Here is a 55692-nt window from a genome sequence, read left to right on the forward strand (position 1 = left end):
GATGTGTTCGAGTGGGTGCGCTCCAAGGCGCTTGAGGTCACCGTAACGGGCCGCTATGCATTGTCCGAGGCCGCCCGGGCCCACAGCGATCTGGAGGCTCGGCGTACCACCGGCAAGCTGCTCGTCATACCCGATGCGGCCGCTCTGGAACGCCGCGAGGAGACGCAGAGCTGATCGCGGGTGACGAGGTCGGGGGATCTTGGAGACTGAGATGTCGAGGGCATGGCCGACCGCCGTCGCCGAGATCCCCGACGGCAGGCGCTCAGCAGGGACAAGATCAAGTTCTGGCGGGTTTCCGGCGTATCTGGGTCACACCCCTTCAAGCTCCCTCAGCCGGGACCTGGCTCACCCGTCCGCAACCTCCCGGGACAGAACAAGTAGCCCGCCGTGCCGCTCAGGCGATAACTGGGCTGCGGCGTTCGATCAGGACCACGTCGCGCCACTGGCCATGGTGCTGACCGATGCGCTCGCGGGTCCCGATCACTCGGAAGCCGGCCCGCTGATGCATGGCGAGGCTGGTGGTGTTCTCGGGGAAGACACCGGACTGGATCGTCCAGATGCCCGCAGCCTCGGTGGAGGCGATCAGAGCGTTCATCAGCGCCAGGCCGGTACCGCGGCCGCGGGCCTCGGGGTGGACATAGACGGAGTGCTCGACGACGCCGGCGTACGCGCACCGGTCAGAGACCGGCACCACGGCAACCCAGCCCAGCACCCGGCCGTCGCCGAGCGCGACCAGGCGGTGGTCGGGCAGCTTGGCGCTGTCGAAGCCCTCCCAGGTCGGGGCGGTGGTCTCGAAGGTGGCGTTACCCTCGTCGATGCCCAACTGGTAGATCGCCAGAACCTGCCCGGCGTGCTCCGGACGTAGGGGCGCGATGCGCACGCCGGTGCCGGTGCCGGTGCCGGTGGCCGTCATGCCGCAGGCTCGATGCCGAGTTCGGCGAGCAGGCCGCGGACGCGCTGCTCGATCTCGTCGCGGATCGGCCGGACGGCCGCGACGCCCTGCCCGGCCGGATCCTCCAGCTGCCAGTCCAGGTACCGCTTGCCGGGGAAGTAGGGGCAGGCGTCGCCGCAGCCCATGGTGATCACCAGGTCCGAGGACTGCACCGCCTCGGTGGTGAGGACCTTCGGCGTCTCGGCCGAGATGTCGATCCCGACCTCGGCCAAGGCCTCCACGACGGCGGGGTTCACCGTGTCGGCGGGGGCGGAGCCGGCCGAGCGGACGTGGACGCGGCTACCGCCAAGGCGGGTGAGGAAGGCGGCGGCCATCTGGGAGCGGCCGGCGTTGTGCACGCAGACGAACAGCACGGACGGTGCGGTGGAGGTGCTCATCAGGCCAGGGCGCTTTCTTCGGTGGAACGGGCGGTGGGCTGCTGCCCGGCATGGGGGACGACCACCTCGTCTATACCCGCGGCGGCCGGGCGGCCGAAGCAGACGACGACCAGGCAGAGACCGGCGGCGGCGCCGATCAGCTGGGCGGCGAGGAAGGGCAGCACGGAGGTGGGGGCGATGCCAGCGAAGGTGTCGGTGAACGCCCGGCCGATCGTGACGGCGGGGTTGGCGAAGGAGGTGGAGGAGGTGAACCAGTACGCGGCGCCGATGTAGGAGGCGACCAGCAGCGGCGCGAGGTGCGCGCGGCCGGCGCGGGCGAGGCCGAAGACGAGCCAGACCAGTCCGGCGGTGGCCACGACCTCCGCCAGCCACAGATGCCCGGCCCACCGCTCGTGCGTGGAGAAGGCGACCAGCGGCTTGCTGAACATGGCGTCGGCCAGCACCGCACCGCCGATCGCCCCGGCGATCTGCGCGGGCAGGTACGCGGCGACGTCGCGCAGGCCAGGGCCGTCGCCGGTGCGGCGGCCGGTGAACCAGGCGGCCAGGGTGACCGCGGGGTTGAAGTGCGCCCCGGACACCGGCCCCAGGAACGCGATGAGCACGCCCAGGCCGAAGACCGTGGCGAGCGAGTTGGCCAGCAGCTGCGTCCCGGCGTCGTGGGTCAGTTCGGTGGCCTGGATCCCGGATCCGACCACCACGGCGACCAGCGCGGCTGTCCCCAGCCCCTCGACGGCCACCCGTCGTATCAGCGGTGCGGGCGCGCTCACGCCGAGGCCTTCGCGGACGTGGCGGGGATCTCCAGCAGGGCGGACAGCTTCGCCAGGGCCTCCGGGAGCACCCAGTAGTACACCCAGGTGCCGCGCCGCTCGGAGCCGACCAGCCCGGCCTCGCGCAGCACCTTCAGGTGGTGGGAGATCGTCGGCTGGGACACGTCGAAGGGACCGGTGAGGTCGCACACGCACGCCTCGCCGCCCTCGTGGGAGGCGATCAGCGACAGCAGCCGCAGCCGGATCGGGTCCGACAGGGCCTTGAACATCCGCGACAGCTCTGCCGCGGCCTCCTCGCCGAGCGGCTCGCGGACCATCGGCGCGCAGCACGCCGCCGCGTCGTCGTCCTGTCCGAGCACCGGCAGACCAGCTTGTTTCGACATTCCTCAATATTGACAGCTGTCGATCCCGGTGGCAAGGTCGGCTGTATCGACAGACGTCGAAACAAGTCGTTGGGGGACCGCCATGTCCCGTGTTCAGCTCGCCCTGCGCGTCGCCGACCTCGAAGCCTCGATCGCCTTCTATTCCAAGCTCTTCGGCGCAGAGCCGGCCAAGCGTCGCGACGGCTACGCCAACTTCGCCGTCGCCGAGCCTCCGCTCAAGCTCGTCCTCATCGAGGGCGAGGCCGGCGAGGAGACCCGCCTGGACCACCTCGGCGTCGAGGTCGCCAGCACCGAGGACGTCACCGCCGCCACGACCCGGCTGAAGGACTCAGGCCTGGCCACGTTCGAGGAGAACGACACCGCCTGCTGCTACGCGCTACAGGACAAGGTGTGGGTGACCGGACCGGGCAAGGAACCGTGGGAGGTGTACGTCGTCAAGGCCGACGCCGACACCCTGGGCAAGAGCGCCGAAGGCGCCCCGGACGCCTGCTGCGGCACCACCGCGTGCTGCACTCCCCAGGAGCAGGCCCTCGACTCCTCCCAGACCCCGGCCGAGGCGCCCTCCGGGTGCGCCTGCACGAGCTGACTGGCTATCTACCGGGTGGCGTCTGCGCCGGCAGCACGTGCACGACCGCATGGCGGTCGCCGAGGTGCCGACGCACGGTGGGCCGGGTGAACACGGGTGGTGGCCTCTACAGCTGGAGCTTCTGACCGCCATCCTGCGAAGGGCGCTCGTTCATTGAGTCCACCGCACGCCAAGAGCTCGTGGGGCTCTGCCCCTCTGTCGCGGGTGACCTTTGTCGTCGGGGTGGGGGACCTCAGCTGTTGTCCGCGTACTTACCACCGTGCTTACCACCGTGCTTACCACTGGGCTTACCACCGGGTTTTCCGAGAGGAGTTGTGGCCACGGGCCGCGCGGCGGTGCTGTCTGGTGTGTACGGGCGGGCGGGCGGTGGTGTGGTGAGTGGCGGTCGAGCGTGGGTGCGGCTGATTGGGGACGCGGGTGGGTGTGTTCCGCGCGGCAGCGGCAGGGTCTGCGCAGGCCGGCGGCTGCTGCCCCTTTGTCGCGGGTGACTTTTGTCGTCGTGGTGGGGGACCTCAGCTGTTGTCCGCGTGCTTACCACCGTGCTTACCACTGGGCTTACCACCGGGTTTACCGAGAGGAGTTGTGGCCACGGGCCGCGCGGCGGTGCTGTCTGGTGTGTACGGGTGGTCGGTGGTGTGGTGAGTGACGGGTCGGGTGCTGGTGCGGCTGATCGGGGAGGCGGGTGGATGTGTCCCCGCGCGGCAGCGGCAGGGGCTGCGCAGGCCGGCGGCTGTGGTGTGTTGCGGTGAGGCCCGGGTGGCGGGCGGGGCGGTCTCCGTGAGCGTCCCCCTGTCTATCCGCCTTGAGGGGGTGGTTGTGGGGGTGCGGGCGCAGCCGGCAACCCGGTGGGTGGGTTGGGTCTGGTGTCGTGGTGAGTGGCTGTCATGTCGGTCGTGTGCTCACCAGCGGGCTTACCGGGAGGTGTTGTGGTGCTGTGATGGCTGGTGGGTTCGGGTGGTTAGTGGTGTGGTGAGTGGCTTGTCGAGGGTCGGGATTGTCCATGTTCCCGAGCTTTCGATGGAGCCTTCATGGCCTTCCCTCCGCTTCGCCGTGTCAGGCGGGGTACCCGTTCCTTTGACACCGCGGTCTCGTCGTGTTCCCTGCGCCCACGGCGCGCCGCCCTGGTGAGGACCGGTGTGTGGGTGGCGCTCGCCGCCGGCCCGGTTGCCCTGTTCGGTAGCTGTTCGTGGCCGGCCCCGGTAGCTCCTGCCGCGCCGGTTTCCGCGGCCCGGCCTGCTGTACCGGAGCGTCTGGCTGATCCGGGCGTGGCCGGGTTTGGCGAGTTGTTCCTCGGTTTGTGGCTGCGCAGCGGTACCAGCGAGCAGGGCCTGGCCGCCCGGGCGCTCAAGGCGATGGCGCCGTCGGTGCGTGTGCCGGTGTGGGGGAAGCGGCCGCCGGTTGTTGAGGCGCTGGCCGCCGTACGCACGGTCCGTGTGGGCGACGGTGTCTGGTCGGTAACGGTCGCTGCCGAAATGCCGGACAACACTGTGGGGGAGGAGTACGGCGAGACGGGTGCGGGTGTGCGGTACTTCGCTGTTCCCGTCGCGCTCACCGACCATCCCCAGGGTGGTGGCGCGTGGACGTTCACGGCCGGCGCACCGAGCGAGGTTACCGGCCCCACCGCGGGACAACTGCCCGACTCGTCGTATGGCGCGCGGGTGGAGGCGGGGCCGCTTGCTGACAGTGTGACCGGCTTCCTGGCCGCCTACCTCGGCACCAGTGGCGGCGCCGAGCGGTATCTCGCGCCGGGCGTTGTGCTGTCTTCGGTGTCGGCGGCCGGCTACCGGGCGGTCGAGGTCGAGCAGATCTTTGCCGACCGTTCCGGGTCCGGGCAGGTGCCGGGTGCTGATGGTGTGGCGGTTCACGTGTGCGCTGAGGTGGTGGCGAGGGATGCGGCTGGTCGCCGGTGGCCGCTGTCGTACGCGCTGGCGCTGACTGCCCGTGCGGGCCGTTGGGAGATCGCCGCTGTGGAATCCGGCCTCACCGTGCCCAGGACCACCTCCTGAAGGAGTACTTCCTCATGCACACCACCGCGTCCCTCGTGCTGGCCGGCGCGTTTGAGAACATCGGCAATGGCCTGTTCTCCCTGGGTGAGAGCTGGGCCGACAAGGCCCTCAAGCTGTTCATCCTCGGCGCCGTGCTCATCACGGTTGTCAAGAAGATGAGTCTGAAGGCCGGGATCGGCGCGCTGCTCGGCCTGGCGATCTGCCTGGGTATCTACAACGCCCGCACCGAGCTGGCCGATGCCTTCAAGCAGGAGATCGTCGACCTGCAGTCCGCCCCCGCCCACACCACCCCCCACCCCAGCGGCGACACCGCACGGCGGATCGCGTGAACACGGCAGCGATCCGTACGGGCCGCAGCTACACCCTCGCGCGCACGTTCCCCTGGGTGCTGGGCAAGATCGGCGACTTCGTGCTGTGGCTCGGCCCGTACAACGCCCCCCAGCTCATCATCCTCGGCGCCGGCGTCTTCCTGCTGATCAAGACCTTCTTCTGGTGGGCCCCGCTCCTCGGCCCCGTCCCGGTCATGGCCCTCGGCTTCACGGTGTGGGCGGCCCGCGCCAGCCGGATCGGCGGCCGCGCCCCGCTCTGGGTGGCCTACGGCCTCCTTCAGAGGGCCTTGCAGCCGGCCTCGGGCCGGATCGGCGGACACACCGCCCGCCCCGCCGCCGCCCACTCGCTCACCGGCTCCTTCCTCATCGAGCGCACGGGCCCGCATATGGCCCCGCACCCGAGGCGCTCGTCGCGCTGCACAACCCCGCTGCCTGCCCAGGCGACGAAGCAGTCCTCCCGCCCTGTGACTGCGCGGGGCCCGGTCCCGACACCGCTGCAGCAACTCCTTCACACCCGAGTCCGAGAGGAGAGCGCACGATGAAGGTGCAGATCCGTCACATCGTTGACCACCTCGTGTGGTCCACCAGCGGCACCGTGTGGGCCATCTGGTGGCTCACGCCTACCGGATCGCGCTACATGAGCGACCGCACCCGCGACGACCTCCACGCCCGTATCGCGAGCCTGGTGCGCTCCCTGCCCGGCAGCGCGCGGCTGTACGGCCTGTGCGCCCGGGTCGATCCGGCGGAGGTGGTCGCTCAGACCGTGGAAGGGGTCGACTACCACCGGCATGCGGCGTGGGCCGAGGTCGCCGACGCCCAGCTGCGCCTCCTTGCGGGTGAGGAGTTGGACGAGCCGGTGGAGATGCACCGCCGCACGCTGTGGCTCGCGGTGCCGCTCGCGGCTGATGGTGCGCGGGCGCAGTGGTCCGCCGGTATCGCCTCCGTGTGGTCGGAGCTGTCGGGCGTGCTGGGCGTGGCCCCGGCGCCGGTTGCGGCCCGCGAGGTCGACGTGTTCCAGGAGCAGGCCGCGCGCCTGGAGGCGGAGCTCGGCGGTGCGGTTCAGTTGCGGCGGGCGCGGCCGGCGGAGATTGTGTGGATGCACCAGCACGCCGTGGCCCGCGGCCTGGACGGTGAACTCCTCGGTGAGGCCGAGCACTGCGCCCTTCGTGGCAGCCGCCTGGAGCACGGGACGCTGCGGTCTCCGTCGCACGCCGACCTCGGCCACGTACGCCTCCTCCCGTTCGGGGTGGACTGGGTCGTCGACATGACCCTCGTGTCGGCGGAGAAGGTCGTGGCGGCGGTCACCCGCAAGAAGCGGGATCTGGTGGACCAGGCGGAGCAGTATGCCGCCCGCCGGGCCACGGGTCTGCCCGAGGCCATGCATGACGCCGCCGACGATCTCGGCGACCTCTCCGCACGGGCCTCGCGCACCAGCGTCGAGGTCGAGGTCCAGACGGTGGCGGTGATGACCGTGTGGGGGAGCAGCCCGGCCGAGTGCGACCAGCGCGCCAGCGCCCTTCAGGCGCGCCTGCGTGGCGCGAACTACCGTCTGGTCCGCCCGGTCGGAGGCCAGGAGGAGCTGTTCACCCTGGGCCTTCCCGCCGCCACGACGCCGCCGGCCACCCGCCAGTACGTCCAGCACCAGCTGGGGGAGGACTGGGCCATGCACGGCGCCTTGGCAGGCCAGTCGTTCGGTGACCCGACCGGGGCGATGGTCGGCTTCTCCCAGGACATTGGCACGGCCAGCCCGGTCCTGCTCGACATCGCCGAAGCCCCCGCGAAGAACGCCTCCGCCTCCCTCGGCTTCGCCGGTGATCTCGGTGGCGGCAAGTCCACCCTGCTCAAGCTCATCTCCAGTAGCGTCGTCGACCGCGGCGGCCGGGTCATCGCGATCGACCGCACCAAGAGCCGTGAATGGGCGCGCTTCGCCCGTGCGGCGGCTGAAGGACGCTGTCAGGTCGTCGACGCCGCGAGCGCGGAGTTGTCCATCGACCCGCTGCGCGTTTTCGCCGATCCGTCCGTCGGCGCCCGCTACGCGCTCAGCTACCTGACCGTGCAGCTCGGTGTCGGCCCGATGACCGAACACGGCGCGCTGCTGAAGACCGCCGTCAAGCAGGCCGCATCCTCGGATACCCCGTGCATGGCCGGCGTGCTCACCGCCCTCGAAGAGATGGCTGCGCAGGACAGCGGTCGCGGGCAGCGTGCCGACGCCCTGGCCGAGTGGCTGCGGGTCGCCGCCGACGAACCCCTGGCAGCGACCGTGTTCGCCCCCGCCCTGCCGCCGCTCGACCTCATGTCCGCCGTCTCTTCGGACTTCGTCGTCATCACCACCACCGGCCTGACCCTGCCCCCCAGGGACGCGGCCACCAACCCCGAACTGCTGCGCGGTCAGCCGCTGGAGGCCCTGATCGGCCGGGCCGTGCTCTACCTGATCGCCGCGATCGCCCGCGAGACCGCCTTCACCGACCCCCGCTTCACCTTCTTCCCCCTGGACGAGGCCTACTGGCTCACCTCCTCCGCCGAGGGCCAAGCGCTTATCGACGAGATCGTCTACGACGGCCGCAAACACGGCGCCGGTACCGGCCTTGGGTGTCACGACGTTGACGAACTCGGCACCTCCACCACCCGCGGCCTGCTCGCCTACCGCTTCCTCGCCCGCACCGCAGCCCCCACCCTCGCCGCCCGCGGCCTCAACTGGCTCGGCCTGGACGGCAGCAACGAGGACCTCGTCAGCCTCGTCACCACCGACTTGTCCCCGTTCGCAAAGACCGAGCGAGCCGGCGAGTTCCTCGCCCGCGACCCCCGCATGGCCATCGGCCGCTTCAAAGTCCTCGTCCCCGACGTCGAGCGGATCCTCGCCGGCATCTTCACCACCCCCACCACGACCACCATCACCGAGCCCGCGACTGCCGGGAGCACCCGATGAGCCACACCTTCACCCGCCCGCGCACGGAGCGCACTGCCCGCCGGCTCACCGGGATTGTGCTCAAGGTCGACCGGGAGTCAGGGCCAGGACGTGGTCCGCGAAGGTGCGCTCCACGGGCATGAGGGGCTTCTTCCGCCGGGCCGGCACGTACCGGCGCACAGGCCGGACGGCGGCGCGGGTGCGGGCCGGGCATGGGGCCGCTACGTCGGGTTCAGGCGGTGACCGGGGGCCGTCACGAGCGACACCAAACGACCTGAGCCGGGAAACAGAAGTCCGAGCCGTTCGGCGAGTGGAAGAACCGACCCCCGGGTCGGAGGGAGCGCACCCGTGTGCACGTCCACCCGCCTTGTGACCCCTTGCCATGCCACGCCTGTGCGTGGCAGAGCACACGCTCACGCGCCCTATGGCTAGCGGTGTGCCGACCTGTCCGGTGTGGCAGTCCCGATCCCGGCTGCCTTTTGCTGCCCTGGGAGGGGCGGCAGCCCGCCGCACGGTTCCGATCGCGGCGGCTCGGGTCATGCCGGTGCCCTGACCGTTCGGGAACCTGACCCTCCATCACGGCGTCGTCGGATCCTGGTCGTCCTCGCCGTCCTCGCTGTCCTCGTTGTCCTTCTCGTTGTCCTCCTCGGCCTTGTCTCGTACGTCCGGCGGGGTGGGCGTGGTGATGTTCCGCTGCTCGGCTGACCGTTCGCGTGCGTGCTCGTCCACCCGCGGGTCGCCGCCGTTGTCGTTGGGGCCGTTCATCGTCGTCGTCCCTTCTTGTCGGCTTTCTCCACCCTGGCATCGGTGATCGGCCCCCGCATCCGGCGCCGGGGGTGCTCGCGCCGGATGCGGGAACGGGGCGCTCGGTGTGGTCGCCCGGTCGAGTGCCGGAAGCCGGCCCGTTGCGGCTGCTCGGCGGCGAAGTACTCGCCGATGGTCTCCGAAACCGAGGATCACGCCCTCGGAGGCGAGGACTGGTGCGGGCCCTTCGGGAAATTCCCGGGCGCTGTCGCGTGCGCCGGCGGCGGATGTTGTCGAGCGGAGGCTTGTGGTGAGGCTGGTGCGGTCCATCTGGTCCCCGGTGTCCGTCGACGTCGACGTCCAGCTGTCTGCCTGGGGCGTGTGCCCCGGCTGCGGCTCGTCAACCCGTCCTGCTCCCGCACCCGCCACTGCCGAGGGTGACTATCTCGCCGCTGAACAGGCGAAAATCTGTCGCAGCCAGAGTAGATATCTATCAGTGTCGAGGTGTGGTTTTCGCGTAGACAGAGAGGCCGCAGGGCCCGGCAGAGACGAACTGCCGGGCAGTGCTACCCGTAGTTGCAGTTCGCATGACGGTGCGGTGGTGGAGTTTCGAAGCCAGGGTGGTTGCAGGACGGCGACCGGACCGGGCGGCCCGCAGTGATCAGGGGTCGCCAGTACCGCGACCTGCGTGCCCGCCAGGCACCGGTCGATCCCGTGCATACAGGGCGGGGTGTGAGGCGTGAGGCGTTTCCTGTGGTGACAGTGGGTGTGAGCGTGTACCGTCCCCGTTAGCTGTCGTGGTTCGGATCTTCCCTTTGCCCATGCCTCCGGCGTGGGTTTTTTTGCTGTGCTGTGCCGCAGGAACCAGGGCGATCACCTCCGCCTCCCACACCGTGTGGGCGGCGTTCATCGACTGGAAGGCATGAGACATGGCTACGGGAATTGTGAAGTGGTTCAACGCGGAGAAGGGCTTCGGCTTCATCGCCCAGGACGGCGGCGGCCCGGACGTCTTCGCTCACTACTCGGCGATCAACTCCACCGGGTTTCGTGAGCTCCAGGAGGGCCAGGCCGTGACGTTCGACGTCACCCAGGGCCAGAAGGGCCCCCAGGCGGAGAACATCAACCTGGCCTGACCCCCGCCTCCGCCTGCGGGGCACCCAGACCGGTCCTGCTTCCCGACTGCCCGGTAGCGGGCGACCCTAACGACGGAAGCCGGGCCGGTGCCCCGGAGGCAAAGGGATATGCACCGGACGAGGGCTGCGAGACTGCGCGCGGCCCTCGTCCGCGATGCATCGCCGTCTCCCGCGCGTTCGCTGCATTGCGGCAGGGTGCCGGGTACCGCCGCCATGCACAGGCGCTTAAGCCTGCCTGACTGCTCGGTCGCAGCCCCACGCACCACGCGTGCTGCTCGCCCTTGAATCCTGACCCGAACCGCCGGCGCCCAGGGCAGGCCGGCCCCCCGTGCCGACGGGAAGGTACCGGTCGGCAGGCGCAGAGCTGTTCCACGGCAGCCGGCTGGATCGGCGGTGGGGCCGAACCGCCGGCGCCCAGGGCAGGCCGGCCCCCCGTGCCGACGGGAAGGTACCGGTCGGCAGGCGCAGAGCTGTTCCACGGCAGCTGGCTGGATCGGCGGTGGGGCCGAACCGCCGGCGCCCAGGGCAGGCCGCCCCCCCCCGCGCCGACGGGAAGGTGCCGGTCGGCAGGCGCAGAGCTGTTCCACGGCAGCTGGCTGGATCGGCGGTGGGGCCGCACCGTCGGCGCCCAGGGCAGGCCGGCCCCCCGCGCCGACGGGAAGGCACGGGTCGGCGGGCGTGGACCTGTTCCACCGCAGCCGGCTGGATCGGCGGTGGGGCCGCACCGTCGGCGCCCAGGGCAGGCCCCCCGCGGCGCCGACGGGATGGCACCGGTTGGCAGGCGTAGGCCTGTTCCACGGCAGCTGGCCGGATCGGTGGTGGGGCGGGTCCGGCCGAAAGACCTGGACTGATGCCGGGGGTCAGGCTGCGATGAGTTCCTGTTCGAGGTCCGGTATCGCGACCTTGGGTTTCTTGTTCGGTAGGGAGAGTCGGAAGACTTTGCGCCATGCGGAGAACACCTGCTTGGGCAGCGGCCCGGTGACGTACTCCAGCTCGTACTTCTCGAACAGCGCGCGGACCTTCACCGCGACCTCGGCGTAGCGGTTGCTGGGCAGGTCGGGGAAGAGGTGGTGCTCGATCTGGTGTGAGAGGTTGCCGGTCATGAAGTGCATGGCCTTGCTGCCGCTGATGTTCGCCGAGCCCAGCATCTGGCGCAGGTACCACTGGCCGCGTGTCTCGCCTTCGATCGACCGGCGCTCGAAGACCTGTACGCCCTCGGGGAAGTGCCCGCACATGATCACTGAGTGGGTGAAGAGGTTGCGGACCAGGTTCGCGGTGAACGTGGCGGCGAGCGTGGGCAGGAACGAGGGGCCCGACAGCAGCGGGTGGATCACGTAGTCCTTGAGTACCTGCTTGCGGATCTTGCGGCCCACGGCCCTGGCCCGCGTGCGGAACTCGGGGGTTTTGCGGCGGCGCTCGCGCAGGTTCTTACCCAGCTCCAGGTCGTAGGCGGCGATGCCGTACTCGAAGAAGCAGGCGTTGAGGAAGTTCCACAGCGGCTGGCCGAGGTGGAACGGGTGCCACTTTTGGTCCTCGTCGACGCGCATGATGCCGTAGCCGAGGTCGTTGTCCTTGCCGATCACGTTGGTGTACGTGTGGTGCAGCTCGTTGTGCGAGTGCTTCCACTGGTCGGCCGGCGAGACGTGATCCCATTCCCAGGTGCTGGAGTGGATCTTCGGGTCGCGCATCCAGTCCCACTGGCCGTGCAGGATGTTGTGGCCGATCTCCATGTTGTCGATGATCTTCGCCACGGACAGGCCGGCGGTGCCGAGCAGCCACGCGGGCGGGAAGATCGAGAACAGCAGCACGCCCCGGCTGACCAGCTCGAGCGTGCGCTGCGCCGAGATGACCTTGCGGATGTAGGCGGCGTCCTTCGCACCGCGGCCGGCGATCACCTCGTCGCGGATCGCGTCCAGCTCGCGGCCGAGCTCCTCGATCTGCCCCGCGGTCAGGTGGGCGGTGGGGTCGATAGCGCTCAAGGTGCTCCTACCGTTCGATGTCGCAGGGGCCCGCCGCGGCGGACACGCAGGTCTGGATGAGGACGCCCGGGGCGGCCTCGGTGATCGCGCCGGTGCGCAGGTCACGGACGGCGCCGGCCCGAAGCGGCGTGACGCAGCCGAAGCAGATGCCCATGCGGCACCCCGAAGGCATGAGCACGCCGGCCTCCTCGCCGATGTCCAGCAACGGCGTGGCGCCATCCGCGTCGACCCTCTTGCCGCTGGCGCTGAACGTGACCTCGCCGCCGTCGCCCGCGACGACGATGCTGGGGCGGAAGCGTTCGGTGTGCAGGCGCTCTCGTACGCCGTGCTCGCTCCAGTGCTCCTCGGCGGCGTCGAGCAGGCCCGCGGGCCCGCACGCCCAGGTCTCGCGCTCGGCCCAGTCGGGCACGAGTGCGTCGAGCCGGGCGATGTCGAGCCTGCCGTCGGTGTCGGTGTGCACCTCGGTGAGCCGCAGCTTCCCGGCCGCGACCAGACGGTGCAGTTCGCCCCGGAAGATCACATCGTGCGGCTGGGGCGCGCAGTGGACCAGGACGACGTCGTCGAACTCGGTGTCGCGCAGCATGCCCATCACGGGAGTGATGCCGCTGCCGGCCGTCAGGTACAGCACCTTGGCGGGCTTGGCCGGCGGCAGCACGAAGTCACCGGCCGGCTGATCGAGCCGGATCAGCGTGCCCGCTCTCGCCTGGCGAACCAGGTGGTTGCTGACCTTGCCGCCGGGGATCGCCTTCACCGTGATCGTGACGCGGCCATCTCGGCGGTTCGCCGGCGAAGTGAGGGAATAGGCACGCCACAGACGCACCCCGTCGACGTCGACCCCGACCCGCACGTACTGACCCGCCCTGTGGCCGCGCCAGCCCCGTCCCGGCCTGATCACGACCGTCGCGGAGTCACCCGTCTCGGGCAGCACGGCCTCGATGCGCCCCCGCAGGTCAGCACCCGCACGCAGCGGGCTGACCAGGTCGAGATAGTCCGACGGCAGCAGCGGCGTCGTCACCATCTCCAACAGTTTCCACGCCCTGCTGCGGAGGGCTGCACTCGTCATGACTCCAGCTTGATGCGCCTCACGGCGTAAAGTCCTGACCGCAAGACGTAAAACCGATCGGCTGAATTGTTCGCAGGAAACAAAAACGTGAGCCATGCAATGCGAAGGGCCGGCGAACCGGCCCTCGACGAGACGACGGCCACCGCACTTCGGGCCGCACTGAAGACCACCGCCGACGAAGTCGTCCAGGCGATCATCGACGAGGTCCCTCCCTACGCAGGCGCCCTCTCGGGCCACATGGGCGCCACCATCCGCCGAGCCGTCCGCACCGCCCTGGGCCACTACCTGGACCTCGCCAGCGGCAACGCCACCGGCGGAGACGCCGACGACGCAGCCTACGAACTGGGCCGCGGCGAAGTCCGCGACGGCCGTACGATGGACGCCCTGCTCAGCGCCTACCGCGTCGGCGCCCGCGTAGCCTGGCGATGCCTGGCAGCCGGCGCCGTACCCGCAGGACTGCCCGCCGCCCAGGTCGCCAAGTTCGCCGAACTGACCTTCGCCTACATCGACGAACTCTCCGCCGCCAGCGCCGCGGGCCACGCCGACGAACTGGCCGCCCGGGGCAGAGCCCACGAACGACACCTGGAACACCTGGCGCGCGACCTCCTCGCCGGCGCCAGCCCGGACGTCCTGCTGGCCTCCGCTCAACAAGCCGGCTGGCAGCCCCCGGCTTCACTGACCGCCGTCCTGCTGCCCGCCGCCCAGACCCGACCGGCCTACCGCACCCTCGACCCCAACACCCTCGTCCTCGACGACCTGCCAGACGCCACCGGCGTGCTCCTCGTCCCCGACGCCGACCGAACACACCTCCTGCGACAGCTCACCGACCGCACCGCCGTCGTCGGCCCACCCCGGCCATGGACCCGCGCCTCCGCCTCCTACGCACGAGCCGCACGCGCACGCTCCCTCTCCACCGACATCCGCGACGTCGAAGACCACCTGCCCGAGCTGGTCCTCAGCGCCGACATGGACGCATTCACAGACCTGCGCGCCCGAGCCCTCGCACCCTTGCGGACCCTGCCCGCCGCCACCGCACGGAAACTGGAAGAGACACTCAGAGCATGGCTGCTCCACCAAGGCAGACGAGACGAAGTAGCAGCCTCGCTGTTCGTCCATCCCCAGACGGTCCGCTACCGAATGCAACAGCTGCGGGAGCTGTTCCCGGACCTCACATCCCCACACCGCGTCCTTGAACTGACCATGGCGGTCGGCTTCCGGGCCGGCTGACACCCACGCCGACCAGATCACCCCGAGGCTCACCGGCACCGCCCGCGCCGCCGCCGATGTCCGCTGCGCCACGTGACCTCTGGAGCCAGGGCGCCTCCCCGTTCCGGTGCTGGACCGGCCACCGCCCCGACGCCCTGCGACGACGGCCCCGACCGGCTGCAGAAACGGGCAGTCACCGCCACAGGCACCATCACAGCACTGCGCGGCGCGGCGCTGCGCCTGGCCGTACCGTTCCCCGAGTTCGAAGCTGTTTCCGGACCTCACATCCCCACACCGCGTCCTCGAACTGACCATGGCGGTCGGATTCCGGACCAGCTGACACCCACGCCGACCAGATCACCCCGCTGCTCACCGGCACCGCTCGCGCCACCACCACCGCCGATGTCCGCTGCGCCACTGACCTCTGAGCCTGGGCGCCTCCCCGTTCCGGTGCTGGACCGGCCACCGCCCCGACGCCCACGACGACGGCCTCGACCGGCTGCAGAAACGGGCAGTCACCGCCACAGGCACCATCACAGCACTGCGCGGCGCCCGGCCGCGCCGTTCCCCGAGATTGGAAGACGCCCTCACCGCGCCGCCCCCGGCCCCGCCGACCGCCCCACCGCCAAGGAGCTGACCACCGCACGGTGACCCTGCGGGCTGACCACCGCACGGTGACCCTGCGCGCCGCGCCCGGGTGCTCGACGACGCTGCCACCCTCACCCGCGTCTACAGCGACAGCGGTGCCTCCATCCGGCACACCACCGGCAAGCCCTCACCCCGGCAGGCCCAGGAGAGGGCCGACGGTGTGGCGGTCGTCCGGATGTTCCTCGCCGACCGGCTTGGATTGCTCCTTCGGGGCGAGGAGGCCACTCGGCGCCCCGCGGGCGCCGCGGACCGCGTCGACGACGCCGTGCGCAAACTCATCGAGGTCCTCGGGCCCGGTGGGGAAGGGACGGCCGACGCGGTCAGGCGTCCTCGCCGGCCAAGTCGCCTCGCTGCCGGCGGCGAACGCCGGACCCGACGGCGACCCGGAGGCCTGTTCGGCAGGATGATCCGCGCGAAGGCCGCGTGGTCAGCGGCGCCGGCCGCCGCCGACGCGGCGGTCGTCGGCCAGTCCGGTAAGCGGGCCGAACTCCCGGGCAAGCTGGTTCCACGTCAGAACCTCGCCACAGCGGGCCGGGAACTCCTTCGGGTCGAACTCGGGCATGGTCCAGGTGCCGGTGGCCCGGTCTCGCAGCCACAGGTCTCCGTCACCATCGACCACGGTCGGCGGGGCCGGGACGGGCTCGGCCTGATCGGTGGGTTCCCAGGTGACCCGGCCGGGGTGGGAAACGCGGCGCAGCTCGGTGGTGGCCAGCCGTGCGGCCAAGTCACGGGCGGACTCTTCGGCGTCCTTGACCGACGCGAGCCGGAATGCGTCGTCAAGTACGGGCAGGGCTGGATTCTTGCTGCGCTTTGAACTCATACGCTGACTACCTCCGGTAGGGGGCGTCACATCCGTAAAGGGCACCCCGTAGAGGAACACCGTATCCGAGGCGGAAGCCCGGGCCGGCTAAGACCACTGTCCAGGCGGAGGCGCCGGCACACCGGACGGTGGGGCCAGACGGTGAGCTGGCCCCTGGACGTGGCGCAACCCGTGGCGGTAGCGCGCAGATATAACGGCCCGGGCCTGAGAAGGTGAGGCCGCTGAGGGGGAGCGGACGCGGGGATGCGGTGCCCCGGCACTGCGAGCCCTACGGGCGGGTACTGCGCGAACCGAGCCAGGAGGCTGCTGGGGGGTGGTCATCGGCGGCGAGGGCGAGGGCGAGGGCGAGGGCGAGGGAGCAGCGCGGGCGGCGGTGCTGTACCCGCCAGCCTGGAGCCCGGTGGCCGCCGGGCAGGACGCAGATCCGTCCCCAGCGGCTGTGTGGCTCTGTACACGAGAAGGGGTTCTGGCTCACTTTCCGTGGAGGGCTGACTGAGTGTGATGTCCGTGGTGTGTGGTGGGATGGCCGGACCTTTGCTGCCGTGACCTGCTGGGAGTCCGCCTTGATGCCCGTGTACTCGTCTCTGACTCACGCCCTGGCCCAGGCTTTGGTCGATGTCCTGTGGTTCGTGGAGGGTAGTGATGACGAGCAGATGGATCCGGACGACGCCGTCAAGGTCATGGAGGGCGTCGCCCACGTGGTCAGCAAGCTGTCGGGCGAACAGCGGAACGAGTTGATCGAACTGCTGGGGGCGATGGCCGAAGCCGAGTCCGACCCGGCACGGCGCGAGTTCCTGGAAGGGTTCCTGGAAGGCTTCGGACTCCTTGAGGACAGGGTCTGACCTGTGCTTTACGAGTAGAGCAGGACGCGTTTGCGGAGAAGGGCGAAGCCGGCCCGGCCGAACATCTGGCGTTTGAGCATCTTGATTCGGTTGACGTGGCCTTCGACGACGCCTGAGCTCCAGGGCAGGGTGAGGCCGGCGATGACCGCATCGCGGTCACGGTCAATGCCTGCGGCGAGTGTGTGGAGGCCGGGGAGGTCGTCGTGCCGGACGGCATCGAGCCACTGCGGCAGCCGTTCACCCTGGCGCTCGGTGAGCATCTGGCCGAAGGAGCGGACGTGGCCGGTGAGGGCGTCCAGTTCAGGGCAGTGGACCAGAACGGCCTTGAGTCGAAGTTGCTCCGTCTCGTTGAGGGTTTCCGGCCGGCGAAGGATCCATCCGGCGACGACGCGGGGTGACGGCGGCCGAGCTGTGACGGGGCCCGGCGAGAGCCGCTTCTCCCGGAAGTAGGCGCGAACCCGCTGGTAGCTGCCTTGATAGCCGAGCGGCACGATCTCTTCCCACACCGTCCAGGCCTTCGTGCAGCCCTGGTTCCAGCGGTCATCCAGGTAGGGCTTGAAGGGGTCGAGTTTGGACGGCCGGCCCTGCCACTGCCCGTGGAAGAGGTCCTCCGGGGTGGCTGCGTCGGCCAAGAGTTTGACGGTGCGGGAAGTCATGCGGAGTTGGCGGCCGATCGCCCGCCAGCTGAGCCCAGCTGCCAGCAGTTCGTGGACAGTCGCGTGGTTGACGCGGGTGCGATCAGCGAAGCGGTGTCCCCTTGGCCAGGGTGAGCCGGACGGATCTTCGAATTTCTCCGGCTCGGGGGCAGGCTGGGCAGGATCCGTCGCCAGCACCCGCAGGCATCCACGGTGGTCTGCGACACAACGTTCTGCAGCCTCGCTTAGGTTGTGCCAAAGATGCCACCGGTCCGCCACCTGCACCGCCTGGGGCGCCCCGGCCGTGGCGCCTTCGGCGAAGAACGGTGCCCGATCGCGGCAGACGACCTCCACCCCGGGTCGCTGCGCGAGCCAAGCGGCCAGGCTGGACGCCTCCCGGTCGGGTAGTAGGTCCACCGGCCTACGGCTTTCGACGTCGACCAGGACGGTCCCGTAGTGGCGGCCTTTGCGGGTCGCGTACTCATCGACGCCAACCACGCGCGGGGCCGGGACTTCCGGGTCGGGCAAGGCTCCGACCAGCCTCAGCACCGTGCTGCGGCTGACGGACACGCCGAAGACTATCGCCATGCGGGCACCGGCCCGGCCAGCGAGCGCGAGGCCGACCGCGGCCAGCGTCGCCCGCAGGCGCTCGGTCCGCCGGCCATACCGACGGGTCAAGCCCGGCAGCTGTTCGGCGAAGGTCCGCCGCCCGCACGAGATGACTGGGCAGAGGAACCTGCGGACGCGTAAACAGAGAGCGACTCGTCTGCCTCCGCTGGGGACATCAGCGGGAAAGCGCAGGTAGGAGCAGTGAATCCGCCGTGACCAGCTACCGCATCCGGGACAGACGGCCCCGGGTACCGTGCTGCGGGCCTCGATGTGCACCGCCTCGTCGTTCACGGCCACGGAGAGCACCACCACGTCAGCGATCGACGGGAACAGCAACTCCTCCAGCCGGAGCACCACTTCTTCCACGGGCCGAACTCTCAGCCACACTGCACCCGGTACGGCTCAATTCCGGGCATCTTCCTCAGGGCCCACTCGCCCGACAACCGTCACTCAGAGTGCATGCTCCACGGAATGTGAGCCAGAACCCGAGAAGGGGAGTCGTTTGTCGAAGGCTTTGGGAGTCACCGCGTCGCCCTGTGGCTTGATCAATGTCGATGAGTTCGGGAGTCACTGAGTGCTGCTTCTGAGCGGCCCATGACGGAGTGGTGTCTGCGGCTCAACGGATCACGCCGGCCACTTACCGAGCGGGCCGTGGAGCGGATCACCGGCACGACCGTCTCGGCGCCGGAGCCGGCTCGCAGCCCGCTCGCAAGGGCGTTGTCATGGGCAGCGGCTACCTTGCAGCTCAGCACAGAGTCAAGGCTGGTTGCAGCAAGAGGAGCGGCAATGGTCGTTGAGGTGGGGTACGCGCAGGCGTGGGACCTGGAGGTTTGTGCGCCCTGGCGGCCTATGTCCGCCGGGGAGGCCAGGGAGCGGGATGCCGCCGGGCTTCCGTACGTGGTGGTGTACCGGGAGCCGGGGCGGAAGGCCCCACTGGAAGTCCGGCTGGTTTCCTGGCGGGACCACTACGTCGGGCTGTGGGTCTACGACGTCCAAGGCCGTCGCACCTACGATCTGGACATGCGGCTTCTGGACGACCCGTCGCGGCTGCTGCGTCGGTACTCCGTCGGCTGGTACTACACAGGCCCGGAGATGGCGGAGTTCGACAAGGCGTGTCCACGCATCACCGTGGACCTCTTCCCGGACGGCAGGGGCCGGCGGACGGAGGAGCGACATGGCGGGGGTTCCTACACCACCTCGCCCGAACTCAGGGACGACGAACGCTGGATGGACCGCCCCGCCTTCGGGGAGTGGCCACTGCTCTCGGCCCAGGTACACGGGCTCATTGAGCCGGTGACCTTCGAGGCGGCTGAGGTGGCCGAGGCAGCCGAGCCACGTGACGGAGGCACCCCCGTCACCTGTTGGCGTCCGCCGCGTCCCGCGCAGCCCGGGCCGATCAACGAGTTGTTCCGGCCCGGGGTGCGCGTGACCGACGGGTACCACCCCGAGATGACCGTCGTGGAGCCGCGCCGGGTCGGCACCCTGCGCGTGCCCAGCGGGCTGCTGGCCGTCTCCGACCCGGACATCGACCGCGGCGACAGACCGCGCATCACGGTCCCTGTCCCGCCCAGGGAGTACATACTCGACGAGGCGCGGGTCCGCTTCAGCTACCACTGCGAGTGGCGGAACGCTGAGGTCACGACCACGGAAACCAAGGCCGTCCGCCTGCTCATCAGCGAGACTCCCGCGGCGACCTGGGAGATGGCCCTCGGCCCGGACGACGATCCCCGGCTGTTCATCGAGCAGCAGATAGCCGGCTTCGGCACTGATAGTGCCACTGGCTGCTTCGCCGACGCCGGGGCCTGGGAGCCGCTCACAGCGCTCTTCGAGCGGGGACTGATCCAGGGAGAGCCGGACCTGGACGGATACGAGGACATCGACGACGGTTCCCTGTTCATGCAGCGCACCTGGGACGAGGCTTCCGGCGGCGAGCTCATGTCTTTCGCGACGACTGGGGACGGTACCTACCCGGTGTGGGTCGGCCGTTCCGAGGCCGGGGAGGTCATCGGGGTCGTGGTGCTGGTGGAGGGGATGCCCGAGCTGCTTCCGGAGCAAGACGGAACCCTCACCGATGCGGCTGTGTAGGCAGGGTTCTGCCTGCGGGCGCAGTCGCCAGCCTGATCGCAGCTGGTGACGACCTCGGCAGCGTGGTTCACAATGCCCGGCGCCTGGAGTTCGGGGCTACATGGACACATCAGGCCAGTGGCAGGTGCCTCCCGAACTCGGGTTCTGGCACAACTTCCGTGAAACCACGTCGGCCGGTCTCGCGCCAGCTTTTGGATGAGCTGTTGACCTGCTGGTTCACCAAGATCACCAGCCTCGGGCATCAAGGACCGGTTCGACTTCACGGAAGTTGTGCCAGAACCCGAACTCGTGAACATCGACTTGGCCCCCTTCGGGGTGCCTCCCGCGCTCATCGATAAACGACTCCCGTTCTCGTGGACAAAGCCAGCTGTGCTTGCCCGCGCAGACGCCCTCCGCCACGGCGTGGTCGTAGGCGGTCCTGGTACGGCTGGAGATAGGCGCACAGGCAGCACTTCACCCGCCTCACCCCCGACGAAGTCCAGCAGGTCATCCCCCTGTTTCATCCGCTATGGGCCGCGCTGCCGCGCTCATCAGCACGCGGCCGGCGCCGCCGGCCGTGCCCCGAAGTCTCCGGGTCGACGCAGGAGCCCGGCGCGTCACCGTTCTGACGAGGCCCTGGGACGCTCGGGAGGCGGGCTCACAAGCAGGATCCACCTCGCCGGGGAAGGCGGGCGTCGACCGCTCGGGTTTGTGATCACGCCCGGCCAGTGGGGTGACGCGCTGCAGATGATTCCCGTTCCGGAAGAGATCCTTGTGCCCCGGCGGGCTGGTGGACGACCGCGCACCCGGCCCGACCATGTTGGGGGCGATAAGGCGTAGTCGTCACGCCGCAATCGGAGTCACCTGCGCAGACGTCAGATCAAGCACACGATCCGCGGGCCGAGAGACCAGCGGGCCAACCGCCGGCGCCGCGGCAGCCGAGGAGGCCGGCCCGCCGGGTTCGACAAGACGGTCTACCGCCGGCGCAACGAAGTCGAGCGGACCATCAACCGGTTCAAGAACTTCCGGGCCATTGCCACGCGTTACGACCAGGGGGCCTACGTCTTCCACGGGACGGTCACCGTGGCCGCGATCCGCCTATGGCTTCGCCCGAAGTAAAGCGCCTCGTTCACAGGTCCGTGGCATCGGGGTAGTGGTGGCGAAGTTCGCTGAGTACGCGCTCGTCGACAGCTCTGACGTCCCACAAGGAACTGTCGAATTCGCTCAGGACAACCACCAGGTCATCCCCGGCGAACCCACATGCTTCGGCGTCGATCAACTGAAGGAAGGGGGTCGTCAGCGACAGAAGTGTCAACGTGTCCATGCCGGAGTCGGCGGACCGTCCCGCCATCTCGGCACAGCGAGGATCGACGATCTCGTCGAGTTCGACACGCCAGGTCAGGTCCAAGCCGAAGCTGCCGAGGCGAACCAGCAGCTCGGCCAGGGTCACGTAGTGCTCCCCCTGCCAGGCCGGAAACGTGATCCCCTTCATCTTCGCCTCTGCTTCGGCTGCGTAACGCGACATGCGACCCCCTTCGTTCAGCGAACACTAGGCCACAGCCCTGACCGGCTTTCACGACCCATCGGACAGCTCCTAGGGCCGCGCCCACGTACGCAGGTTCACTCTTCCGGCGGCCCGGATGCCGTCTCCTCTGGGGCGCACGCAAGCTCCAGAGGCTTGGCGCGGCTCGCGCTCTTGACCGCCGGCGCAGCGGCGCGGGACGGTCGGTGTGCGCAACCATCCGCAACCAGCTCGACAGGGATGACCGCCATGGAGTTACGGTTCGTCGGGATGGACCCGAACACCGGAGGTGAGGGATCGCCGACGGTGTGGGTCGAAGAGGAGTCCGCAGATCTCGTCCTGCAGGGCGAGGAGGCCGACGAGCTCCTCACCGCCCTGGTCGGCGAAACGCAGTGGGTGGCCGGCCACAAGAAGGGCATCCCCGCGCACGAGCGGGTGATCCGCATCCCGGCCCGGATGGTGCCGGTCCTGAGGGAGGCGTGCGATGCCGCTGAACGCGCTAACGCTGCACGGCGCGACGTTCGCTGAGCTCCTGGCGGCCACCGAGCGCACGGCCGTCCATCTGGAGATGCGCGACAGCTACGCCGTCGCAGACGAAGCCGGCGACTTCGCCACCTTCCTGCGCACCGGTATCCCGAACCTGGACCCGACCCGCTCGTTCTGGCCGCAGTGGATGCCCCTCGTGCGGGAGGCGGTGGGCCGCGGGGTGGTGATGCGCCGCGCGCGGATCGTCTCCGAGCCGGTCACCGACTACATCCGCTACGAGCATGCCATCACCCCGCTCAACCTCGAGGCCGGCGAGCAGGTCCGCTGGCTGCCCCGCCGCGAAGCGAGCACCATCCCTCTGCCCGGGAACGACTTCTGGCTCCTGGACGACACGGTGGTGCAGTTCCACCACTTCACCGGCACCGGCGACTGGGCCAAGGACGGCCGCGAACGCACCACCGACCCGGCCGCGGCCGCCCTGTGCCGCACCGCGTTCGAGACGGTGTGGGAGCGCGCCATCCCCCACGCCAAGTACACCCCATAACCCAGACCCTCCCCACCACAGGGACCTCCCGCGCCTCATGCCCGTCTCCCCGTCATCCAGCGCCCAAGCCGCCCGCGAAGCCCTCGCGGTGCGCCTGGGCCACCTCATGCGGGACGCCGGGATCAACGGGCGTGAGCTCTCCCGCCGCTGTGGCTGGGACAAGGCCAAGACCTCCCGCCTCCTCGGCGCCAAGGCCGCGCCCTCCGACGCCGACATCCGCGCCTGGTGCACCGCCTGCAACGCCGAGGACCAGGCCGCGGACCTGGTGGCCACCGCCCGCGCGGTGGACTCGATGTACATGGAGTGGCGCCGCCAGCACCGAGCCGGGATGCGCCGCGCCCAGGAAGACGTTCTGGCCCGCAACGCCGCCGCCCGCACCTGCCGCGCGTACGTCTCCAACGTCATCCCCGGCTTCTTCCAGACCGCCGACTACGCCGAAGCCCTGATGCGTTCCATCACCGACTTCCAGGGCACCCCCGACGACATCCCCGAAGCCCTCGCCGCACGCCTGGCCCGCTCCCGCTTCCTCTACGAGGGCGACCACCGGTTCGTCGTCCTCATCGAGGAGTGGGTGCTGCGCACCCGGATCGGCCCGCCCGCCACGATGGCCGGCCAGCTCCAGCACCTGCTCACCGTGATGCCGCTGCCGTCGGTCTCCCTGGGCATCATCCCGCTCGGCACCCCGCGCACGGTGTGGCCGCTGGAGGCGTTCTACCTCTACGACGACCGGCACACCGTGGTGGAAACCCTCACCGCCGGCATCAACGTCCGCCAGCCCCGCGAACTCGCCGACTACGCCAAAGCCTTCAAGGGCCTGGCGCAGATGGCCGTCCACGGTGATGCCGCCCGCACACTCATCCGGGCCGCCGCCGACGCCCTGGAGTGAATCCGCGCAACAATCCGCAACCTTCTTGAGGCCCGGCCCGCGCCATCCGTAGCGTCGAAACACCGACGGACCACCAGCGGAAGGGCGGTGCCTCATGCACGCACGCACGACCAGCACCACCGCACCCAACCCCCGGCACGGCCCGCCCCCTCCGCGCTGACCGCCCGCGCCGACCGCGGCTACGCCCGTTTTCCTCGCCCAGCAGCCCGAGAACCAAGAGCACGCGGCAGCCAGGCCCTGCCCGCCCCTGCCACCTCCTGCGAGACCGCCCCAGCGAGGCTTTGATGAGCAGCACACACCTGGCCCTGCATGACCCCGAAGGGCTCCTCGAAAGTGAACTCCCTCTTGACCGAGGCACCCACGAGCGACTGGCCACGGCAGTGCTCGGCTGGACCGGCGAGACCGGGCTACAGCCGGCGGACCTCCACCAGATCGCGCTGCAGCTGACCGGCGCCGCCCGCGCCGTTGCCGCCGACGTCCGCCGCACCGCCGACCAACTGCCTGCCGACCACGCCGCCCGTGCCCACGCCGACGTCGTCCTGGACGAAGCCAGCCGGTGCCTGTCCGCTGCTCCGGACGGCACGGCGCGCTGCGCCCAGGGCCGCGCCCGCCTCATCCGCGCCCTCTACGAGCGCCTCGACCGCCTCACCGAAGCCGCCGCACCCCGGCCCGCCAAGACCCTCTGAACCCGCCGCGCACCCGGACGAGACCTGGGGATCCCCACAGCACGACGCCCGGCCCGACCGGGCCGGGCGAGCACCACTCGACACCGAGAGGGGCACCACCATGACCACCGCAACCCTCGAGCTGCGCCGCTTCCTGACCATCACCGGCCAGCGCTTCAAGAACGGCCAATCCGCGCCCGAGATGTTCTCCCCGGCCGTGGACGCCGCCTGGCACGACATGCTCGGCACGCCCGCCTACGCGGCCGGGTGCGAGGAGACCGCCGGCCAGCCGATCCGCCACATCGCCAACAACGGCCGCGGCCCGATCGCCTGGGTCGCCGCCTACGAGGCCGCGTACGGGCCGCTGCCAGCCATCTGGTTCACCGACGCCCACGGCACCGTCGACGAGCAGGCCGTCGCCCGCTACCGCGAGACCGGCACCGTGGTCGCCGAGTGGGACTGCGGCCCCGCCGGCGGCGACGGCGACGATGTCGCGCCCGACCAGCCGCAGACCGCCCGCCGGTGACCACCGGCCGCACCATCGCAGCGCCCCGGCCCACCGCCGGGGCGCTGCGCCTCGTCGAAGCCAGCACCCCCAGCCCGACCACCGTCGACATCACGGCGTACGTGCGGGAGATGACCGCCCACTGCCCCTACCTGGCTCGGTCCCTCCAGCAGGGCCTGACGACCTGGACCGTGTATCGGGCCGACAGCGAGCCTGCGGCGGTGGAGGCGGAGCTGTTCCACGCGGGCGCACAGGCCGCGGAGTGGCTGCGCCCTGTGCTGAACCGGCCGCACGGCGGCCTGCGGTGCGAGAACATCGTCCTGCTCGGCGAGGCCCCCGGCGCCCGGCACCGTGACCTGCTGGCCTGGCCCCACTGGGTCCTCAAGAACATCTACGGCCCCGTCGGGATCATGTTCGGCAAGTTCCACGCGGGCGAGGAGGAAACCACCCGGACCGGCGACCGGATCCCGCCCGCCCCCGTCTCGTTCCTCCCCGTGAGGGCCGCCGTACGCCGCCGCGACCCCCGCTTCCTCACCGCGACCCCGCACCTGGCGGCCGCCCTCGCCGTCGCCGAGGACGACGGCCGCGACCTCCTCGAGCACGTCCCCGACCAGTGGAAGGAAATCAAGACATGGGCCAAGCGCTTCCTCCCCCCGGCGAAGCCCTCACCCGCCTCACCGAACAGCTCGGCGACCCCCTCACCGCCAGCCTCCTGAGCGACCGGCGCGGCTCCCGGGCCTGGAAGATCCAAGGAACCCGGGGAGCCGTGGCCCTGAAGGCGAACAGCCCCGACGAGGCCACCGCCCGGGACAAGGCCGCCGAGATTGCCCAGGAGGACGAGCACCTCCTCCGCCTCACCGAGGCCAGAGCCCTTCGCCCCGACTACCGCATCGACGCCGGGCCTTGGGACGGAGGTCGGTGGCTCGCGGTCGGCTGGGTCGACGGCGTCCCGCTGTGGCGGGCGCTCGCCCTGGCCCGCGGCCCCGAAGGCGACCGGCCCTCGGTCCGACCCCGGCTCCAGCAGATCGCCCGCACCTGGGCCGAGCACCTGACCGGCATTAACGCCGCCGGCTGGGCACACGCCGACGTCCAGCCCACCAACACCCTCATCACCCCAGGCGGCCGCGCCGAAGTCATCGACTACGCACTCGCCTGCGGCCCCGACACCGACCGGCGCCTGCCGTACCGCGGTGCCCTGACCCACACCACCGCCCCCGAGATCGCCGCCGCCGTCCTCGCGACCCCAGCCGGCACACACGTTCACGCGCAGCCGGCCGCCGACGTGTGGAGCCTGGGCGCCTCCCTGTTCTGGTGCTGGACCGGCCACCGCCCCGTCCCCTACGACGACCACCTCGACCGCCAAGACAAGCTGGCTGTCATCGCCACAGGCCGCACCAGCGCGCTGACCGACGTACGACCCTGGCCGTTCCCCGCCTTCGAAGCCACCATCGCCTCCTGCCTGGCCCCCGACCCCGCCGACCGCCCCACCGCCAAGGAACTGATCGCAGCATGGTGACCCTGCGCGCCCTGACCCTCGACGACGCCCTCGCCTCGCCCTCACCCACATCTACAGCGGCGCCTCAGTCCGGTACACCACCGGCCACGCGCTCCCCTGGACCATCGTGGCGGTCGAGCGGACGTCGACTCGGCACATCAAGGTCGGCCGCACCCTCTACTCGGTGCCGTGGAAGCTGATCGGCCGGCGATGAACTTGAGCAACTCCGAGATGACCAGGTCCCTCGATCCCGACCTCCGCGCTACCCATGGCCAATTGGGAGAATTCTGGATGGGGAATTCCATGACGCTCAAACCGCCCAACCTGGGAAAAACTTGAACGTCGACAGAGGTCGCCCTCTTGGCCCTCTATGAGCCCGAGCCCCTCCCGGACCCCGCCGCCGCGTTCACTTCAAGTGAAGGGGTGAATGCACGAGAACAGGAAGGAGACTCCTACCTTGCAACTCCGGCGACAAAGCCGTAGAGGCCCCACCGGGAACACCCGGTGGTGGGGCCTCTACGCAAACACTCAAACTACCTGCCGCTTTGATGCTGTGCAGGACTCAACTCAGTTAATGAGTGAATCACGCAACCACTTTGGTTCGACTTCTCTCAAGCGAAGGTAAACGCTCTCTGACATCGCATGCTTCAATCGCCGGAGCGAGGAGACGAGGCACTCCACGGTTCGAGTATCTGCGAGGTCGCATTCGAGCAGAGCCTCCTCGATCGGATTGGCCGCCTCAGATACCCCGGCAGAGGAAAGTGAGATCGCAGCCATACACAAATTGGGATTCCCAGCCGCGATTGCTCCCATAAGCGTCGGGACGCCGACTTTGCTCCCCAGGTAAGTTAGCGCCGACGCCGACATCAACTTCAAATCCTGATCTTCCGCCTCCTGATGCACGCGCTCCATGGGCTCAATCATAAGAGACCCAAAACGGCCCAGTCGCTCGAAGATCAGGAAGCGACCCTCCTCGCTCGTTGCGAACGCAGAAGCTACGCGAGCAGTGATGTCAGACGAGCAGGTGGCAAGCTCCTCAACCGCCTCCACTCTGGATGCGAGGTCCCGTGAAGCAAGGCCGTCTAGCCCGCGCTTAACCCTCTCTGGCAATTCCATTATCGCACCCTCGTGACCGTGTAAGTGTGTCCGCCGGAGAATTCCGTACCACCCGGGAAGGTGAAAATGGAGCTATTCCCAGGGTTCATCACGGGTCGCACCCCATGATCGAATGCAGCCTCTTGACTGAACTGGATCACGTAGTTTTGCCTATCGCCGAAGACGCCAATTCTACCAAGCTGCCCAGCCGTTGCATCTCGCCCCAATGTCGTGGCAAACATGTCACCTGAGCTGGTAGCCAGGAAACCATTCTCGCCTTGCCCGAACCGTAGACTATTCACCTCAATCGTGTGCCCAATGGACATTTCACTAACATCTACCCCCGCAATGCCGCGCACGCCGCGAGCGTCGGTGAAGTGAGAGAATATATCCCCTCCTCCGCTCGGGGGGCAAGAATTGTGAACCAGAACCGGGGTGGACCCTGCGAGTACGTAATACGTATGAAGTTCATCAACGGTGAAGTTGTACGTCTTGACGTACTCGGTGAAGGATTTGTTGCCCTGGATCCTGACCGTCGCACCCTTGTTTGTGCGGAGTGTCATACCCGGCTTGAGGTTATTCGCTGAAATCCACATGTTCTCCGAAGGGGACCAGAACGGGTGTTCCGCCGTTGCCGTCAGTTCCGCGTTCCCGTCGGGAGTGGAGATGGTGAGCTTGTTCAGGCGTTTCGTTCCCTCGGTTCTGATCAGTTGAGTGACTGACCTCGAGCCCGCCTCGCCCCCCGTTTCGGGGTCCTGTGCCAGAACCTTGTCGCCGACTCTGACATCTTCAATCTTCTTTGTAGTGCCGTCGGCCATGAGGACAAGGGTTCCGGCGAGGAAGCAGTTGCTCCCAGCCTTGGGCATCCCCCTGCCGAGACCGATCGGGCCGCTCGGCCCTTCGCCAGCGCGACCGCTTGCGAGCAACTCGGCGATGAAACCAGGAAGCTGGTACCAGTCGGAGGTCGCATCGACTCCGTGTTCGAGCATCCATTCGTCGTAGTCGGCACCGTAGTCGCAGCCTGGCGCCCCGGCCCCGCCATTCCAGCAGTCGTCATCCCCGGCCACAGCGCCGAAGAGCGAAGCAGTGGCGGGAACATTTCGGAAGATGCCGAAGAAGACCTGGTCCACGGGGGTGGTGAAGCTGAGGTCGTACTTCTCGCCCGGCGTGCGGGTATCGATGCCGGGGGAACTGTAGTTTCGGCGGCAATCAGGGTCATGGCCGCATTCGCCGCCCCCTGTTGTCTTTCTGTCGCCGTCGCGGTTGTCGGTCCCGTCTTCGTTGTACTCATCAGGGTGACAGGAGTTGCCCGAAGCACCGCACATCTCCCGGAGTCCCGTCGGGTCCGAGGTCGTAGTCGGGTGCTGGTTCGCGTAGGCGTAGCCGTTGAGCGACTGGTGCTGGTCAGTGGAGAGCAGCGGGTCGACGCTGATGAACTGGCCGATCGCCGGGTCGTATTCGCGGGCACCGATGTGCGTGAGGCCCGTCGTCTTGTCGGCGGTCTTGTTGAGGAAGCCCTTGTCCGTCGGCCAGGTGCCGATGGACCCGCCACGCTCTGCCCCGAAGGGCGTCATGTAGCGCTTGGTGACCTTCTGAGTGGTGTCCGAGGTGACGGCGAGGCTCTGCGTGCCGTGGTGGTCGCCGGCGAGGAACTGGAGCTGACCGGTGCCGGACTGGTTGGTGCGGACTGCGATCGCAGTATCGCCTGCCGTGTAGGTGCGCTGCGCCCAGGCGGACTTGCCTGTAGGCAGGTGGAGTTCGGTGGCTCCCGCGTACAGGATCCGTTCCCCGTCCTTGGTGTTGCGGATCAGCAGCGTGCCGTCGGCGTCGTAGATGTAGTCAGTGGACTTGTCGGTGCCTTCCGTGAGCTGGGCCAGCCGGCCCTCCTCAGACCATGTCAGGGCCTGCTGGGCGGTCGAGCCCGGTCGCTTGGTGGTGTTGCCTGCGGTGTCGTAGTCGTAGAGCTTGTCCTTGGCCGGGTCCGCGATGTCACCGACGCAGTCGGTGGTGACATTGCGGGTGGTGGTGTACCGCAGTGCGTGGGGCTGGTTGGCCGGGGTGTAGCAGTACGTGGTGGTGGTGTCGCCACCCGTCGCGTGCTTCGTTTCCTGCTGTCGCTGGCCGCCCTGGTTGTAGGTGTACGACGTCCAGTACGGAGCCGGTCCGCCGAGCGTGTTCGCAGCCCGCGGGTCCGTGCACTTCGAGGCGGGGGTCCAGGCCTCGGTCAGACGGAGGTGGCCGTCGTAGGTGAAGCACTGGGTCTCGGCCTTGCCGGTGCCGCCGAGGGTGGCCGGGTCGGCGATCGAGGTGACGTTGCCGGCTTGGTCGTAGGTGTAGTTGAGGTCCTGCGGCATGTACGGATGCGTCTGGTCCGTGACGTTGCTGCGGGTGAGTCGGCCGGTTCCCGCCTCGTAGTAGTTGGTGACGTAGACGTTGCGGTCGCCGGTGCCGCCCATGCCCAGGGTCATCTGCTGGAGCTGGCCGAGGGCTGTGTAGTCGGCGTTCTGCAGGTAGCCGGTCAGGCCCTTGACGGACGTGAGTTGGCCGAGCGAGCCGTAGCCGTACTCGATGATCTCGGACCCGAGCCCACCCAGTGCGGGCTCGCTCGCACTGCCCAGGGTTCCGTCGAGGCGGTAGGTGGTGTTGTAGGTCAGCTTCCCGTTCGGAACAGATGCGTACAGTGAGTCCGTGGCCGGCAGGGACAGTTCGGTGGTCGTCGGTCGGCTGAGTTCGTCGTAGGCCGTGACGCTCTTCGTGTACGCCTTCGAGTTCAGCTGTCCCTTGCCGCCTACATAGCGGGTCGATGAGGCCGGCAGGCCCTTCAGGGGCGTGTCGTAGGTGCGTTCCGTTAGGAGCGTGGCGTCCGTGGCGCTGCCCGACCAGGTGTTGGTGGGGCGGCCGATCTCGTCGTATGCGGAGAGGACGGTCTTTCCGCCGTTGGTCGACTTCGTGACGCGGTCCAGGGAGTCGTACTCCGACTCGCTCTTGCCCTTGTCCGGGTCGGTCGCGGTCTTCTGCCGGCCGTACTGGTCATAGGTGTAAGACCACTGGGCCTTGTCAGGACCGGTGATCTTCGTCTGCTTGCCGTCCAGCGTGTACTCGAACGTCGTCGAGGTGTAGGACGTGCCAAGCGTCGCTCCGTACGCGGTGTCGTCGGGCTTAGTGCCCGCGTATTCGCGTGTCTCCGTGGTCCGGCCGAGCGCGTCGACGATCGTGCGACTGGCCGAACCGCCGTCGACTGCGGTGGTGGCGGTGGAGTCGCCGGTGTACGTGGTGGTGGTCTTCCACTTCTCGACGCCGCCGACGAGCAGTGTGCTCGACGTCGCCCTTTCCGCACCGTCGAAGACGGTCTCGGTCTGCGTGGGTGCCGCACCGTACGCGACGCGCGTGTATGTGCCGTTCGGCAAGTTGGCACTGTCGAAGATGTCGGCGTGCGTCTCGTAGACGAGGCCCCGGCTGTCGTAGCGGGTGTCCGTCAGCAGCCGTCCGCCCTGCGGGGTCGGCGACTGTGTCTGAAGCGGCCGCAGGAGCGCGTCATAGATCGCGTAGCTGGTGTTGTACGTCGTGCCGTCGGCCTTGAGCGTGGCCGTCGACACCCAGGACTGCTTGGTGTTGCTCAGCGTGTACTGGTAACTGGTGTTGGGCGACTCGGTGCCGCGGATGCGGTTGGGAAGCCAGACGTCGGTCAGGCGCCCCAGGGCGTCATAGGCGAGCTCCGTCTTCTTCAGATTCGCGTCATAGGTGCGGAGGGTGAGCCCGCGCCTGGGGTCGAGGTAGTTGAAGACCTTCTGCGTCTTGGCGTTGGTGACGGTCGTCCTGGTCAGCGGTCCCGCATCCAGGGGGGTGTAGTCCGTCGTCGTCGCGTTGTCGGCCGCATCGGTGACCTTGGTCGGCCGGCCAAGCGTGTCATACGCAGTAGAGGCAATCTTCTGCCACTTGATCGGGGTGCCGTAGGTCTCGGCGCGCCCGGCCCAGGTGGCGAGCCCCTTGGTCGGGACCATCGTGTCCGACCACGTGAGGCCGTCGTACGCCATAGCTGTGTCCGACAGGACGTTGCCGCGGGTGCCGTCGGCGGCCTGCAGCTTCAGGTCCGTCTCGGCGAACGTGCACCCCAGGGCGACGGTGCGGACACGCGAGGCAAGGTTCTTGAGGCCGAGTGTGTCGTTGTCGGCGTACCAGGTCTGGGTGCAGGTCTCGTCACCGGACTTGCCGCGGTCGCCGTAATCGACGACCTTCACCGGACGCCCGTCGTCGAAGGTGAGGGTTTCCGTGCCGCTGGACCGCCAGGTCCCCGAAGCGGTGAGATACGTGAACGAGTAATTCTTCTTCGTCCGGACGAAACGGGCCACGTGATCGCCCGCGTCAGGTACGCCAGTCTGGCGGGCGGTCTCCTGGGACCACGGCTGGTTGGAGGTGACCGAAATCGCGGTCGCGCCGTCGTAGGTGACCTGCTCCCGCAGGGTGCCGCTGTACTGGTCGCTGTCGGTGACGGTGGCAAGGCCGACGGACGGCTGGCTCAGCGGGGCGAGCGAGACGGACTTGGTCGTGCCGTCCTTGTTCGGATCACCGTCCATGCCCTGCATGTACAGCGAGACCGTCTTGGAGCGGACAGGAGTGTTGCGCGAGCCCTTGTAGACGGTGACCTGGGCGTAGCCACGCCAGTCGGACCAGGTCCGCTCCGTCTTCGGGGTCATCGGGTCGTCGCTGTAGTGCCAGGCGGCGCCGCTGTAGACGTACTCGTTCTCGACGCCGTCGTTCTGGCCGGCCGGATCGGTGGTGACGACGCCGAGGACGCGGTACTTGTGGAACCAGTCGACCGAGGCGTCCGGGGATCCGTTGATGTTCCAGAACTGCGGGTAGCAGTTGCGGGTGTTGGAGTCCTGCGGCGCCGCGATCACCTGGCTGCGGACGCACTCCGTCGAGGAGAGCGACACTGTAGTGATCGCGCCGGTCTCCGTCGTGACCGTGGAGATGCGGGGGCGGGTCAGCGGCAGGATGTCGTCCGTGCCGTCCACGCGGTTCGGACGCATCTGGTAGGTGAAGGAGATCGGGTCCGTCGTGATCGCGGTCGTACCCGCGTTGGCGGTCCGCTTGATCGACTTCAGCGTGAGCGTCTGGTCGGAGGTGTCACCGATGTCGCCGCCGTCCAGGTACTCCTGCGTGAAGTCCCAGGAGTCGACCGGGTCGTAGACGGACGTCGTGGCGTTCCACGAGAAGGTGTCGACGTCGGTCAGGCGCTTGCGTGTGAAGAAGCTCGGAGACGTCGACAGGCAGTCTGTGGCGTCCTTGGCGCAGATCGCGTCGAAAGGGACATCGGGCCAGTTCTGCGACGTCGCCTTTGTTAGTGAGCTGCAGTCTGCGGCCGTGCACCGCTCGGCGTAGGTGAAGGTCACCTTCGCGTCGGCGTTGTCCGTGAACAGACTGCCGTTCGCGTCCTTGCGCAGGCCGTACTTGATCTCCTTCAGGTAGCCGCCACGGGCGTACACGGCGCTGGCCGTCGCGGCCTTGTTCTTCTTGTAGTAGTTGGTCTCCTTGGTGTACCAGTACGTGGCTGCGTTGCCGCTCGTGTCCTCGACGTAGTCGAGGTTCCACCGCCACGCCTGGAGCAACGAGCGGTCGGCGAAGGTGCTGCCCTTGTCGTATCCGGGCTCGCCCGCGTCGTCGCCGAACACCGGCACGTTCCAGGTGGAGTTCGTGCGCTCGGTGGTGGCACCCGGGAGCTTGCTCAGGCCGAAGACGTACTTCGTCCCGTCACCGGTGATGACCGTCCAGTACTCACCGTCGTCGTCGTTGTTGTCTGTCCCGGTGGAGCGGGTCACCTTCGACGCGTCGTCGTTCTCCAGACGCCATGTGTTGTCGGAGACCTTCACCAGCCTGGAGGACTTGCCGTTGAGGACGAGGCGGGCGTTGTCGTACTTCCAGCAGAGGTCGAAGACGTCGGTCTGCCCGTCCTTGTCGCAGCTGCCGTAGGAGCGCTCGATGTAGGACTCGGTCAGGGCAAAGCCCTCACCGACTGAGGTGCTCTGGTTGTTGGTGGTGGCGGTGCGGCCGTCGATGCTTCCGGAGTCGTAGGAGAGTCCGAGCGATGGCGTCGGTCCGGCTGCGGCCGGCGGCATCGTGAAGCCGTACGACCAGGTGAACGAACCGGAGTTGCCGCCGGCGGACCAGGAGGACGACGCAGCCAGCGGGGTCGCGCTGTAGTCTCCGGTGCCCTTCGAGGACTGTCCGCTGCCCGAGCTGGTCAGCGCGAGAACGGTCGCCCCGGAACTACTGGTGCCGAGCTGGGTAGCCGGACCGGAGTCGGTCTTGGCGACGACGAGGTCAGCGGTGACCGTCTGGTTCTTGGCATCGTTGCGCGAGCCCAGTGGGGTCTGCTTACGGCACTCGGACTTCTGCGGAGTCACCAGCGCGCAGCCAGGCAGCTGTACGAGCTGGAGCCGGCCGGACCAGTCGCCGCCGACCGCGGAGGCGAACGCCCCGTAGTCGACACTGATCCGGGCCTTGCCCGCGTTCTCCGCTTCTGCCGTCAGAACGACACCCGTGATGCCGAGCTTGTCCGCGACCGCGTGGTCCAGGACGTTGACCGTGGTGTCCGTGCCTGCCGGCAGCCCGGTCTTCGTGGGCGAAGGGAGAACGCTGACCGGGAGGCCGCCCGGAGAGGCGGCCCGCGCCTTGCCCGCGGACAGGTCCAGGTTCGCGGCGCCGGCCTTCGGCCAGACGGCGCGCTGCTGTTCCGCGCGGGCGCGCTTCGCCTGGGAAGCATTGGCCCGCAGGTCCTTCGCCACCTGCTCACGGGCCTTGTTCGTCGCCGGACCACTGAACGGCTTCACCTTAGTGACACGCTCCGCCGGCAGGTCCGGGCGCCCCAGCCCCCCCGCTCCGTCTGCTGCTGCGACCGGCATGATCCCGATCGGCACCGAGAGGGCCAAGGCGAGCGGCAGGACCACCAGCGCGCGGCGGCGCCTGCGGCGGTCCTCCCTTCGCCGTACGCCCTGAATATTCAAACCGATTCTCACTGGTATCCCCACCCTTGTTGAGGTGCGTGACGGCGCTGGTGCGCCGCTCCGTCACCGGGCCCGGGGAACTTGTCACCGGGCCCGGAGAAGGAGCGAGGGCGACACCGCGGAAGCGGTGCCGCCCCACTCCGTGTCCGGCCAGTGCCGGATCAGGAGCCGATCACCGTCTCGATCTGCGTCGCGTTGTTCATGGCACCCACCCAGACCCGCACATCGCTGATGCGGGCCGGCAGGTTGTACTTCGACGTCGTCCCATCCGGCTGAGCGCCGATCGCGAACTGACTGGTGCCGAGCTTGTCCGTGTATTGGGTCGGCACACCGTTGAGGGTGGTACCCAGCCGGAGCGAGACGGTGCCGTCCTGGGCGTCGTAGACGCCTGTCAGGCGGACATTCGTACCCAGCTCCGCCTCTCGGTCGGATCGGACCAGGTGAGTGCGGCTCGCATCACGGACACCGAAGAACCAGTAGCCCACCGGCCGTACTACGTCGACGGGCTCCTGCGTCTCGGGGTCTTCGACAGTCACCGTCTTGGTACCGGTGATCTCGTACCACAGACCCCAGCCGGCGCCGTTCGCGGTCCACTGTCCGAGGACCTGGCCAACGTAGCCGACGGCCTTTGCGTTGATCTTGTCCTGGTCCAGCTTGACCTTCGTCGACACGGTGAAGGATGCGCTGTCGTCGACTTGCGGCAGTCCAGCCGCGCCCGTCGTGGCCGTGTCGTCGACGCCGTCGAAGACAAGCTCCTCACCCGACGCGGTCGCCCCGGACAGCGCCAGCGACCGGCCGTAGCCGGAGGCGCTGTCAGTGACCGTTGTGCCCGAGGCACCGGCGCCGGACCAGCCGGCCACCAGCTCGGCCGCCTGGAAGCCACCGGGCAACGTCGCCCGGGCCTCGTCGGCGATCTCAGAGTCGAACAAGGCACGCTGCCACGCGGCCACCTCGTCGATCTGGCCCTTCCACTGATCGACGTACGCGCCGTCGTAGGAGACGCGACCGATCTGGAACCTGCCGCTGGACGACCACGACGGAGCTACGGCATGACTGCCCTGGAACTCGCCGTTGACGTACAGCTTGATCTGCCCGGCCGCGGAGTCGTAGACAGCGGCCAGGTGGGTCCACGCGCCGATGACGGCTGGCCGCTTCGCACGGACGATCTGGTTGTTGATATCGCCGCTCGTCCCCTCCTGCGGGGACGTGCGCAGCTCCCAGGTCTTGGAGTCCGGACGGTAGCTGAGGTAGAAGGCGCTGTACCAGCTGGCGCCGGCCGTGCTGCTGTCCTGGCCAAGCACAGTGTGGTAGGCGGCGCCATCCTCCAGACGCACCCAAGCCGAAACCGTGTAGGAGGAACTGGTCTGGACGACCGGGCCGTCGGTGGCCGCGTAGCCGGCGCCGCTGAGGCTGAGGCCCTGGTCCACCACCTGCGGAGTCAGCGGACCATTCTGGTCATGGGTGATGAGACCCCGGCGACCGCGGTCGGTGCGGACCGCGTCACCGGCCAGAGTGGCGTCTGAGGCACCACCAGTCGGGGCGCTGTCCAGCGCGACACCCGAGCCCTCGGTGAAGTTCCAGCGGCCAACCGGGGCCTCTCCGGTAGCGACCTTGAACTCGACAGCATTATCCGCGCCGACTCGATTGAGTGTGTCGACCGCGTGCACCGTCAGCTTGTACGTGGCGGCAGCAGTGGGCGTGAACGTCGCCTTCGTCTGACCGGGCTTAAGCGGGGTCCAGGCAGGGGATTTCGGAGCCTCGGCGACTTCTGTCAGGTCGTACGCGTAGTACGCGTTGTTGGTGTCTCCGTCTGCAGGGCCGAAGGTAAAGCCCGCCTCGAGGCCGGGCGCACCGGCTGCCGGGCAGTTGTTGGCGTCCAGACATGGCTTGTACGGAGGGGCGAACTGGATGTTCGGCATCTTGGGCCGGGTGCGGTCCACGGTGAAGTAGCACCAGTTGCTGTAACCCGAAGACTGGGAGTAAGTGCCGTTGTCGTAGAACGCCTGGGTCAAGGACGCGAAGCGTCGCTTGATCCCGTCCTCTTCCACGGGAAACGCCGTGGGCCAGGACACGGTCTGCTTGATGTTGTCCCCCACGAAGTTCGTCCCCGTGGGGCTGCTGATTCCCGAGCCGGACCAGGTCTTGCCGTCGGCGCCCAGCGCCTCGATGCGGAACCACGCGTGCAACTTGGCGCCTGCCTCGCCCCCCGACGCGGTCTGAGGCGTCGAGGTCAGCGCAGGTGTCGGATCATCGACGACGGAGGGCTTGTTCACATCAGTGCTGCACACCGACGACGAGCCGCTCACGATGCCGACGGCCGTCGGCGTGGCCGGGTAGGAGACGTAGCTGACGCGGAGGACGGCGTCGTTCTTGAAGCGCTTCCAGGCCGACGCGTCCGTCTCGTCGTGGGCGCGGACCTCAAGGGTCAGCCGGGAGAACTGTCCCGCCGCGAAGCTCTGCACCGTCGGCGTGAGGTTCTCGTTCGTCTCGTCAGGGTTGTCGTTGAACTCGATCGGCGCGTCCGGGGAGTTCGGGTCGCACAGCGATCCGCGGCCGGCGGACACGTACCGGTCGACCATCCAGTCCAGCTCCTTGGGCCGGCTTGCCCAGGTGGTCGCGGAGGAGATGTTGTCCGTCCGGACCAGGTCGACCCAGCGCGGGTCGCACTGGAAGGCCCAGGGCTCGGTGAGGGCGAAGGTCGCATCCAGGACCTTCTTGCCGCGCAGGCTGTCCGGCGCGAACTCGAAGTAGAGCTTCTGTACGTAGCCCGGGCCGCAGTAGTAGCCGTTCCACGAGCCGCACTTGCCCGCGCCCTGCCCCTGGCCGTCGCTGCCGTTCCCCCAGCCATATGACTCGTAGCCGTCGGACCGGAGGAGCGTACGCTCGGACTCGCCCCAGGTGACGGTCGGGTCGATGAAGAGGGGATAGTCGTCCGACGCAGTGTTGGTGAGCATGTCCGCGTCCGGGATGACCGACAGGGAGTCGTGGGTGACGTTGACGTCCATTCGGGAGACGTTGTCGCCCTGCCCGGGTGCCAGGCCGGTGCCGGAGGCTGCCTGCTCGGACGGGTCGCCGGGCGTCGGCTGGACGTCGTCCGCGGCGAGGGCGGTCCGAACGAGCTGCGTGGCGGCGCCGGCGTCGGTGGTGGGCTCGGTTGCGGGCTTGCCGGCCGAGTCCCACATCCGGGCCGGCGGGGAGCGGAAGACGGTGTTGCCATTGCCGTCGACGGCGGAGAGGTTGCCGGCCGCGCCCTTGCGGATGGCGAGGCCGTCCGTCTTCAGGTCGAAGGTGAGTTCCTTGAGGGCCGGGTTGGCGGCGGCCTTAGGCGTCTTGACGACGAGGACCTGCTGGAAGCTCTCGACGGTGGCCGTGACCTTGAGGTCGACGTCCGGCAGGACGTTGCGGTAGACCGCGTTGGCTCCGTCGAGCTCTGGCGCGGGAAGGTCGCCCTTCCAGTCCAGCTCCATTGACCGCCCTTGATCGGCGATCTTGACGAGCGGAGTGTTGTCGGCGCCGCCGGAGAAGGTCATGTCGGCGGAGGCCGCCTTCGGACCGACGGTGCCGTCGGCGCGCTTCTCAAGCGTGGCGTCCGGGGTCTGCCAGCCGCCGCCGGGCTTGGCGACGCGGATCGGCACCGAGTGCTGTTCCAGCGTGAAGGTGAATCCATCGGGGTTCGCGAACACGCTGGTCCGCTCGCCACGCTCACCCTGAACCTCGACGCGCTGGCCGGTTTCCTTGGCCTGCTCGAGCGCCTGGTGCGCCTCGTCGAGCACGGGCGAATCCATGGCCGGCGCGGCCGCTTGGGCTGCCGGAACCGGCATCACGAGCCCGACGGTCATAGCCGAAAGGGCGACCACGGTACTTCGGGCACGCCGAAGCACCTGCTGTCTCTTCACAATCCCCACCCCTGCGTTGCGCAAAGTTCACAGTCGGTGAGCTACCTAACGCCACCGCGCGATGCGGAGTCAAGCGTTCTAGATCTTAGATAGATGGCTAAATATGGACCTGATCTGGGCAAACTGCCGGACACCCCAAGGTGGCGGCAGGGAGTGGTGCGAGCTACCGCGATCACGGATCGTCACGCCGGACAGTTCGCGCCCTCTCATCGGGAGCGGAATGATTCACTCCGTCCCCGTGTGCATTTACCGCTCCAATGTGCGAATTACTGCCAAAGTGGGCGCCAGGTGACCAGGTGCCGTAGTCGGCGTCAGGTCACCAGGCGTGCTAATCAATCGTTAGACGCCGCATGCGATATAGATCACGCGCGCTACGTCACCTTGGCTGACCGCGCTCGGCGCGTACGTCGCACCTTCCTTGATCACGCGTCGGACCGGATATGAAGTGTGGCTCGGGGGCTGCTCATGAGCATGCGGGCGATGAGGCCACCGGCCCTGGTCAGAGCGCCCAAGGCAGCTGCGCCCACCGCCAGCGGCTCGGCCGCCGACGGGTGGACCAGGGTCACGTAGACCACCACTGACGTCACCAAAAGCCCTACTGCCAGGGCCAGGAGGAGAGCGACCCGGTACAGCTCCTCGGCGGAGTGCGTTCGTGCTGGCAGACACGCTCGGCTCTTGAACGAGTCGGGGTTGTCTGGCGGCCGCAGTTCACGCGGCAGCGGACTCCAACCGGTAGGCGCCCAGGCCACTGCCGTGGGCGGTGCCGCAGTGGGCGGTGGTGTGGGTGAGTGCACCAGGGGGGGCGTGGTCCGCTGGTGGGGTCCAGGCGCGGGTGTAGCCGATGACTTCGGTGTGGCTGGGTTCGTGATCGGAGTGTTGGTGGGTTGGGCGCCGGGTGGGCCTATCCCGTGGTGTGTATCCGTGCAAGCTTCCCAGCCCACGTTCGTGCGACCCGCAGAGTCAGGGGCGTACGGTAGGGCGGTCACCCTCGGGTCCACGTGCCGGAGCGAACGCCCTCCGCATCGCAGCGCCGTCGATCCGACGCCCAACGAGCCCACGGTCGCCCTTCCATGGGCCGGCGCCGACCCGGTAGCCGGCGTCCAGCGCGCCCGCGTCGGTGAGACGGGTGAGGTGATTTTCCAGCGCTCCAGGCTCGCTGCAGGGTGCCTGGATGCGGTCGCCGAGTGCGACTCCACCGTCCGGATGCAGGTCGACGTGCCCGGCAGGTCCTCTGGGCGGTGCGGCAGATGCCCCCAGTGGTGGGGGATAGGGCGGTGGGCGGGGTGTTGTCAGTGCTCCGCGTTACGGTCGTCTTCCCTGTTGGGGGTGCCCCGTTCCCGCCCGGTCTCTACCTCAGGCCGGGCGGGAACGGGCTGGCACGTCCCCCTATTTTCGGCACGGGGGCCGGCCTCTTCCGGATGGAAGGGCGACACCGAGGTGTGCTGCCTCCATATGACGGGCTCCCCGGCGGGAATGCAAGGAAAACCGGGAACTTCGCCCCCACGGCTTACCCGCTGTGCGTTTACGTGCACGGCAACGGTCATTCCGCCCGCTTGACTGACCATCCACGACACCTAATGTTCCGTGATTCCTTGATCACGTCGCGTGACGGGCCTGTATCGGTTCATGCTGATGCTCCCTCAACAGCGGCTCGGCACCCGCTCGTTGAAGAAGCCCTGCACTACCACGAGCTGGGCATCCTCGCCACGGACCGCGGAGATCTGGAAGGAGCCAACGCCTATCACCGCAAGGCCCTGCTCGCCTACAAAGAGACCGGCGACAAAAGCGGAGTCGCCCACTCCCTCCACGAGTTGAGCGTGGTCGCATGGAAGCGCGGCGACACCGCGGAAGCGCGTCGTCTGGCCGAACAGGCGCTGAGTCTCAAGGAGGAGACGGGAGAGCGCCCCGCTATCGCCGCCACCCTCAATCTCCTGGGCAAACTCATGGAAGGGGAGGGCGAGATCGACGAAGCCCTCGCCCGCTTCGGCCGAGCCGCGGAGCTGAGCACCGAACTTGGCACGCTGGAGGACATCTCGACCGCGCATCGTTCGCTGGCCTGGATCGCCCTGGACCAAGGCCGTCACGACGACGCGGCGTCTGTCCGCCGCCACCGCGCTGGCCGCGGACAGACGCCGCAGCCGACCCGACGCCGTCGTGACAAGCCTCCTCCTGCTCGCCCGGGTGCGCTTCTCCCAGGCAGACCTGCCCGCCAGTTCAGCCCTCTACGAGGAGGCCCTGGAACTCGCAGCCACCGAGAACAACCGCAACCGCATCGCCGAAGCCCACAGCCAGCTGGGCGTCATCGCGCTGATGACGCGAGACCTCTCCCAAGCGCGCGTGCACCTGGACGCGGCCTTGAGCCTGGCCCGCTCCTTGGACGACCGCTACAACATCGCGGGCGGCCTGCGGAACCTGGGTCCCGGCCGGGTTCCTGGCGAGTTGGCCGGCCGGGACGTCTGGCCTGCCCGTGGACGGCCGGCGCTCATCGTCCACGGGCAGGAGATCAGAGGGTGCGGCGCCCGGTCGCGTGCCGGTATGCCGCGCCGTTCACGCGCTTGCCGCCGATGTGCGGCTCGAGGAGCGACGGGGCAGCGGGGCGGTCACGGACACATTCCGGGGCGCCGAACTCGTGCCACCAGACCGCTGGGTGGGCGCCGCGGTCGGAGTACTCGGTGACGTCGATGGCCTCGCCGATGATCGGCTTGTCGCAGTAGGCGCACCACTTGGCGCTCATCGGCGTCCCTGCGGGAGCGCGATGCGCAGGGTGGTGATGCCGGTCCACAAGCGCCCGCGGAGTTTGCTCGCCTCCATGAAGGTCGCGGTGTCGGTGCCGCCGTCGTCAGGGATGGGATCCAATCCCACGGCCAGGCGGATGTACCCGCAGGCGGCGGCCAGGTCGTACCACCAGCGTTCAACGCGGCCCTGGAGGACCAACTGCTCGTGTCCGTAGTCGAGGACCACGGTTCCGTCGACGAGATATCCGCGGTGCACCATGTGTCGGGACTCCAGGAATGACGGAACGAGACCGAGGCCGGCCGCGACACCCAGCATGTCCCGCGGCACGGCGCCGACGTCGTCCCGCCACTCGATCGGGTCGTGCGCGAGGAGAAGGTGGCAGGAGCGCCCGCGCCTCGACCTGACCCACCCAGGGACGACACGGATGCGCCTGAGGCGGCTGGCGCCCGGTGGCGGGGCGTACGTCGGCATACGGGTCTGGATCATCGCAGGGCCTCGTCTCGGTACCGTGGGTGGCAGGGGCAGTTGCAGCGGGCCGCAGCGTCGCGGCTACTGGTAGCCCTGGACCGCGAGGCCGCGTTGCTCGCGGCACGGCGCGCACGCATGACGGTTCCCGCCGACCAAAGCCGCCGTGGAAGACGGCCCACGGTGGAAGTCGCACCAGCCGCCCGCGCATCTACGGCGGGAACTCGTCGCCAGCCGTTGCGTCGGCTGGCCGTAGCGCTCGTACGACACCGCTTCGGCTGTTCCGTCAGGACGCACCCGATAGACCTTGATCGTCATCATGTCGAGGCTCCCGTCAGCCGGACAGCGGGGACGGCACGACCGTAGGGAGCGCGCGTGCATGCACACCAGCGATGTGCATCACTGTGCACAGATTCACCCGACGTGCCGCTCAGTCAGCCCGGCTCTTGACCCCCCGTTGGCGGCGGGCCAGGTTGGTGCACATCAGCGCACACCCCCTGCGAGGGAGGCGAACCATGGCCCTACAGTTCATCGGCGTGGACCCGGAGTCCGGACAGACCGGCAGCCCGACCGCCTGGGTCGACGAAGAGACCCGAGACATCGTGCTCCAGAGCTACACCGCCGACGAGGCGACCCGGACCGAGTGCGTCGAGAAGAACGCGCCCGGCCACGACAAGCAGATCCCGGCGGGCGAGACGGTGATCCGGATCCCCGCCCACATGGTGTCGATCCTGAGGGAGGCGTGCGATGCCGCAGAACGAGCCGCGATTCGATGAGCTGCTCGCCGGCGCCCGCCGCTCGGCAATCCACCTGGAGCTCCGCGACGTCTATGCCGTCCCGGACGAGGCCGACGACTACCGGCACTGGCTCGAGACCGGCGAGCGCGACGCCGACCCCGCCTCGGACTACTGGGCCCCCTGGGTCGAGATGGTCCGGTCCGCGACCGCCCGCGGCGTCAGCATGCGCCGCGTCAGGATCGTGTCCGAGCCGGTCAGCGACTACATCCGGTACGAGCACGCCGGCACCGTCGTCAACACCGCCGCGGGCGAAGAGGTGCGATGGCTGCCCCGGCACCACACCCTCGGGCTCCTCCTCCCCGTGGTCGACGGCTGGGTCTTCGACGAAGAGCAGCTACTCGCCAACCACTTCACCGGATCCGGGGAGTGGGGAAACCCGGCCATGGAACTGCACACCGAGCCCGACCTCGTGAAGGCATACGCCGACGCGGTCGAAGCCGTGTGGGAGCACGCCATTCCGCACGCCCAGTACAAGATCCGCTAGCAGGAGCGCCGTATGCCCGTCTCCCCGTCGTCCTCGGCGCAGACCGCCCGCGAGGGCGTCGCGCGCCAGCTGCGCGAGCTGCGCCAGGACGCGGGGCTGACGCTCGTCGACTTGGCCACCCGCTGCGGCTGGAGCCACTCCAAGGTCAGCCGCATCGAGAACGCCAAGACCCCGCCCTCCACCACCGACATCGTCGCCTGGTGCCGCCACACCGGCGCCGAGAATCGCACCCCAGACCTTGTGGCGCTCTCCCGCGACGTCGAGAGCCTGTACCAGGAGTGGCGAAAGAAGGCCCGCGCCGGGTTGCGCCAGCTCCAGGACAGCTACCTCACCCTGTACCGGGCCACATCCCTGTTCCGGGTCTACTCCCCGACCGCAATTCCCGGCCTCCTCCAGACCGAGGGCTACACCCACGCCCTCCTAACCGGCGCCGCCCGGGTCCTCGACCTGCCCGACGACTCGGCGGCGGCCGCCGCCGCTCGGGCCGAACGCTCACAGATCATCCACCGTGCCGGCCACCGATTCGCCTTCGTCATCGAGGAGGCCGCACTCCGGTACCAGCTCGGCAGCAGCGACGACATGGCCGCTCAGCTCGGGCGCCTTCTCACCGCCGGCGCCCTGCCCGCCGTCTCCCTCGGCATCATCCCGATGGACACCCCAGGCCGGCTCCTTTGGCCCCAGGAGGTCTTCCACATCTACGACGACACCCTCGTCTCGGTCGAACTGCTCACGGCCCAGGTGAACATCACCCAGCCCAGCGAGATCACCCTGTACGAGAAGGCGTTCGAGGAGCTGCGGAGCATGGCCGTGTATGGAGCGGCCGCCCGCGCACGAGTCGTGGCCGCGATCGAGGCGCTCTCGGCGCCCGCCTCCGGCTGACCTCTGACCCGCCTCCGCACGCTGCGGGCCTGGCTCGGCTACACCATCGCCGACGTCGACGCCGAGATCGCGCAAGGGAAGAGGCCGCCGCGGAGCCGGTTCGCGCCCGGCGCGAGCCGCCCGAGTGGGTGCTGTAATACCTGCGAGTCGGCGGCCGCCCTGTCCCCGACTCCGTCCACCACGGCGACTGCCGGATGGCCAGCGGCCACACCCAGGCCCTCACCCGCGAGCAGGCCCTCCAGGTCCTCACCGACGGCCAGACCCGGGCCTGCGAGATCTGCTGCGCCGGCCCCGACCTCGGCATCCTCGACTGACCGGCCCGGCGCTCGGGCCTTGTCAGTGTCGAGTCATACGATCCGGCCGTGGCCATCGAACTACCTGACGAACTGTTCAAGCTCGGAGGCCCTGCTCTCGTAGAGCTACGGCCAGGTGGCGTGTAGCCCTGAGTAACGGTTCGGGGCGTCGCTGCTGCACGCCTCTGACCTGGTGGTCTACGACAGGAACGTGGAGGTGGCCCGGCATGAGCGGCTGATCGCCAAGGGCAGCTGTCGGCTGGAGCTGGACGACTACCTGGAGGCACTGATCCGCAAGCCGGGCGCTTTCCCCGGCGCGACCGCGCCCAGGACGACCTTCCCAGCCTCCACACTCTCGCGGCGGGCATCGACCGAGACCGCAACGCAGTCATCGCCGGCCTGACCCTGCCCTGGAACTCCGGAGTCGTCGAAGGACACGTCAACCGGATCAAGATGCTCAAGCGCCAGATGTTCGGTCGCGCTGGCTTCGCACTGCTCCGCAAGCGGGTCCTCCTCGCCCCGTGACCGATGTCAGTGGCTCCTGGAACCATGTCTTCGTCCGAGACAGCCATATCAGGAGCCATGCATGGGAACGTGGGGAACCGGCCCGTTCGACAGCGACCTCGCCGCAGACTTCGTCGATGGACTTGAGGGGCTCACCCACCAGCAGGTCATTGACGTGCTGGGGCGGGCATTCCAGCGAGTCACCGACTCGGGAGAACGCGTCGATGGCGGAGACGGGGCCGAAGCCATTGCCGCTGGGGCCCTCGTCGCCAGCACCATCCCGGACAGCCCCATCGTGATTGACCCGGACGACGGCCCCAGGAAACCGCTGCCCACACTGCCAGCCTCCCTTCGCGCGTCGGCGAGACTCGCACTACATCGGGTTCTCCAGGGCGGATCAGAAATGGCAACCGACTGGGTGGACAGCGCCGACGCCGACCAGTGGCGCCAGGAAGTGCGACAGATCCTCCAAGCACTCGAAACGCCCACCGATCACTAATCGTGACCGCTTCACGGAAGTCGTGCCAGAACCACTTCACGTGAACGAAGCCAGCCGTACCCATAGCTCCTGCCCGTCAGAGCGCTCGCGTCACCCAGAGCAAGATCTCGCAGGTACCGGCTCACCCGCTCGATCCCCCGGCCGGCCGCATCGACCACGAACCGCGGCAGCGACGGTCTCGGCGCCTTCACCACTGCACCGACCGACGGCAACTGGCCGCAGCCATCATCAGGAGGGAACCCCATTGCGGGGCTGTTCAAGAAGATCATGGGGCTACCGGTTGGGCGACGATGTGCTGACGTCTGCGAAGGTCTTCCAGAGGGTGACGAGCGCAAGCAGCTGTGCCAGGAAGAACGCAATCGTGGCGAAGCGCATCTGGTAGACGTAAGCGACGAGACTGGCATTGGTCGGCCAGTAGCGGCGCTCGTTTTGGAAGGTCTGCAGATCCATCATCAGGCCCGTGCACGTCGTCACCGAGCCGAATGCGGCGATCTCGCCGATCACCTGGGGCACGCTCCCGCCGATGGCTTGGACGATGAGGAAATCAGCCGTTGCCGGGATGGCGAACGCGAGCGTGACGAAGACTGCCTTCGTCGGACCGTGACGGCCTGGCAGATCACGCCACAGCGCCCCGAGGAAGAAACCCCCCACGAGCCACCACACCTGCCACAAGAGGATCTCGAACACGATCCAGACAAACCCTGCCGCATCCTGCGCCCCCACCGTCCAGGAGTAGCCCTTCACAGAGTCGACCCAGTACAGCAGGCCGGTCGCGGGCAGGCCGATGAGACACGCGTTGACTGCACCCCTGCGAGCATTGCCCCACCACGTGGCCATCGGGCCACAGGCGAAGGGAAGGTCGGCGGGTCTCACTCCTGCCGGCAACGCCTGGTCCAGCCGGTCGATCTCGGCCTCGATCGACTGCCGCTCGGCGGAACGCTCCTCCAGGTTCGACGTACTGAGCCGACTCAGACGGGTTTGGAGCTCCCTGAACCGGCGCGCCAGGCGCAGCACGTCGGCCCTGTCGGTCAGCGAGATCGTCCTTCCCAGCGGCGCGTTGTCGGCGAAGCGCTGCTCCAGCACGGAGAAGTGCGAGCCCAGGACGAGTACTCCCCAGGCCGTGCACAGACTCAGCACCAAGGTGAGCGCGTACCCGGAGAAGCCGAAGTACCTTGCGTCCGGTGCGAAGGTAATGGCGAAAATGGCCACCAGCAGGAACTTCTCCGAAGGCGCGGGCGTGAACGCCCCCTGCTCGTGCTGTTCGACCCGGCATACCCGCAAGACGCCCAGCGCGGGAAGCGGCGCCAGGACGCTGATGATGAGCAGCAGCGGATCCAGAAGCGTTGCCGGGAAGCTCAACCACCATGAATCGAGCTCTTCCACCCACACCCGTTGAAAAACAGGCGACGAGTGGGGGTCGGCGAGCCAGCTGATTCGCTCCCAGTAGCGGTCAAAGGCGAGGTAGGCCCACAGGACGGTCGCCGTCGCTGCCGCAAGGGCGGCAGCGACCAACACGCGAGTGGGGATCCGAGTCTCTCTGATCAGCAGCATCCGCTGCCCCGCTGCGATCACACCGATCCAGCACACAGCCGTCAGCGCGGTGCAGGCCACCGCTGCCACGGTCCAGCCCGGAGCGGACAGGTACCGGTCGGCTGTAGGGAGCAAGGTGAAATCAAAAATCTCCGACACCACGTACCAGCCGAGTACGCCCAGGACGACTCCGCCGCAACTGAACAGAAGGCGCTTCGACCGGCTGCCGAACAGACACAGCACAGGCCCGAGGAACGCCAGGACGAACACCGCGACCGTATATTCGTAGTCGTGATACCAGCCCACCAGATGCTGGAACCACCAGTACACGTTGTCGTCCAGATAGGCGAGCACACCCAGGAACATCAAAAGGAACGCCCACCACCGCAGATAGCGCAGCGCTCCCGACTCTTCCGACGTCGTCGTAGCGGCGAGACTGCGCCTCAGCCGGCGACCCCCCACGAGCAACAACGCACCTGAGGCGACGTACCAGAACGCTGCCGAGGCGCTATAGATGCCCCACGTCTCCCAGAACTGCCAGGTCTCCTCCGGCGAGGTCGTGATGAAATCCCAATACTGCACCGTGGGCGGGCGGAAAGTGACCGTGGGATTCTGGTCCGGCTCTTTGTGCCGCCAGTTCAACTTCGTTCCACCTTCGCCGAAGGCCGGCCGAGGGGTGGCCGTCAGGGCGCCCCGCCCGCCCAGGTCCACCTGCACCCTGTCCCAATCGGCGCCCTTCAGGGCAGGAGAAGGACGCAACGCGATACGCCAGTTCTCCTTCGACACCGTCACCGCCCAGGGGCCGACAGCGTCAAAGGAGCTGAACTGGACCCACGTGACAGCCTCGTAGTGAACCTTGACCCTCTGGCCGTCGGCCTTCACCATCACCGGCTTGAACCGCCACTCGTAATCACGGAAGTCGATCTGATTTTGAGAGGGCGGCTTGCCCACCAGGCACGCCAGCGCAGACCGGTAGGCCGGCGAATGGGCGTCCAGAAGCAGGTCGGAGGCGTGAGTCCAACCGGCGGGCACGCTGATGTCCATGGTGCTCGTGACCATGCTGAAGTCGTTGCCGCGGTGCTTGAACTCAGCCAGTGCCGTGACCTTGGCCGTCTCGAGCTGGCTGGCTCGGCAGTCCGTCGGGGCGTCCTCGACGGCGTCGGCCCTTCCCGTCACGGGCAGACAGAGGCAGACAAGCAGCACAAGCACATACAGACGGCGGGGCGCGGACCAGCCAGGACGGTTCACCATCCGAGGGTCCCCCGGCCGACCGGGCACGATGCCGCACAATGCGCCGACGCGCAGGCGGTTCCACCCCAGCGGCCGAGGACAGGAGACACGCCGCCCGGGCCCGGCAGGCGCCCTCCCAGCCAACACCGGTCGGACGCCGGGTGCCGCGTCAGCACGAGGGCGATGAGGCGGACTTCGGCAGGATGCCGGGTGTTCCGCGCGACAGCGCGGGCAGGGCGAGCTGGAGACGCTGGCGCTGGCCACGCTGCGGGCGACCGAAGGGCCGGTCACGGCCGGCCGGCCAGGAGCGGCTCGGCGGCCGACCTCGCGTACACCACCGTCATGACCATCCTGACCCACCTGCACACGAAGGGCGCCGTGGCGCGGGAGCGGGCGGGCCGGTCGTCCTGCTCGACGAACTCGCCTACGTACCCCCGGAGCTGCTGCATCCGAGTGTCCCTGTCCTACGCCCGCCGGGCGTTTTCCAGACGCCAAACCGCTCGTGAGAGGGCATTGGAAGCGTGGTACATCTCCTCCGTCGGCATCAGCGCCCGACCCCGCGCCCCGCCCCGTGTGCCCCGGCCACCACCAGGCCGGGGCCACCCGCACGTCCTGGCGCTCCGCGGGCGGCCCACGCGTGGGCGAGGGGCCGTGGCACGCCTCGTGGTGAGTGGGGCTGGCGGCGCTCACCACGCACGGGGCGGTGAGCGCTGATCTGTGAGGCTCATGGGCTGTTTTACCTGGTGAGCGGGCTTGCTGTGTGACGGTGAGGGACTTACCACGGGCCGCGGCAGGCGTGGGAGCCTTCTGACAGGTGATCTTGATCGGTGCTGGGAGTCAGGCAGGGGCCGGTATCAGCCACTACTGCGACAGTCGACGCGGTGAGATCAGGGCGCGAAGTACCAGCAGTAGAGGTTGAGGCGCTTGTCCGTACGGTTGCCGGCCAGGGCTGACACACGCTTGAGGAGCTCTGTCGCGTCGGCCGGTGAGATCTCATCGCCCGGTTCGGAGACGGCCTTGGCCCAGAGGCGAGCTGCGACGCGGAGCTGCTCTGCTCCTGCGCAGACCAGAGCAGTGCACAGCGGCTCCGGGACGGCGAAGACGGTGAATCCGTCATTGGCCATTGGCACCACATGTCGAAGTGTGCTCTCGGTGCCCGCCAGTTGAGCTTCCCACCTCCAGACCGCGTCATCTGGGTAGATGCCGTCGCAGGGTACGGCGGGGAAGTCGTGGCTACGGCGAGGACCCACCCCCAGGGCGGACTCGTCGTCGCTTGCAAGGAAGAACTCACCTATGAGCACCATCCGCCGATCTTCGCAGCCCAGGAGCCAGCCATGGGACCGGCCAGTCTGCACGGCCATCAGGTACGGCGAGGCGTTCTGCTTCTCGCCGTCGGTCAAGATCACTTGTCAATCGGTCAAGATCGCGTGTCAGAGGACAGCAGACCTGCATCACCCCCTGTTCCTGGCCTGGTCTGCTGTGTTCAGGGGGACGATGGAGGTATGGGCGAGCACGACCAGGTCCAGGGTGACGCGGCCGATCCGGTCCCGGCGCCGCTGGACGTGGTGCGGGCCCGCGCGATGACGGCCGGACTGCACGAGGCGATGGACGATGTCCGGCGCTCCGTCGCGGTCCTCGCCGCCCGGGTCCGTGACGCGCACGCCGCCCGGATCTGGCTGCCCCTGGGCCATCCCTCGTGGGAGTCGTACTGCGCCGCGGAGTTCGGCATCTCCCGCGCGCAGGCGTACCGGCTCCTCGACGTCGCCCGCACCCTCGGCGCGATCCAGGCCGCCGTCAACGTCGGCGCCCCACCGCTGTCTCGTACGCTTTTCCAGCCTGCGTTGTAGGTGTTCGGGATGTTCGTGGTGCCTGTGACCACGAACATCCCGTGCTCGTTTGCCGACCGGCGTCGTGGTGTTCGCCATGTCCAGGCAGGTCGGTACGGAGGCAACGTGGCACGCAGGCTGTCAATTGGTCAGCTCAGGGTGCAGGAGATCATCCATCGGGATGGACGGCGGTCGCACACGATCGTCCAGCCGGCTGGTGGCGTACATGTGGGGGCCGAGCGGTTCCTGTCGCAGTACGCGGGCACTGGATCGGACCGGCCGTACGCGTACCTGCTCGTCGACCATCTGCGGTGGCTGGAGCACGAGGGACTGGCCCCGGAGAACGTCGGCTTCCGGGATCTGGAGCGGTACATGGGCGCGGTCGGGGCGAAGGTCGCCGCCCCGCTGAGGTCGCCGTGGCGGGTGGGCAAGCGTCCGTACGGCAACAGTGCGCTGTCCTCGGCGGCGTCGTGCCTGAAGGGCTTCTACCTGCGGCAGGCCGAGCTGGGCATCAACATCGAGCTGGCCGCGACGCTCGACAAGAGGCGGATGCCGACCCGGCAGGACCGGGACCGCGCCCTGCTCGGCCACATCACGAAGGACATGGCGGCCAACCCGCTGGCACCGCGCAGGATCCGCCGCCGGCATCCGAAGATGCTGCCGGATGGCGCCCGCGGGCTGCTGCTGCCCGCGGTGAACTCGGCCCGGGACCGGCTGGTCGTCGACTGGCTCAGCGACGGAGGGTTCCGCGTCGGAGAACTGTGCGGGCTGCACCTGTGCGACCTCCACCTGCGGAAAGGGGCCGACTGCGGCGAGTGCCGCACTCCGCACGTCCACGTGTGTCATCGCGAGGGCCTGCCCAACGGCGCCAGGGCGAAGACGAAGCGGCCCTGGGAACTGACGGACGGCACCATCCGGGGCGGGCTCATCAAGAGGGTCAGCCCGGCGATGATCCACGCCTACTTCGACTACCTCACGGGCGAGTACCCGCGCGGCTCCTCCCACGGGATGCTCCTGGTCCAGCAGCACGGAGCGGACCGGGGGCTGCCCTGGGCTCCGGAAGGCGTCCGGAAGATGATCTCCCGGGCTGGGTTCTTGCTTCGGGACCATGGTTGTGCTCTGCACACGAGGGGGGCCCGGGTGCTGCCGAAGTCCAAGGTCGATCTGTACGCGGCGATCCGCCGTGACCCCAAGGCCGGCCTGTCGCTGCGTGCGGTCAGGACTGCGCGGTCCGGAACGCAAGATACCGGCTGAAGGCCTCGTGGCTGTCGGGAGTGAAGCCCCACTCCAACAGGGCCGAGTGAATCTCGGACTCGGTCAGCCAGCCATGCCAGACGACCTCATCGGAATCGCGGGTCACAGCATCCGGCACCACGGCTTCATGCACGCCGAGCCAGTGAGGGCTCAGGCCGCTGCGGTTGATGAACGTGAACAGCAAGCGCGGCAGGCCACGGATGCCCAGCTCTTCGGCCAGCTCCCGCCCGGCAGCCTGCTCAAAGGATTCGCCGACACCCACGGCGCCACCGACCATGACCTCATAGAGCCCGGGGAAGCGCGACAGCTGCTCCGACCGCCGATGGACGAGGATCCGACCACGCTCATCACGACACACAGTCGAGGCGATTCGATGCAGCCAGCCCTCCCGGATGGCCTGCCGACGGGTGACCACCCCCAGGACACGATCTTGACAGTCGACACGCTCCACCAGTTCCTCCACGAAGCACACAGTGGCAGAACCCACTGACAACGCCGTATCTCAGCGAGCCGTTCTCAGAACTCGACAACAGTCTGAACCCGCTTGATCAACATCTGTTGCCCGAACTCGGCGCCAACCGTTCTCGCGTTACGCCTGCGTAGCCAAGCGGCGAAGTGTCGTCTCCTCAGGCGACGTCACGGGTAGCTAGAAGCAAGAGCGAGGGCGTTCAGCGCATAGGTAGGCTGCGTGGTGCGGCGGCTGTCTATGTACGGCCGAAGCTTCGAGATAACCGCTGGGATGCTTGGGAACAGGTCAATCGCATCCTGACGTCGCACCAACCCACGGCTGACGAGTATCGCTACGAGCTCCAGCTTCTGCAGCAAGTCCTCCAAGCTCTCACGATCCTCCCGGACCAGCGCTTCAAGGTCGGACACCTCGCCGTTGCGGATACGGCGCCGGAACTTCCGCAGTTCGGGCGCGTGGTACTCCTTGTGCAGCGTGACAAGCGACTGAAACGAGCGCGCACGCCGGGCTTCCTTCACCTGGGCCGCGGCATAGCCGCAGGCCGCAGTCACCACGACTGCACTGAAGGCACTGCTTAAGGCCGTTGTAACGTCCCATGCTGACATTCCCCCTCCTTGTCACTTGCGATGTCCATGGCAGGGTCCTACTAAACGAGAGACAGTGAGCCACGCGGAGCGGGTCCACTGAGGACTCACTGAGATCTGTCCTCAACACCGTCGTCCTGTGGAACACCCGATACCTCGACGCCGCCGTCGCACAGCTGCGCGCCGAGGGCTACGACATCAAGGACGAGGACGTCGCCCGGCTCTCCCCGCTCAAGGACAGGCACATCACGTCGCCGGCCGCCCCGCCATGGGCACCTCCACGCTCATTCTGGATCTCCTGCGCTCCGCCGCGATCAAGCACGACCTGCCTGCGGCCCTGTTCACGTACGAGTCCGGTTGCGAGGAGATCAGTAATGACCTTGGAAAGCCGCGGTGATGTGGCGATGGGGCCAGATCGAGTCGGCGGCGTCGGGCGGGCGGTGCTGCTGGGGCTGCCGACGTCCCGGCCGACCCCTCAGGGGTGATCAGCCACCGGGTGGGGAAGGGGCCGAGGAGGAGCCGCGGAAAACCAAACCCCGTGGACGCGATGCCCACGGGGTTCTGTGCTGCTTGGCCGGCTGAGCAGGGCGTCGACGTTACTTCTCGCACTTGGTCTTGAAGCCGTCAAGCAGAGCCTTGCCGGCATCGGAGTTGTCACGTACGTACACGCTACCGCTGATACTGATCGAGGTGTCGCTGGTTGAGATGGACTCGCTCCCGGTCCGCTCGTTGCGGGGGTCATCTCCGGCGACCGTCCAGATGATCTGGGACTGATCTGTGTTGAACTCGCCGGTGCTGGTCACGTCCGGCTCCTCGTAGACGCCGTCGCACTCGTACTCATGATGCGAGACATTGTTGCCCTTGACGACCAGCTGGCCGAGATCGGAGGTGCCGTTGACGTCCTTGATGTAGTAGGTACCGTCGAGCTTGCTGGCGCTGCCACCGCTGCCTCCGCTGCAGGCGGTGAGTATGAGTGAGCCCGCGGCCAGGGCCGCGATGGACGCGGCGATCTTGGCCCGCGTCCTACGTGCGGTCCTGGTGATGCTCATGGGGTTCTCCCTTCATGCTTCCTGGATAGTCGGGTTGAGGTGGAAGCCAGTCAAAATATCCTATGGATAGACGACTTCGGCTGACCGGGACCACCTATCAGGCGTCTTCTCGGAGGTTGCCGAGCCGATGCTCAGTCAGCGCAAGCGCGACCTCGGACTGATGGAGCGCATGTTCGCCGTCCTGGATACGCCACTGCAGACGTTGCACGGGCGGATGCGCGACAGCAGCACCGCGGGGGTCGTGTCGAGCACCGAGGCGATCACGACGAGATTGTCGACAGTCACCGGGCGAGCACATCGCTCCATCTCCGTGAGAGCGGCGCGGCTCGTGATGAAGATCGTCGGCGTCGCCGCTCTCGCGTTCCTCGGTGGTCTCGCCAAGGCCCCTGGGGCCGATGTGTGGAGCTGGCTGATGCTGTAGCCCCCTGGGGGCTACAGCCTCGTACTTGGGTTGCCCCAACTGGCGTCGGCTCCGCCTCCAGAGGTGGGGCTGGCGACGCTTACGGGGCGTGCTGTCCGGTGCCATCAAAGGTTTGAGTGGCGTGGATCACCAGAGATCAGGAGCGTCGTGCGAGGAAGACGAACTCTTTGCCTGGCCGGTCGGGCGCATCGCGAACGTCTTGCACCTTGTAGCCGTGGGCGACCAGGTCTGTCTCGACCTCTTCGCGCTCTCGGAAGCGCAGGGTTGAGTCCGAGGTGAGCACCTGTCCGTCCGCGGCGAAGGTGTAGGTCCAGCGGAAGGTCACCAGGGGCCAGCTCACGTCAATCAGCTGGACCCAGCTCTCGACGGAGCCGACGCACGGGATCTCGGTCACGCGGTAGGAGTTTTCGCGGGTCCACTCTTCCCAGGCGCGTCTGGCCGGATCGCGGGTCTCGAAGACCAGGTGTCCGCCGGGCCGTAGTGTCTCGTTGGCTCCCCGCAGTGTCTTCTGCCAGGTGTCGGGATCTGCGATGGCCTGGGCGACGTTCGCTGTCATCGTCGCGAGGTCGACCTGCAGCGGTGGGAGGGCTGTGGCGTCACCGCAGATCCAGCGCACTCGCTCGCTGCCCGGTTTGGCCCGGGCGACGTCGACGGATGCCTGGGCGGGGTCGATGCCGACGACACCGACCCCGCGGTCGGCCAGGAGAAGTGCGAACACCCCCGTGCCGCAGCCGATGTCCAGAACTTGGCGCGCCCCGAGTTCTTCCGTCATCCGGAGGTAGGCATCGAGATCGCTGCGGTCGGGGTCGAGCGGATCGTAGATCGCGGCGAGTCGTGGATGCCCGAAGCAGTCGTCAGCCATGCGGCCGAAGGTATGCAGAGTCAGCCTCGAAGAGCTACTGAGTTCCGCTGGCTCCCCATCGAACCTTGAGCGTGTGTCATCGAAGTTTGGTGTAGATCTCGTTCGCCATGAGGGGACGGCTGTCCGTGGCGCTGTGGTGGCATCCCTGGTGGGCGGCGTCGGGGGCGGGGCCGGCGGCCCGGGTCGAGCTGCGCGAGCTCGCCAAGGCGGGACGCGGGGAGGGGTGCGCGCGGCATGACTCCTCCGCCCGTGATCATGCACGTCAGGTCTTGGCGATCTTCGTCTTGCCCGCGCCGGGCTGGCCGGCGACGACGACCACGACCGGCCGTGCCTGCGGCACCGCCCCTTGTCTCCAGATGGGCAGCCGCTCGGCGAGGACCTGCTGGCGCTCGGCTTCGGCGAGCACCAGCGCGGTACGGCCTCCCACTAACTGACTCGTTCTCCCTCGATACGTGACGGGTACGGGTACGTACCCGTATCCTTGATCCTGTGGGAAGGAGCACTGTGATGTCCGATGCCAACGTGAGAATCCCCGAGGAAGCCCGCGATCGCCTGGCCGCCGTCGCCGCCGCCGAGGGCCTGTCCCTGCGTGCCTACCTCGCCCGTCTCGCCGAGACCGTCCTGACCCCGGCTGAACGAGCCGAACGAGCCGACCAGGCCAAGGCAGCTCTGCACGCCTGGACCGGCTACAACCCCACGGCTGGCGAAGATGCCGCCCTGGACGACGAACTCGACCGCCGCCTCGCCCAGGTGCAGCGCCCATGACCGAGCCTATGCACATCGTCCTTGACGAGACCGCGATGACCGCTGCCGGCACCGGCAACGTCCTCGCCTCCCGCCTTATCCACCGCGCCCACGCCGAAGCCGGCTGGTATCTCTACGCACCGGCCTGCGCGCTCGTCGAAGCCGACCGCGCCCGACCCGGTACTGCCGAGCATTTGGCGGCGCTGCCCGGCATCACGGTCCTGGACCTCGACCTCCCGGCCGTCCTCGCCGTTGCGCAGCAGGCCACCTGGGCCCAGGCCCACGCCCAGCACGCGGCCCAGCCCACCCCGGACCGGCCTGACGGTGCGATCATCGCGACCACTACCCCAGAGCGCTGGAAGGGCGAACCTGTGGGGGTCCTCGACCTCGCCCCATGAACCCTTCAGCTCGTGCGGAGCGCGCGGCGAGGGAAGCGGGGACGGTGGCCGCGGTCGTGCAGGCGGCGCCGCTGGGCAGGACCGCGTGAGCAGAGCGAAACTCGGGGCATCAGGGGCGGAGGGCGAGGACGTCGTCGACGCGGGGGCCTTCTGAAGCACCTCGCCGCCCGCACCGACTTCCTCCAGTACCGAGGAACGATGGGCTCGGCCCGCCAGGCGTTCCAGGGCGAGCCGGCCATCGAGGTGCTCCTCGACCGCCTCTTCGATGCCTGGGCCTGGCTGGAGGCACACGCGCTGCTGTCCCAGGTGCCGAGCCAGTCGGAAGCCTCCCGTCAGCTCTCCCGCGACGGCCGAGACCTGGCGAAGGATCCCGAGGGCATCACGTGGTTCGAAGCCCACCAACGTCTGTCCGGTCCGCTCCACCCGGCCCTCGAAGGCACCGTGCCACCAACTTCGACCTGGGCGACTACGAGACCGCGTGCTTCGCCGCGATGAAGGCGGTCGAAGTCGCCGTCCGGGACGCCT

The 55692-nt window shown here is 68.5% G+C and carries 52 protein-coding genes and 4 pseudogenes (1 of these 56 cut by a window edge); 33 read left to right on the plus strand and 23 right to left on the minus strand.

Translation table 11 applies throughout. The annotated features are described in order from the left end of the window. Positions 1-174 carry the 3' end of a quinone oxidoreductase family protein gene (locus ACFYU9_RS35230; protein ID WP_389212221.1) on the plus strand. It extends 837 nt beyond the left edge of the window, so the window shows 174 of its 1011 coding nt (coding positions 838-1011); the start codon falls outside the window, past its left edge; it ends in the stop codon at positions 172-174. A 220-nt stretch (positions 175-394) separates the two neighbouring features. Here ACFYU9_RS35230 and ACFYU9_RS35235 read toward each other — a convergent pair whose 3' ends face one another. From ACFYU9_RS35235 to ACFYU9_RS35250, 4 genes are read right to left on the minus strand one after another with little or no spacing between them, the layout of a single operon-like run. After that, complete coding sequence (locus tag ACFYU9_RS35235; protein ID WP_389212223.1) at positions 395-913, minus strand: GNAT family N-acetyltransferase; 519 nt, start codon at positions 911-913, stop codon at positions 395-397. Continuing rightward, on the minus strand, positions 910-1329 hold the full coding sequence (locus ACFYU9_RS35240) for an arsenate reductase ArsC (protein ID WP_389212225.1): 420 nt from the start codon (positions 1327-1329) through the stop codon (positions 910-912). The genes ACFYU9_RS35235 and ACFYU9_RS35240 overlap by 4 nt, the downstream gene beginning before the upstream one ends. Further along, positions 1329-2096, minus strand: a complete 768-nt coding sequence (locus ACFYU9_RS35245) for an aquaporin (RefSeq protein ID WP_389212227.1) — start codon at positions 2094-2096, stop codon at positions 1329-1331. The genes ACFYU9_RS35240 and ACFYU9_RS35245 overlap by 1 nt, the downstream gene beginning before the upstream one ends. Beyond that, a complete protein-coding gene (locus ACFYU9_RS35250) occupies positions 2093-2479 on the minus strand; it encodes an ArsR/SmtB family transcription factor (RefSeq protein ID WP_389212229.1) in 387 nt (128 codons plus the stop codon). Before ACFYU9_RS35250 ends, ACFYU9_RS35245 begins: the two co-directional genes overlap by 4 nt. A gap of 82 nt (positions 2480-2561) precedes the next feature. On the opposite strand from ACFYU9_RS35250, the gene ACFYU9_RS35255 reads away from it, so the two are divergent. From ACFYU9_RS35255 to ACFYU9_RS35275, 5 genes are all read left to right on the plus strand, one after another. Next, complete coding sequence (locus ACFYU9_RS35255) at positions 2562-3065, plus strand: ArsI/CadI family heavy metal resistance metalloenzyme (RefSeq protein ID WP_389347646.1); 504 nt, start codon at positions 2562-2564, stop codon at positions 3063-3065. Positions 3066-4207: 1142 nt separating this feature from the next. Beyond that, the gene (locus ACFYU9_RS35260; protein ID WP_389347648.1) at positions 4208-5071 is read left to right on the plus strand and encodes a conjugal transfer protein; all 864 of its coding nucleotides are present in this window, start codon (positions 4208-4210) and stop codon (positions 5069-5071) included. 14 nt (positions 5072-5085) lie between these two features. After that, a complete protein-coding gene (locus tag ACFYU9_RS35265) occupies positions 5086-5400 on the plus strand; it encodes a hypothetical protein (RefSeq protein WP_389347650.1) in 315 nt (104 codons plus the stop codon). Continuing rightward, on the plus strand, positions 5397-5942 hold the full coding sequence (locus ACFYU9_RS35270; protein ID WP_389347653.1) for a hypothetical protein: 546 nt from the start codon (positions 5397-5399) through the stop codon (positions 5940-5942). Before ACFYU9_RS35265 ends, ACFYU9_RS35270 begins: the two co-directional genes overlap by 4 nt. Next, complete coding sequence (locus tag ACFYU9_RS35275; RefSeq protein WP_389347655.1) at positions 5939-8326, plus strand: ATP-binding protein; 2388 nt, start codon at positions 5939-5941, stop codon at positions 8324-8326. The genes ACFYU9_RS35270 and ACFYU9_RS35275 overlap by 4 nt, the downstream gene beginning before the upstream one ends. Positions 8327-8881: 555 nt before the next feature. Here ACFYU9_RS35275 and ACFYU9_RS35280 read toward each other — a convergent pair. Beyond that, a complete protein-coding gene (locus ACFYU9_RS35280) occupies positions 8882-9070 on the minus strand; it encodes a hypothetical protein (protein ID WP_389347658.1) in 189 nt (62 codons plus the stop codon). Positions 9071-9978: 908 nt separating this feature from the next. Between ACFYU9_RS35280 and ACFYU9_RS35285 the strand changes: the two genes are divergently transcribed. Beyond that, on the plus strand, positions 9979-10182 hold the full coding sequence (locus ACFYU9_RS35285; protein ID WP_389347661.1) for a cold-shock protein: 204 nt from the start codon (positions 9979-9981) through the stop codon (positions 10180-10182). 860 nt (positions 10183-11042) lie between these two features. On the opposite strand, the gene ACFYU9_RS35290 is transcribed toward ACFYU9_RS35285, so the two are convergent. Both ACFYU9_RS35290 and ACFYU9_RS35295 read right to left on the minus strand, forming a co-directional pair. Further along, on the minus strand, positions 11043-12161 hold the full coding sequence (locus ACFYU9_RS35290; RefSeq protein ID WP_389347663.1) for a fatty acid desaturase family protein: 1119 nt from the start codon (positions 12159-12161) through the stop codon (positions 11043-11045). A 7-nt stretch (positions 12162-12168) separates the two neighbouring features. Next, entirely contained in the window at positions 12169-13179 is a 1011-nt protein-coding gene (locus ACFYU9_RS35295) for a ferredoxin reductase (RefSeq protein ID WP_389347786.1), read from the minus strand. Positions 13180-13311: 132 nt separating this feature from the next. Between ACFYU9_RS35295 and ACFYU9_RS35300 the strand changes: the two genes are divergently transcribed. Beyond that, entirely contained in the window at positions 13312-14451 is a 1140-nt protein-coding gene (locus ACFYU9_RS35300) for a helix-turn-helix domain-containing protein (protein WP_389347665.1), read from the plus strand. A gap of 1054 nt (positions 14452-15505) precedes the next feature. On the opposite strand, the gene ACFYU9_RS35305 is transcribed toward ACFYU9_RS35300, so the two are convergent. Further along, a complete protein-coding gene (locus ACFYU9_RS35305) occupies positions 15506-15898 on the minus strand; it encodes a hypothetical protein (RefSeq protein WP_389347667.1) in 393 nt (130 codons plus the stop codon). A gap of 629 nt (positions 15899-16527) precedes the next feature. Between ACFYU9_RS35305 and ACFYU9_RS35310 the strand changes: the two genes are divergently transcribed. Then, positions 16528-16740, plus strand: coding sequence for a hypothetical protein (locus tag ACFYU9_RS35310; RefSeq protein ID WP_389347669.1), 213 nt, complete (start codon positions 16528-16530; stop codon positions 16738-16740). 8 nt (positions 16741-16748) lie between these two features. Here ACFYU9_RS35310 and ACFYU9_RS35315 read toward each other — a convergent pair whose 3' ends face one another. Next, the gene (locus ACFYU9_RS35315) at positions 16749-18350 is read right to left on the minus strand and encodes an ISL3 family transposase (RefSeq protein ID WP_389347671.1); all 1602 of its coding nucleotides are present in this window, start codon (positions 18348-18350) and stop codon (positions 16749-16751) included. Positions 18351-18635: 285 nt separating this feature from the next. Between ACFYU9_RS35315 and ACFYU9_RS35320 the strand changes: the two genes are divergently transcribed. Then, complete coding sequence (locus ACFYU9_RS35320; RefSeq protein WP_389347673.1) at positions 18636-20069, plus strand: DUF4241 domain-containing protein; 1434 nt, start codon at positions 18636-18638, stop codon at positions 20067-20069. A gap of 519 nt (positions 20070-20588) precedes the next feature. Beyond that, positions 20589-21167, plus strand: a pseudogene (locus ACFYU9_RS35325) (IS5 family transposase); the annotation flags it as partial. A 10-nt stretch (positions 21168-21177) separates the two neighbouring features. On the opposite strand, the gene ACFYU9_RS35330 reads toward ACFYU9_RS35325, so the two are convergent. Further along, positions 21178-21573, minus strand: coding sequence for a hypothetical protein (locus ACFYU9_RS35330; protein WP_389347675.1), 396 nt, complete (start codon positions 21571-21573; stop codon positions 21178-21180). Positions 21574-21819: 246 nt separating this feature from the next. Here ACFYU9_RS35330 and ACFYU9_RS35335 point away from each other — a divergent pair, with 246 nt between their 5' ends. The 7 genes from ACFYU9_RS35335 to ACFYU9_RS35365 all read left to right on the plus strand — a co-directional run bounded on the left by ACFYU9_RS35335 (position 21820) and on the right by ACFYU9_RS35365 (position 26172). Continuing rightward, entirely contained in the window at positions 21820-22098 is a 279-nt protein-coding gene (locus ACFYU9_RS35335) for a hypothetical protein (RefSeq protein ID WP_389347677.1), read from the plus strand. Further along, positions 22055-22600, plus strand: a complete 546-nt coding sequence (locus tag ACFYU9_RS35340) for a DUF6879 family protein (protein WP_389347679.1) — start codon at positions 22055-22057, stop codon at positions 22598-22600. The genes ACFYU9_RS35335 and ACFYU9_RS35340 overlap by 44 nt, the downstream gene beginning before the upstream one ends. 37 nt (positions 22601-22637) lie before the next feature. Further along, complete coding sequence (locus ACFYU9_RS35345) at positions 22638-23486, plus strand: DUF5753 domain-containing protein (protein ID WP_389347681.1); 849 nt, start codon at positions 22638-22640, stop codon at positions 23484-23486. A 284-nt stretch (positions 23487-23770) separates the two neighbouring features. Beyond that, on the plus strand, positions 23771-24172 hold the full coding sequence (locus tag ACFYU9_RS35350; RefSeq protein WP_389347683.1) for a DUF6415 family natural product biosynthesis protein: 402 nt from the start codon (positions 23771-23773) through the stop codon (positions 24170-24172). A 100-nt stretch (positions 24173-24272) separates the two neighbouring features. Next, a complete protein-coding gene (locus tag ACFYU9_RS35355) occupies positions 24273-24677 on the plus strand; it encodes a hypothetical protein (RefSeq protein ID WP_389347685.1) in 405 nt (134 codons plus the stop codon). Then, a complete protein-coding gene (locus tag ACFYU9_RS35360) occupies positions 24674-25372 on the plus strand; it encodes a DUF6875 domain-containing protein (protein WP_389347687.1) in 699 nt (232 codons plus the stop codon). Before ACFYU9_RS35355 ends, ACFYU9_RS35360 begins: the two co-directional genes overlap by 4 nt. Continuing rightward, positions 25288-26172: a protein kinase gene (locus tag ACFYU9_RS35365; RefSeq protein ID WP_389347689.1), complete on the plus strand. Its 885-nt coding sequence runs from the start codon at positions 25288-25290 to the stop codon at positions 26170-26172. Before ACFYU9_RS35360 ends, ACFYU9_RS35365 begins: the two co-directional genes overlap by 85 nt. 546 nt (positions 26173-26718) lie before the next feature. On the opposite strand, the gene ACFYU9_RS35370 is transcribed toward ACFYU9_RS35365, so the two are convergent. The 3 genes from ACFYU9_RS35370 to ACFYU9_RS35380 form a co-directional block, all read right to left on the minus strand. After that, on the minus strand, positions 26719-27267 hold the full coding sequence (locus tag ACFYU9_RS35370; RefSeq protein ID WP_389347691.1) for a hypothetical protein: 549 nt from the start codon (positions 27265-27267) through the stop codon (positions 26719-26721). Further along, positions 27267-34148 (minus strand): polymorphic toxin-type HINT domain-containing protein, encoded by a 6882-nt coding sequence (locus ACFYU9_RS35375; protein ID WP_389347788.1) that lies wholly within the window; start codon positions 34146-34148, stop codon positions 27267-27269. The genes ACFYU9_RS35370 and ACFYU9_RS35375 overlap by 1 nt, the downstream gene beginning before the upstream one ends. Before the next feature lie 263 nt (positions 34149-34411). Continuing rightward, complete coding sequence (locus tag ACFYU9_RS35380; RefSeq protein WP_389347693.1) at positions 34412-38089, minus strand: LamG domain-containing protein; 3678 nt, start codon at positions 38087-38089, stop codon at positions 34412-34414. Between the two features lie 1634 nt (positions 38090-39723). Between ACFYU9_RS35380 and ACFYU9_RS35385 the strand changes: the two are divergent. Then, positions 39724-40221: pseudogene (locus tag ACFYU9_RS35385) on the plus strand (tetratricopeptide repeat protein); the annotation flags it as partial. A gap of 428 nt (positions 40222-40649) precedes the next feature. Here ACFYU9_RS35385 and ACFYU9_RS35390 read toward each other — a convergent pair. The 3 genes from ACFYU9_RS35390 to ACFYU9_RS35400 form a co-directional block, all read right to left on the minus strand. Further along, positions 40650-40880: a hypothetical protein gene (locus ACFYU9_RS35390; protein ID WP_389347796.1), complete on the minus strand. Its 231-nt coding sequence runs from the start codon at positions 40878-40880 to the stop codon at positions 40650-40652. After that, positions 40877-41140, minus strand: a complete 264-nt coding sequence (locus tag ACFYU9_RS35395; protein ID WP_389347695.1) for a hypothetical protein — start codon at positions 41138-41140, stop codon at positions 40877-40879. The genes ACFYU9_RS35390 and ACFYU9_RS35395 overlap by 4 nt, the downstream gene beginning before the upstream one ends. Positions 41141-41431: 291 nt before the next feature. Next, complete coding sequence (locus tag ACFYU9_RS35400) at positions 41432-41668, minus strand: hypothetical protein (protein ID WP_389347697.1); 237 nt, start codon at positions 41666-41668, stop codon at positions 41432-41434. A 194-nt stretch (positions 41669-41862) separates the two neighbouring features. Here ACFYU9_RS35400 and ACFYU9_RS35405 point away from each other — a divergent pair, with 194 nt between their 5' ends. From ACFYU9_RS35405 to ACFYU9_RS35430, 6 genes are all read left to right on the plus strand, one after another. Next, positions 41863-42123, plus strand: coding sequence for a hypothetical protein (locus ACFYU9_RS35405; RefSeq protein WP_389347699.1), 261 nt, complete (start codon positions 41863-41865; stop codon positions 42121-42123). Continuing rightward, complete coding sequence (locus tag ACFYU9_RS35410; RefSeq protein WP_389347701.1) at positions 42095-42628, plus strand: DUF6879 family protein; 534 nt, start codon at positions 42095-42097, stop codon at positions 42626-42628. The genes ACFYU9_RS35405 and ACFYU9_RS35410 overlap by 29 nt, the downstream gene beginning before the upstream one ends. A gap of 12 nt (positions 42629-42640) precedes the next feature. Beyond that, complete coding sequence (locus ACFYU9_RS35415) at positions 42641-43507, plus strand: helix-turn-helix domain-containing protein (protein ID WP_389347704.1); 867 nt, start codon at positions 42641-42643, stop codon at positions 43505-43507. Between the two features lie 140 nt (positions 43508-43647). Then, a complete protein-coding gene (locus tag ACFYU9_RS35420) occupies positions 43648-43821 on the plus strand; it encodes a DUF6233 domain-containing protein (RefSeq protein ID WP_389347790.1) in 174 nt (57 codons plus the stop codon). A gap of 172 nt (positions 43822-43993) precedes the next feature. Beyond that, a complete protein-coding gene (locus tag ACFYU9_RS35425; protein ID WP_389347706.1) occupies positions 43994-44203 on the plus strand; it encodes a hypothetical protein in 210 nt (69 codons plus the stop codon). A 183-nt stretch (positions 44204-44386) separates the two neighbouring features. Then, positions 44387-44803 (plus strand): DUF4259 domain-containing protein, encoded by a 417-nt coding sequence (locus ACFYU9_RS35430; RefSeq protein WP_389347708.1) that lies wholly within the window; start codon positions 44387-44389, stop codon positions 44801-44803. A 273-nt stretch (positions 44804-45076) separates the two neighbouring features. Here the strand turns inward: ACFYU9_RS35430 and ACFYU9_RS35435 are convergent, their stop codons facing one another. Next, positions 45077-47542, minus strand: a complete 2466-nt coding sequence (locus ACFYU9_RS35435; protein ID WP_389347710.1) for a DUF6185 family protein — start codon at positions 47540-47542, stop codon at positions 45077-45079. A gap of 262 nt (positions 47543-47804) precedes the next feature. Here ACFYU9_RS35435 and ACFYU9_RS35440 point away from each other — a divergent pair. Beyond that, a pseudogene (locus ACFYU9_RS35440) lies at positions 47805-47968 on the plus strand (BlaI/MecI/CopY family transcriptional regulator); the annotation flags it as partial. 482 nt (positions 47969-48450) lie between these two features. Here ACFYU9_RS35440 and ACFYU9_RS35445 read toward each other — a convergent pair. Further along, positions 48451-48969 carry a hypothetical protein gene (locus tag ACFYU9_RS35445; protein WP_389212266.1) on the minus strand — a complete coding sequence of 173 codons (519 nt, stop codon included), beginning with the start codon at positions 48967-48969 and terminating at the stop codon, positions 48451-48453. Between the two features lie 96 nt (positions 48970-49065). Here ACFYU9_RS35445 and ACFYU9_RS35450 point away from each other — a divergent pair, with 96 nt between their 5' ends. Both ACFYU9_RS35450 and ACFYU9_RS35455 read left to right on the plus strand, forming a co-directional pair. Then, positions 49066-49410 (plus strand): hypothetical protein, encoded by a 345-nt coding sequence (locus ACFYU9_RS35450; protein WP_389347713.1) that lies wholly within the window; start codon positions 49066-49068, stop codon positions 49408-49410. A 207-nt stretch (positions 49411-49617) separates the two neighbouring features. Then, the gene (locus tag ACFYU9_RS35455; RefSeq protein ID WP_389347715.1) at positions 49618-50643 is read left to right on the plus strand and encodes an integrase; all 1026 of its coding nucleotides are present in this window, start codon (positions 49618-49620) and stop codon (positions 50641-50643) included. Here the strand turns inward: ACFYU9_RS35455 and ACFYU9_RS35460 are convergent. Next, positions 50606-51106, minus strand: coding sequence for an NUDIX domain-containing protein (locus ACFYU9_RS35460; protein ID WP_389347717.1), 501 nt, complete (start codon positions 51104-51106; stop codon positions 50606-50608). The two genes, ACFYU9_RS35455 and ACFYU9_RS35460, sit on opposite strands and share 38 nt — an antisense overlap. Before the next feature lie 173 nt (positions 51107-51279). Further along, positions 51280-51714: a hypothetical protein gene (locus ACFYU9_RS35465; RefSeq protein ID WP_389347719.1), complete on the minus strand. Its 435-nt coding sequence runs from the start codon at positions 51712-51714 to the stop codon at positions 51280-51282. 86 nt (positions 51715-51800) lie between these two features. On the opposite strand from ACFYU9_RS35465, the pseudogene ACFYU9_RS35470 reads away from it, so the two are divergent. Then, a pseudogene (locus ACFYU9_RS35470) lies at positions 51801-51941 on the plus strand (Tn3 family transposase); the annotation flags it as partial. Positions 51942-52289: 348 nt separating this feature from the next. On the opposite strand, the gene ACFYU9_RS35475 reads toward ACFYU9_RS35470, so the two are convergent. Continuing rightward, positions 52290-52742: a hypothetical protein gene (locus ACFYU9_RS35475; RefSeq protein WP_389347721.1), complete on the minus strand. Its 453-nt coding sequence runs from the start codon at positions 52740-52742 to the stop codon at positions 52290-52292. A 127-nt stretch (positions 52743-52869) separates the two neighbouring features. Between ACFYU9_RS35475 and ACFYU9_RS35480 the strand changes: the two genes are divergently transcribed. Then, a complete protein-coding gene (locus tag ACFYU9_RS35480; protein ID WP_389347722.1) occupies positions 52870-53163 on the plus strand; it encodes a hypothetical protein in 294 nt (97 codons plus the stop codon). Positions 53164-53299: 136 nt separating this feature from the next. On the opposite strand, the gene ACFYU9_RS35485 is transcribed toward ACFYU9_RS35480, so the two are convergent. Then, on the minus strand, positions 53300-54025 hold the full coding sequence (locus tag ACFYU9_RS35485; protein ID WP_389347724.1) for a class I SAM-dependent methyltransferase: 726 nt from the start codon (positions 54023-54025) through the stop codon (positions 53300-53302). Between the two features lie 262 nt (positions 54026-54287). Further along, positions 54288-54452: a zeta toxin family protein gene (locus tag ACFYU9_RS35490; RefSeq protein WP_389347726.1), complete on the minus strand. Its 165-nt coding sequence runs from the start codon at positions 54450-54452 to the stop codon at positions 54288-54290. Between the two features lie 80 nt (positions 54453-54532). Between ACFYU9_RS35490 and ACFYU9_RS35495 the strand changes: the two genes are divergently transcribed. The 3 genes from ACFYU9_RS35495 (at position 54533) to ACFYU9_RS35505 (ending at position 55662) form a co-directional block, all read left to right on the plus strand. After that, a complete protein-coding gene (locus tag ACFYU9_RS35495; protein WP_389347728.1) occupies positions 54533-54790 on the plus strand; it encodes a hypothetical protein in 258 nt (85 codons plus the stop codon). Beyond that, complete coding sequence (locus tag ACFYU9_RS35500) at positions 54787-55167, plus strand: hypothetical protein (RefSeq protein ID WP_389347730.1); 381 nt, start codon at positions 54787-54789, stop codon at positions 55165-55167. Before ACFYU9_RS35495 ends, ACFYU9_RS35500 begins: the two co-directional genes overlap by 4 nt. Positions 55168-55365: 198 nt before the next feature. Further along, positions 55366-55662, plus strand: coding sequence for a hypothetical protein (locus ACFYU9_RS35505; protein WP_389347732.1), 297 nt, complete (start codon positions 55366-55368; stop codon positions 55660-55662). Positions 55663-55692 lie beyond the last annotated feature (30 nt).

This window comes from Streptomyces sp. NPDC004327 (assembly GCF_042873935.1).
Taxonomy (GTDB): domain Bacteria; phylum Actinomycetota; class Actinomycetes; order Streptomycetales; family Streptomycetaceae; genus Streptomyces.

What these genes read in the sequence shown, in the direction of transcription:
- ACFYU9_RS35395 (WP_389347695.1), bottom strand. Translation starts at nt 41,140, where the DNA reads ATGGTGCACCGCGGATATCTCGTCGACGGAACCGTGGTCCTCGACTAC.
- ACFYU9_RS35345 (WP_389347681.1), top strand. Translation starts at nt 22,638, where the DNA reads ATGCCCGTCTCCCCGTCATCCAGCGCCCAAGCCGCCCGCGAAGCCCTC.
- ACFYU9_RS35400 (WP_389347697.1), bottom strand. Translation starts at nt 41,668, where the DNA reads ATGATGACGATCAAGGTCTATCGGGTGCGTCCTGACGGAACAGCCGAA.
- ACFYU9_RS35365 (WP_389347689.1), top strand. Translation starts at nt 25,288, where the DNA reads ATGGGCCAAGCGCTTCCTCCCCCCGGCGAAGCCCTCACCCGCCTCACC.
- ACFYU9_RS35500 (WP_389347730.1), top strand. Translation starts at nt 54,787, where the DNA reads ATGACCGAGCCTATGCACATCGTCCTTGACGAGACCGCGATGACCGCT.
- ACFYU9_RS35335 (WP_389347677.1), top strand. Translation starts at nt 21,820, where the DNA reads ATGGAGTTACGGTTCGTCGGGATGGACCCGAACACCGGAGGTGAGGGA.
- ACFYU9_RS35370 (WP_389347691.1), bottom strand. Translation starts at nt 27,267, where the DNA reads ATGGAATTGCCAGAGAGGGTTAAGCGCGGGCTAGACGGCCTTGCTTCA.
- ACFYU9_RS35280 (WP_389347658.1), bottom strand. Translation starts at nt 9,070, where the DNA reads ATGAACGGCCCCAACGACAACGGCGGCGACCCGCGGGTGGACGAGCAC.
- ACFYU9_RS35285 (WP_389347661.1), top strand. Translation starts at nt 9,979, where the DNA reads ATGGCTACGGGAATTGTGAAGTGGTTCAACGCGGAGAAGGGCTTCGGC.
- ACFYU9_RS35475 (WP_389347721.1), bottom strand. Translation starts at nt 52,742, where the DNA reads ATGAGCATCACCAGGACCGCACGTAGGACGCGGGCCAAGATCGCCGCG.
- ACFYU9_RS35255 (WP_389347646.1), top strand. Translation starts at nt 2,562, where the DNA reads ATGTCCCGTGTTCAGCTCGCCCTGCGCGTCGCCGACCTCGAAGCCTCG.
- ACFYU9_RS35355 (WP_389347685.1), top strand. Translation starts at nt 24,273, where the DNA reads ATGACCACCGCAACCCTCGAGCTGCGCCGCTTCCTGACCATCACCGGC.
- ACFYU9_RS35505 (WP_389347732.1), top strand. Translation starts at nt 55,366, where the DNA reads ATGGGCTCGGCCCGCCAGGCGTTCCAGGGCGAGCCGGCCATCGAGGTG.
- ACFYU9_RS35485 (WP_389347724.1), bottom strand. Translation starts at nt 54,025, where the DNA reads ATGGCTGACGACTGCTTCGGGCATCCACGACTCGCCGCGATCTACGAT.
- ACFYU9_RS35275 (WP_389347655.1), top strand. Translation starts at nt 5,939, where the DNA reads ATGAAGGTGCAGATCCGTCACATCGTTGACCACCTCGTGTGGTCCACC.
- ACFYU9_RS35330 (WP_389347675.1), bottom strand. Translation starts at nt 21,573, where the DNA reads ATGTCGCGTTACGCAGCCGAAGCAGAGGCGAAGATGAAGGGGATCACG.
- ACFYU9_RS35450 (WP_389347713.1), top strand. Translation starts at nt 49,066, where the DNA reads ATGGGCGAGCACGACCAGGTCCAGGGTGACGCGGCCGATCCGGTCCCG.
- ACFYU9_RS35375 (WP_389347788.1), bottom strand. Translation starts at nt 34,148, where the DNA reads ATGCCGGTCGCAGCAGCAGACGGAGCGGGGGGGCTGGGGCGCCCGGAC.
- ACFYU9_RS35265 (WP_389347650.1), top strand. Translation starts at nt 5,086, where the DNA reads ATGCACACCACCGCGTCCCTCGTGCTGGCCGGCGCGTTTGAGAACATC.
- ACFYU9_RS35465 (WP_389347719.1), bottom strand. Translation starts at nt 51,714, where the DNA reads ATGTCAGCATGGGACGTTACAACGGCCTTAAGCAGTGCCTTCAGTGCA.
- ACFYU9_RS35250 (WP_389212229.1), bottom strand. Translation starts at nt 2,479, where the DNA reads ATGTCGAAACAAGCTGGTCTGCCGGTGCTCGGACAGGACGACGACGCG.
- ACFYU9_RS35340 (WP_389347679.1), top strand. Translation starts at nt 22,055, where the DNA reads ATGCCGCTGAACGCGCTAACGCTGCACGGCGCGACGTTCGCTGAGCTC.
- ACFYU9_RS35350 (WP_389347683.1), top strand. Translation starts at nt 23,771, where the DNA reads ATGAGCAGCACACACCTGGCCCTGCATGACCCCGAAGGGCTCCTCGAA.
- ACFYU9_RS35235 (WP_389212223.1), bottom strand. Translation starts at nt 913, where the DNA reads ATGACGGCCACCGGCACCGGCACCGGCACCGGCGTGCGCATCGCGCCC.
- ACFYU9_RS35295 (WP_389347786.1), bottom strand. Translation starts at nt 13,179, where the DNA reads ATGGTGACGACGCCGCTGCTGCCGTCGGACTATCTCGACCTGGTCAGC.
- ACFYU9_RS35415 (WP_389347704.1), top strand. Translation starts at nt 42,641, where the DNA reads ATGCCCGTCTCCCCGTCGTCCTCGGCGCAGACCGCCCGCGAGGGCGTC.
- ACFYU9_RS35480 (WP_389347722.1), top strand. Translation starts at nt 52,870, where the DNA reads ATGCTCAGTCAGCGCAAGCGCGACCTCGGACTGATGGAGCGCATGTTC.
- ACFYU9_RS35495 (WP_389347728.1), top strand. Translation starts at nt 54,533, where the DNA reads ATGTCCGATGCCAACGTGAGAATCCCCGAGGAAGCCCGCGATCGCCTG.
- ACFYU9_RS35240 (WP_389212225.1), bottom strand. Translation starts at nt 1,329, where the DNA reads ATGAGCACCTCCACCGCACCGTCCGTGCTGTTCGTCTGCGTGCACAAC.
- ACFYU9_RS35405 (WP_389347699.1), top strand. Translation starts at nt 41,863, where the DNA reads ATGGCCCTACAGTTCATCGGCGTGGACCCGGAGTCCGGACAGACCGGC.
- ACFYU9_RS35410 (WP_389347701.1), top strand. Translation starts at nt 42,095, where the DNA reads ATGCCGCAGAACGAGCCGCGATTCGATGAGCTGCTCGCCGGCGCCCGC.
- ACFYU9_RS35390 (WP_389347796.1), bottom strand. Translation starts at nt 40,880, where the DNA reads ATGAGCGCCAAGTGGTGCGCCTACTGCGACAAGCCGATCATCGGCGAG.
- ACFYU9_RS35380 (WP_389347693.1), bottom strand. Translation starts at nt 38,089, where the DNA reads ATGACCGTCGGGCTCGTGATGCCGGTTCCGGCAGCCCAAGCGGCCGCG.
- ACFYU9_RS35430 (WP_389347708.1), top strand. Translation starts at nt 44,387, where the DNA reads ATGGGAACGTGGGGAACCGGCCCGTTCGACAGCGACCTCGCCGCAGAC.
- ACFYU9_RS35305 (WP_389347667.1), bottom strand. Translation starts at nt 15,898, where the DNA reads ATGAGTTCAAAGCGCAGCAAGAATCCAGCCCTGCCCGTACTTGACGAC.